This window comes from Aequorivita todarodis (assembly GCF_028561335.1).
Taxonomy (GTDB): Bacteria; Bacteroidota; Bacteroidia; order Flavobacteriales; family Flavobacteriaceae; genus Aequorivita; species Aequorivita todarodis.
Genome location: NZ_JAQQTG010000010.1, coordinates 1 through 57671, shown reverse-complemented (window position 1 = coordinate 57671; position 57671 = coordinate 1). Strand labels below are relative to the sequence as shown.

Annotated in this window: 56 protein-coding genes (1 of these 56 running past the window's edge); 20 read left to right on the top strand and 36 right to left on the bottom strand. The window is 41.5% G+C overall.

Annotation, left to right across the window (positions count from 1 at the left end):
• Together POV26_RS04545 and POV26_RS04540 are read left to right on the top strand one after the other, a co-directional pair.
• Nucleotides 1-82, top strand: the end of a protein-coding gene (locus POV26_RS04545; RefSeq protein WP_272855287.1) for an MBOAT family O-acyltransferase. Its footprint begins 1349 nt before the window's first position; 82 of the gene's 1431 nt are visible here — the last part of the coding sequence; the start codon falls outside the window, past its left edge; its stop codon occupies nucleotides 80-82.
• Nucleotides 42-1022 (top strand): hypothetical protein, encoded by a 981-nt coding sequence (locus tag POV26_RS04540; RefSeq protein ID WP_272855286.1) that lies wholly within the window; start codon nucleotides 42-44, stop codon nucleotides 1020-1022. The genes POV26_RS04545 and POV26_RS04540 overlap by 41 nt, the downstream gene beginning before the upstream one ends.
• Here POV26_RS04540 and POV26_RS04535 read toward each other — a convergent pair.
• Complete coding sequence (locus tag POV26_RS04535) at nucleotides 1019-2392, bottom strand: alanine/glycine:cation symporter family protein (RefSeq protein ID WP_272855285.1); 1374 nt, start codon at nucleotides 2390-2392, stop codon at nucleotides 1019-1021. The two genes, POV26_RS04540 and POV26_RS04535, sit on opposite strands and share 4 nt — an antisense overlap.
• A gap of 80 nt (nucleotides 2393-2472) precedes the next feature.
• Between POV26_RS04535 and POV26_RS04530 the strand changes: the two genes are divergently transcribed.
• Nucleotides 2473-3744 carry an acyloxyacyl hydrolase gene (locus tag POV26_RS04530; protein ID WP_272855284.1) on the top strand — a complete coding sequence of 424 codons (1272 nt, stop codon included), beginning with the start codon at nucleotides 2473-2475 and terminating at the stop codon, nucleotides 3742-3744.
• 2 nt (nucleotides 3745-3746) lie between these two features.
• Nucleotides 3747-5105, top strand: coding sequence for an acyloxyacyl hydrolase (locus POV26_RS04525; protein ID WP_272855283.1), 1359 nt, complete (start codon nucleotides 3747-3749; stop codon nucleotides 5103-5105).
• Here POV26_RS04525 and POV26_RS04520 read toward each other — a convergent pair.
• Both POV26_RS04520 and POV26_RS04515 read right to left on the bottom strand, forming a co-directional pair.
• Nucleotides 5102-6055: a phosphoribosylaminoimidazolesuccinocarboxamide synthase gene (locus tag POV26_RS04520; RefSeq protein ID WP_272855282.1), complete on the bottom strand. Its 954-nt coding sequence runs from the start codon at nucleotides 6053-6055 to the stop codon at nucleotides 5102-5104. The genes POV26_RS04525 and POV26_RS04520 overlap by 4 nt on opposite strands.
• 155 nt (nucleotides 6056-6210) lie before the next feature.
• Nucleotides 6211-7164 (bottom strand): PhoH family protein, encoded by a 954-nt coding sequence (locus tag POV26_RS04515; protein WP_272855281.1) that lies wholly within the window; start codon nucleotides 7162-7164, stop codon nucleotides 6211-6213.
• Between the two features lie 107 nt (nucleotides 7165-7271).
• On the opposite strand from POV26_RS04515, the gene POV26_RS04510 reads away from it, so the two are divergent.
• From POV26_RS04510 to POV26_RS04470, 9 genes are all read left to right on the top strand, one after another.
• Nucleotides 7272-8105 (top strand): SAM hydrolase/SAM-dependent halogenase family protein, encoded by an 834-nt coding sequence (locus POV26_RS04510; protein WP_272855280.1) that lies wholly within the window; start codon nucleotides 7272-7274, stop codon nucleotides 8103-8105.
• Nucleotides 8106-8116: 11 nt separating this feature from the next.
• Nucleotides 8117-8410 carry a putative quinol monooxygenase gene (locus POV26_RS04505; RefSeq protein WP_272855279.1) on the top strand — a complete coding sequence of 98 codons (294 nt, stop codon included), beginning with the start codon at nucleotides 8117-8119 and terminating at the stop codon, nucleotides 8408-8410.
• Nucleotides 8411-8568: 158 nt separating this feature from the next.
• Nucleotides 8569-9276 carry a gliding motility-associated ABC transporter permease subunit GldF gene (gldF, locus tag POV26_RS04500; RefSeq protein ID WP_272855278.1) on the top strand — a complete coding sequence of 236 codons (708 nt, stop codon included), beginning with the start codon at nucleotides 8569-8571 and terminating at the stop codon, nucleotides 9274-9276.
• Entirely contained in the window at nucleotides 9276-10970 is a 1695-nt protein-coding gene (gldG, locus tag POV26_RS04495) for a gliding motility-associated ABC transporter substrate-binding protein GldG (protein ID WP_272855277.1), read from the top strand. Before gldF ends, gldG begins: the two co-directional genes overlap by 1 nt.
• Before the next feature lie 108 nt (nucleotides 10971-11078).
• Complete coding sequence (gene dnaN / locus POV26_RS04490; RefSeq protein WP_272855276.1) at nucleotides 11079-12197, top strand: DNA polymerase III subunit beta; 1119 nt, start codon at nucleotides 11079-11081, stop codon at nucleotides 12195-12197.
• A gap of 163 nt (nucleotides 12198-12360) precedes the next feature.
• Complete coding sequence (locus POV26_RS04485; RefSeq protein WP_272855275.1) at nucleotides 12361-12870, top strand: hypothetical protein; 510 nt, start codon at nucleotides 12361-12363, stop codon at nucleotides 12868-12870.
• Between the two features lie 104 nt (nucleotides 12871-12974).
• Nucleotides 12975-14363 carry a tRNA uridine-5-carboxymethylaminomethyl(34) synthesis GTPase MnmE gene (gene mnmE, locus POV26_RS04480; protein WP_272855274.1) on the top strand — a complete coding sequence of 463 codons (1389 nt, stop codon included), beginning with the start codon at nucleotides 12975-12977 and terminating at the stop codon, nucleotides 14361-14363.
• A gap of 334 nt (nucleotides 14364-14697) precedes the next feature.
• On the top strand, nucleotides 14698-15210 hold the full coding sequence (locus POV26_RS04475; RefSeq protein ID WP_272855273.1) for a hypothetical protein: 513 nt from the start codon (nucleotides 14698-14700) through the stop codon (nucleotides 15208-15210).
• A gap of 1 nt (nucleotide 15211) precedes the next feature.
• Nucleotides 15212-15904: a hypothetical protein gene (locus tag POV26_RS04470; protein ID WP_272855272.1), complete on the top strand. Its 693-nt coding sequence runs from the start codon at nucleotides 15212-15214 to the stop codon at nucleotides 15902-15904.
• A gap of 213 nt (nucleotides 15905-16117) precedes the next feature.
• On the opposite strand, the gene POV26_RS04465 is transcribed toward POV26_RS04470, so the two are convergent.
• From POV26_RS04465 to POV26_RS04435, 7 genes are all read right to left on the bottom strand, one after another.
• Entirely contained in the window at nucleotides 16118-16942 is an 825-nt protein-coding gene (locus POV26_RS04465; protein WP_272855271.1) for a mechanosensitive ion channel family protein, read from the bottom strand.
• A 35-nt stretch (nucleotides 16943-16977) separates the two neighbouring features.
• A complete protein-coding gene (locus POV26_RS04460) occupies nucleotides 16978-18333 on the bottom strand; it encodes an NAD-dependent succinate-semialdehyde dehydrogenase (protein ID WP_272855291.1) in 1356 nt (451 codons plus the stop codon).
• Nucleotides 18334-18440: 107 nt separating this feature from the next.
• On the bottom strand, nucleotides 18441-20006 hold the full coding sequence (locus POV26_RS04455; protein ID WP_272855270.1) for a biotin carboxylase: 1566 nt from the start codon (nucleotides 20004-20006) through the stop codon (nucleotides 18441-18443).
• Nucleotides 20007-20221: 215 nt separating this feature from the next.
• Complete coding sequence (locus tag POV26_RS04450) at nucleotides 20222-22984, bottom strand: aminotransferase class I/II-fold pyridoxal phosphate-dependent enzyme (protein WP_272855269.1); 2763 nt, start codon at nucleotides 22982-22984, stop codon at nucleotides 20222-20224.
• A 3-nt stretch (nucleotides 22985-22987) separates the two neighbouring features.
• Nucleotides 22988-23395 (bottom strand): VOC family protein, encoded by a 408-nt coding sequence (locus POV26_RS04445; protein ID WP_272855268.1) that lies wholly within the window; start codon nucleotides 23393-23395, stop codon nucleotides 22988-22990.
• Between the two features lie 57 nt (nucleotides 23396-23452).
• Nucleotides 23453-24391: a carbon-nitrogen hydrolase family protein gene (locus POV26_RS04440; protein ID WP_272855267.1), complete on the bottom strand. Its 939-nt coding sequence runs from the start codon at nucleotides 24389-24391 to the stop codon at nucleotides 23453-23455.
• A 3-nt stretch (nucleotides 24392-24394) separates the two neighbouring features.
• The gene (locus POV26_RS04435) at nucleotides 24395-25708 is read right to left on the bottom strand and encodes an aspartate aminotransferase family protein (protein WP_272855266.1); all 1314 of its coding nucleotides are present in this window, start codon (nucleotides 25706-25708) and stop codon (nucleotides 24395-24397) included.
• 115 nt (nucleotides 25709-25823) lie between these two features.
• Between POV26_RS04435 and POV26_RS04430 the strand changes: the two genes are divergently transcribed.
• Nucleotides 25824-26057 carry a hypothetical protein gene (locus tag POV26_RS04430; RefSeq protein WP_272855265.1) on the top strand — a complete coding sequence of 78 codons (234 nt, stop codon included), beginning with the start codon at nucleotides 25824-25826 and terminating at the stop codon, nucleotides 26055-26057.
• Between the two features lie 26 nt (nucleotides 26058-26083).
• Nucleotides 26084-26512, top strand: coding sequence for an FKBP-type peptidyl-prolyl cis-trans isomerase (locus tag POV26_RS04425; protein WP_272855264.1), 429 nt, complete (start codon nucleotides 26084-26086; stop codon nucleotides 26510-26512).
• 159 nt (nucleotides 26513-26671) lie between these two features.
• Here POV26_RS04425 and POV26_RS04420 read toward each other — a convergent pair whose 3' ends face one another.
• Nucleotides 26672-28228: an NAD(P)/FAD-dependent oxidoreductase gene (locus POV26_RS04420; protein ID WP_272855263.1), complete on the bottom strand. Its 1557-nt coding sequence runs from the start codon at nucleotides 28226-28228 to the stop codon at nucleotides 26672-26674.
• A gap of 193 nt (nucleotides 28229-28421) precedes the next feature.
• Between POV26_RS04420 and POV26_RS04415 the strand changes: the two genes are divergently transcribed.
• The gene (locus POV26_RS04415; RefSeq protein ID WP_272855262.1) at nucleotides 28422-29426 is read left to right on the top strand and encodes a lipoate--protein ligase; all 1005 of its coding nucleotides are present in this window, start codon (nucleotides 28422-28424) and stop codon (nucleotides 29424-29426) included.
• A gap of 76 nt (nucleotides 29427-29502) precedes the next feature.
• Nucleotides 29503-29652, top strand: a complete 150-nt coding sequence (locus POV26_RS04410; RefSeq protein ID WP_272855261.1) for a hypothetical protein — start codon at nucleotides 29503-29505, stop codon at nucleotides 29650-29652.
• Between the two features lie 56 nt (nucleotides 29653-29708).
• Here the strand turns inward: POV26_RS04410 and azu are convergent, their stop codons facing one another.
• The 9 genes from azu to POV26_RS04365 form a co-directional block, all read right to left on the bottom strand.
• A complete protein-coding gene (gene azu / locus POV26_RS04405; protein WP_336375897.1) occupies nucleotides 29709-30209 on the bottom strand; it encodes an azurin in 501 nt (166 codons plus the stop codon).
• 145 nt (nucleotides 30210-30354) lie between these two features.
• Entirely contained in the window at nucleotides 30355-31692 is a 1338-nt protein-coding gene (locus tag POV26_RS04400; RefSeq protein WP_272855259.1) for a capsule assembly Wzi family protein, read from the bottom strand.
• A 10-nt stretch (nucleotides 31693-31702) separates the two neighbouring features.
• Nucleotides 31703-34087: a GumC family protein gene (locus POV26_RS04395; protein ID WP_272855258.1), complete on the bottom strand. Its 2385-nt coding sequence runs from the start codon at nucleotides 34085-34087 to the stop codon at nucleotides 31703-31705.
• 16 nt (nucleotides 34088-34103) lie between these two features.
• Nucleotides 34104-34859: a polysaccharide biosynthesis/export family protein gene (locus POV26_RS04390; RefSeq protein ID WP_272855257.1), complete on the bottom strand. Its 756-nt coding sequence runs from the start codon at nucleotides 34857-34859 to the stop codon at nucleotides 34104-34106.
• A gap of 87 nt (nucleotides 34860-34946) precedes the next feature.
• Nucleotides 34947-36872, bottom strand: a complete 1926-nt coding sequence (locus tag POV26_RS04385) for a polysaccharide biosynthesis protein (protein ID WP_272855256.1) — start codon at nucleotides 36870-36872, stop codon at nucleotides 34947-34949.
• A 68-nt stretch (nucleotides 36873-36940) separates the two neighbouring features.
• Nucleotides 36941-38077: a DegT/DnrJ/EryC1/StrS family aminotransferase gene (locus tag POV26_RS04380; protein WP_272855255.1), complete on the bottom strand. Its 1137-nt coding sequence runs from the start codon at nucleotides 38075-38077 to the stop codon at nucleotides 36941-36943.
• Between the two features lie 405 nt (nucleotides 38078-38482).
• Nucleotides 38483-39031 (bottom strand): sugar transferase, encoded by a 549-nt coding sequence (locus tag POV26_RS04375; protein ID WP_272855254.1) that lies wholly within the window; start codon nucleotides 39029-39031, stop codon nucleotides 38483-38485.
• Complete coding sequence (locus POV26_RS04370; protein ID WP_272855253.1) at nucleotides 39032-39631, bottom strand: acetyltransferase; 600 nt, start codon at nucleotides 39629-39631, stop codon at nucleotides 39032-39034.
• A gap of 60 nt (nucleotides 39632-39691) precedes the next feature.
• Complete coding sequence (locus tag POV26_RS04365; RefSeq protein ID WP_272855290.1) at nucleotides 39692-40246, bottom strand: sugar transferase; 555 nt, start codon at nucleotides 40244-40246, stop codon at nucleotides 39692-39694.
• Here POV26_RS04365 and POV26_RS04360 point away from each other — a divergent pair.
• Complete coding sequence (locus POV26_RS04360; RefSeq protein WP_272855292.1) at nucleotides 40182-40385, top strand: hypothetical protein; 204 nt, start codon at nucleotides 40182-40184, stop codon at nucleotides 40383-40385. The two genes, POV26_RS04365 and POV26_RS04360, sit on opposite strands and share 65 nt — an antisense overlap.
• A 363-nt stretch (nucleotides 40386-40748) precedes the next feature.
• Here POV26_RS04360 and POV26_RS04355 read toward each other — a convergent pair whose 3' ends face one another.
• From POV26_RS04355 to cysQ, 15 genes are all read right to left on the bottom strand, one after another.
• Nucleotides 40749-41162 carry an endonuclease domain-containing protein gene (locus POV26_RS04355; RefSeq protein ID WP_272855252.1) on the bottom strand — a complete coding sequence of 138 codons (414 nt, stop codon included), beginning with the start codon at nucleotides 41160-41162 and terminating at the stop codon, nucleotides 40749-40751.
• Nucleotides 41163-41709: 547 nt separating this feature from the next.
• A complete protein-coding gene (locus tag POV26_RS04350) occupies nucleotides 41710-42870 on the bottom strand; it encodes a glycosyltransferase family 4 protein (RefSeq protein WP_272855251.1) in 1161 nt (386 codons plus the stop codon).
• A 188-nt stretch (nucleotides 42871-43058) separates the two neighbouring features.
• On the bottom strand, nucleotides 43059-43661 hold the full coding sequence (locus tag POV26_RS04345; protein WP_272855250.1) for a hypothetical protein: 603 nt from the start codon (nucleotides 43659-43661) through the stop codon (nucleotides 43059-43061).
• Nucleotides 43662-43817: 156 nt separating this feature from the next.
• Nucleotides 43818-44582 carry a formyl transferase gene (locus POV26_RS04340; protein ID WP_272855249.1) on the bottom strand — a complete coding sequence of 255 codons (765 nt, stop codon included), beginning with the start codon at nucleotides 44580-44582 and terminating at the stop codon, nucleotides 43818-43820.
• Entirely contained in the window at nucleotides 44582-45562 is a 981-nt protein-coding gene (locus POV26_RS04335) for a polysaccharide deacetylase family protein (RefSeq protein WP_272855248.1), read from the bottom strand. The genes POV26_RS04340 and POV26_RS04335 overlap by 1 nt, the downstream gene beginning before the upstream one ends.
• Nucleotides 45563-45573: 11 nt before the next feature.
• Complete coding sequence (locus tag POV26_RS04330) at nucleotides 45574-46656, bottom strand: glycosyltransferase family 4 protein (protein WP_272855247.1); 1083 nt, start codon at nucleotides 46654-46656, stop codon at nucleotides 45574-45576.
• On the bottom strand, nucleotides 46631-47827 hold the full coding sequence (locus POV26_RS04325; RefSeq protein ID WP_272855246.1) for a hypothetical protein: 1197 nt from the start codon (nucleotides 47825-47827) through the stop codon (nucleotides 46631-46633). The genes POV26_RS04330 and POV26_RS04325 overlap by 26 nt, the downstream gene beginning before the upstream one ends.
• Nucleotides 47827-48717, bottom strand: coding sequence for a sulfotransferase family protein (locus POV26_RS04320; RefSeq protein ID WP_272855245.1), 891 nt, complete (start codon nucleotides 48715-48717; stop codon nucleotides 47827-47829). Before POV26_RS04320 ends, POV26_RS04325 begins: the two co-directional genes overlap by 1 nt.
• Nucleotide 48718: 1 nt before the next feature.
• Nucleotides 48719-50017 (bottom strand): oligosaccharide flippase family protein, encoded by a 1299-nt coding sequence (locus tag POV26_RS04315; RefSeq protein WP_272855244.1) that lies wholly within the window; start codon nucleotides 50015-50017, stop codon nucleotides 48719-48721.
• A gap of 153 nt (nucleotides 50018-50170) precedes the next feature.
• Complete coding sequence (locus POV26_RS04310) at nucleotides 50171-51427, bottom strand: sulfate adenylyltransferase subunit 1 (protein ID WP_272855243.1); 1257 nt, start codon at nucleotides 51425-51427, stop codon at nucleotides 50171-50173.
• A 54-nt stretch (nucleotides 51428-51481) separates the two neighbouring features.
• Complete coding sequence (locus POV26_RS04305; protein WP_272855242.1) at nucleotides 51482-51883, bottom strand: GxxExxY protein; 402 nt, start codon at nucleotides 51881-51883, stop codon at nucleotides 51482-51484.
• A gap of 58 nt (nucleotides 51884-51941) precedes the next feature.
• Complete coding sequence (gene cysD / locus POV26_RS04300) at nucleotides 51942-52847, bottom strand: sulfate adenylyltransferase subunit CysD (RefSeq protein ID WP_272855241.1); 906 nt, start codon at nucleotides 52845-52847, stop codon at nucleotides 51942-51944.
• 74 nt (nucleotides 52848-52921) lie between these two features.
• Nucleotides 52922-53521 (bottom strand): adenylyl-sulfate kinase, encoded by a 600-nt coding sequence (gene cysC, locus POV26_RS04295; RefSeq protein WP_272855240.1) that lies wholly within the window; start codon nucleotides 53519-53521, stop codon nucleotides 52922-52924.
• Nucleotides 53522-53528: 7 nt separating this feature from the next.
• Complete coding sequence (locus POV26_RS04290) at nucleotides 53529-53951, bottom strand: DUF2061 domain-containing protein (RefSeq protein WP_272855239.1); 423 nt, start codon at nucleotides 53949-53951, stop codon at nucleotides 53529-53531.
• Nucleotides 53948-54739, bottom strand: coding sequence for a 3'(2'),5'-bisphosphate nucleotidase CysQ (gene cysQ, locus POV26_RS04285; protein ID WP_272855238.1), 792 nt, complete (start codon nucleotides 54737-54739; stop codon nucleotides 53948-53950). Before cysQ ends, POV26_RS04290 begins: the two co-directional genes overlap by 4 nt.
• Nucleotides 54740-54922: 183 nt before the next feature.
• Here cysQ and POV26_RS04280 point away from each other — a divergent pair, with 183 nt between their 5' ends.
• Nucleotides 54923-55414 (top strand): Dps family protein, encoded by a 492-nt coding sequence (locus POV26_RS04280; protein WP_272855237.1) that lies wholly within the window; start codon nucleotides 54923-54925, stop codon nucleotides 55412-55414.
• Nucleotides 55415-55665: 251 nt separating this feature from the next.
• Nucleotides 55666-56781 carry a TlpA disulfide reductase family protein gene (locus POV26_RS04275; RefSeq protein ID WP_272855236.1) on the top strand — a complete coding sequence of 372 codons (1116 nt, stop codon included), beginning with the start codon at nucleotides 55666-55668 and terminating at the stop codon, nucleotides 56779-56781.
• 81 nt (nucleotides 56782-56862) lie between these two features.
• On the opposite strand, the gene POV26_RS15420 is transcribed toward POV26_RS04275, so the two are convergent.
• Complete coding sequence (locus POV26_RS15420; protein ID WP_473087623.1) at nucleotides 56863-57291, bottom strand: T9SS type A sorting domain-containing protein; 429 nt, start codon at nucleotides 57289-57291, stop codon at nucleotides 56863-56865.
• Between the last annotated feature and the right edge of the window lie 380 nt (nucleotides 57292-57671).

The following is a 57671-nucleotide window of genomic DNA, read 5'->3' as shown; positions in this document are numbered from 1 at the left end:
CTGGATTATTTATTACATTTTCATTTTTTTAATTTTCCGATATGCCGGGCCGAAAGAAGACTTTATCTATTTTCAGTTTTAGCGAGACACAACTTCGCTTTTTAAAATATTGCCTGGGCTTCTTTATTCCGGTGGTCATCGCTTATTTTATTTTGGAATTGCTGGTTTTAAACATTCCTATCAATTACAAAGTTTTTGGCAACTACCTAAACACGCATGCTAAGGAAATTGAAGTAATGGGTTTGGGGTCTTCACAGATGAAATGTGGCTTTAATCCCGCATTTTCAGAGAAAATTGCCATAAACCTGAGTTCCACTTCACAACATCACAACGAAGATTTTCATATTCTGAAAGGAACCAAAGATAGGCTTCCGAAGTTAAAATATGTTTTACTGGAAGTTTCCTACAATCATTTGGAACTACCGCACCATTCCGCCGATTACTGGAAAAACACGATCTATCTGAAGTATTACGGCGTAAACGCCTTTGAAAGGCCCACGTGGTTTAAGGATCGATTGGTTTATCTCTCAAATACACGTTTCTACTCCTATAAGCTTATGGAATATTATGTGTACAAATCCAGCTCCCAAAAGCTCAACGAATATGGTTTTGACACCAATAATTATAACGGCGATTTCAAAAAGTTGAATTATAATGAATCGAAAATCGCAACTAATAAATTCAAAATAATAACCCGGGAGGATCCAACAATTTTCAAAGAGAACACAGCTTTTTTATTTGAAATGTTGGAGTATGCAAAAGCGGAAAATTTAAAGGTTGTTGTCTGCACACTCCCGCTTTATAAAACTTATTTAAAAGAAAGAAATCCAAACATCGTTCGCCGTCGAGACAGTGTATTAACGGTTATCAAAAATAAATACGACAACGTGATTCTCCTAAACAAGGAAACCGACACCATCAATTTTACGGTATATGATTTTCTGAATGAAAACCACCTGAACCCAGATGGAGCAAAGAAATTCACCGCTTTAGTGAACCGCAGACTCGACAGTCTAAACTAACTCTTTTTTAATTTTTCAAAATAGATCTTCGCTTCTTTTATCACTTTCGGGGCGAGAATTATAGTCGCTGTCATCGTAGGAATTGCCATCAATGCAAAGAAGGTATCTATCAGATTAATCATCATGCTCAAAGAAGTGGTAGCTCCCACAAGGATGCTCAGTATGTAGAAATAATTATATATCCCCATATTTTTTGCGCCAAAAAGAAAGGACATACACTTGCTGCCGTAATAGGAATAGGAAAACAACGAAGAAATACTGAAAATTGCAATACAGGCCAATAGGGCATATTTTCCAAAATACGGAATACTTTCCTCAAAAGCCGAAGCCGTTAAGCTAACGCCGTTTGCATCGCTGCTCTGCCAAACGCCCGTAACCAAAATTGCCAGCGCAGTTAGGGTACAGATGATCAACGTATCAATTGCCGGGCCCAACATCGCCACCAAACCTTCACGAATAGGTTCGTTGGTTTTTGCCGCCCCGTGGGCCATGGGCGCCGTTCCTATTCCCGCTTCGTTTGAAAAGGCCCCGCGACGGATTCCCAAAAGGATGATCCCGCCAATAACGCCGCCTAAAAATGCATCCCCCTTGTAAAAATTTGCCGAGAAGGCATCCGTGAAAATCAATCCCAGATATTTCGGGACTACGTCTATGTGGACCCCAAGAATAATAAGTACCAAAGCAAAATAAAGCAAGACCATGGCGGGCACCATTTTGGAAGCCGTTTTGCTGATTCGGGAAAGGCCTCCCAAAATGATAATGGCGGTTAGTGAAGCCAAAACCAAACCGATTATCAAATCGGTTTTAAACCCGCTGTATAGTCCAGCGGGCTTCAAGAGTATGTCGTTGATGGCCTGTGTAAGTTGGTTTACGTTAAAAACCGGCAAAGCACCGACCAATCCCGCAACGCTGAAAAAAATGGCCAATGGCATCCACTTTCTGCCCAAGCCCTCCGTAATAAAATACATTGGGCCACCTTGGATCTTTCCTTCGCTATCCTTTCCACGATAGAGAATGGCGAGTGTTGCCGTAAAAAACTTGGTGGACATCCCAATAACGGCACTCACCCACATCCAAAAAACGGCACCGGGCCCGCCAATGGCAATGGCTACGGCTACCCCAGCAATATTACCCATTCCCACAGTGGCGGAAAGCGCGGTAGTCAAAGCTTGAAAATGGGTTATTTCGCCAGCGTCACTTTCGTTGTCATATTTTCCGCGGAGTACGGCCAGGGCGTGTCCCAAATATCGAAAGGGTAAAAACTGGATTCGGATCAAAAGATACAATCCGCCGCCTATCAATAGTATCAAAAGTGGTAAACCCCATGCCAAGGAGGCTATTTCAGCAATTAAATTATCTATTTTTTCCAAGGTTGGTTTTTAAATATTTACAACGAATGTAGGGTTAAAATTTTTAAAATTAACAGGGAAATTGTTACTTGCAGCGCCAAATGAAGAATCGACTAACCATTTTCCTTCTTTTTGTGCCTTTTTTTTCCTTCGCCCAAACAGCGCAGGATTGGAAAAAAAGTGCGCTTACCTTTACCCCTGAAATCCTTTTCGGAAAAACGATGGAGGCCAATGATGGTTTTCCCGATACAAAATTGCAAAAGCAAGTTATTTTAAGTTTTGGGCGAAATCATACAAACAATCCACAACAATGGGCGCAGCGATTGAAAATGCCAAAGACTGGTCTTTCCATTGGGGTTACTGATTTTGGAAACCTGGACAGTTTGGGGCTGGGGTTTACGGCAATGCCGTTTATTGAGTTTAAAGCTTTTGGAAGTGATCGTTGGAAAATTCTGACTGGAATGGGCGCTTCCTATTTCACAAAAAAATTCGATGCGGAAACAAACCCGAAAAATCAAGCTGTTACAACCGATATTACTTGGGCTTTTCGGCTGTATCTCAACTATCAATTCCTTTCAACAAAAAACATAGACTGGCGCACGGGCATAGGTTATTCACACCATTCCAATGGCCATACGCGCTTGCTGAACCAAGGATATAATTCGTTTTTGGTAAGCCTTTCGGCTGATATTAAAAATCCTTTAAACCGCCCCGAAAAGGCCCAAAGCGCAACCAGTCCTGAGTATAAGAAAACGGTATATAATTATTTTGCCGTACGCGCCGGGCTGGGCCGAAATGTTTTTGCCTTGGCGTTTAACGACAAAAAAAGTGTGTACACCATTGCTGGGGAATATGGCAAGGTTTACAACAACACCTTTAAAGTTGGGATAGGCTTTTACTATCGTTTTTACCAACATTATTACGATTATATTGAAGGAAATGAGTCTTTGGTGCAGCCGGGAAGAGAGTTTGATTATTTTAGAAGCAATCCTTGGTACTACTCCACCAACCTCGGTTTAAGCCTTCACGGGGAAATATTCTTGAACCACGTGGGCATCGACCTGCAGCTGGGTATTAATTTCCATAAACCCGCTTACAAAATGGAATGGCGGATTAATGAAGGTTGGGACAATACGCCCCGGGAAATTTCAGATACTTGGGTTTTGGGAACGCTGGATGGAACCTACAAAAAGAAAAACCGAATTTCCTCCAGATTGGGTCTTAAGTATTATTTAATCGGAATGGAAAAGGCACCGAAAAATAATTTTTATTTAGGGGCTAATCTCAACGCTAATTTAGGACAAGCCGATTTTACTGAATTGAGTTTCGGGTATGTCCACAATTTTAATTTGAAAACACGGGCAGGGCAATAAATATGGACAAATTTATTGCTTACTTCAATTATACCACATCAGCCACATATCCCACTTTTATCAAGCGTAGCAGGTACTTACGGCATAAAATTGTTATGCTGTTTTTCATTCTCCATTTTTTTTATATATTTTCGGCAATAGGCCAAGGCCAACAAAAATGGTTAGACAATTCGTTGCTATTCAATACGGAAATTCTCTTTGGAAAAACACTGGAAGCCAATGTTGATTTTCCAAAAACAAAGCAACAGAAGCAATTAATTTTTAATATTGGCAGGTATCAATCCACAAATACCCAAGAATGGTCCCAATGGTTAAAAGGCCCCAAAACCGGGTATTCTTTTGGAATTACCGATTTTGGGAATAAGGATAGTTTAGGACTGGCATTTTCGTTGATGCCCTTTATAAAATTTAAAGCTTTCAAAAGTGATGGTTTTAGCATACTTGCCGGGATGGGCGCTTCCTATTTCACAAAAAAATATGAAGCTGACAAAAACCCGAGAAACCAAGCGGTAACTACAGATATTACCTGGGCTTGCCGCATGTATTTATACTATCAGTTTTTCACTTCAAAAGATATTGATTTGCAGTTGGGGATGGGTTATTCGCATCATTCCAATGGGCATACGCGCCTGCATAACAAAGGGTTTAATTCGTACCTACTGAGTCTTTCAGCAGATATAAAAAATCCAATAAATAAAACCGGATCAACAGATTTTGTAGCGGACTCCACGTTGACAAAAACGGCCTATAATTATTTTGCGGCCCGTGGAGGTTATGGACAGAACTCTTTCGCATTAGCTTTTAACGAAAAAAAATATGTTTACACTTTTGCCGGCGAATACGGGCGTGTTTATAACAATACCCTAAAAGTTGGAATTGGTTTTTATTTCAGGTTTTACGAACATTATTACGATTACATAAAAGAGAACGAATGGCTGGTTCGCAATGGAAAGGAATATGACTATTTTAAAAGCGCTCCTGTATATTATTCCACAAATTTGGGACTTAGCCTAAATGGTGAGATTTTAATGAATCACATAGGTGTTGATCTCCAAATAGGATTTAATCTGCACAAACCGGCTTATAAATTAGAATGGCGAATAAACAAAGGATGGGACAACACGCCAAGAGAAATTCCGGATGGCTGGGTCCTTGGAAACTTTGATGGCTTTTATAAGTTTAAGGAACTCATTTCCGGTAGATTGGGCTTAAAGTATTATATGTTTGGGATGGAAAAAAAGCCTAAAAACAATTTGTATATCGCGGCCCATATAAATTCAAATTTGGGGCAAGCAGATTTTTCTGAACTAAGTTTAGGTTATGTCCACAGCTTTAATTTCCGCGACAGCGCAATTCCTTAGTTTTTAGAGAGGTAGGCCAGTACGTTGCTCTTAATACGTTCTTGAATGTTTGAAACATCTGCCTTTACAAATTTTTCACCGGTAATATTTTCGTAGAGCTCAATATATCTTTCCGAAACGGTCTCAATATATTCATCACTCATATACGGTACCTTCTGCCCTTCCAACCCTTGAAAACCATTTTGGATCAACCATTGGCGGACAAACTCTTTCGAAAGTTGTTTCTGTGGCTCGTTGTTTTTTTGGCGTGCTTCATACCCTTCGGCGTAAAAATAGCGCGAGGAATCCGGCGTGTGTATTTCATCAATCAACACAATTTTGCCATCCTTCGTTTTTCCGAATTCATATTTTGTATCCACCAAAATCAATCCTCTCTTGGCAGCAATCTCGCTTCCCCGCTGAAACAGTTTGTGGGTATAGTCTTCCAGCTGAAGATAATCCGCTTCGGAAACAATTCCGCGTTTTAAAATATCCTCCCGGGAAATATCTTCGTCATGGGCGCCCATTTCGGCTTTGGTTGCCGGTGTGATTATGGGTTGCGGAAACTTGTCGTTTTCCTTCATTCCCTCGGGCATGGCAACCCCGCAGAGCATGCGTTTTCCTGCTTTGTATTCCCGCGCCGCGTGACCGCTTAGATACCCGCGGATTACCATTTCAACCTTAAAAGGTTCGCAGGCCTCGCCAATGGCGACGTTTGGATCTGGAGTTGCTATCAACCAATTGGGCACCAAATCTTCGGTATCGCGCATCATTTTGGTCGCAATCTGGTTCAGGATTTGGCCCTTGTACGGAATTCCCTTTGGCATCACTACATCAAAAGCGCTCAGCCTGTCCGTGGCAACCATTAAAAGTAGGTCGTTTTCCAAAGTATAAACCTCACGGACTTTTCCGTGGTAAACACTTTTCTGTCCGGGAAAATTGAAATTTGTTGCGATTATTGTATTTGGCATTTGGGATTCGTTAATTCGTTAATTTGTTAATTCGGGACCTGCCTGCCAGAGGCACGACAGGCAGGTTCGTTAATTTGTGATTTGTGTTCCGATAGCGATCGGGATGTGATTTGTGATTTGAAAAAACAAAAACAATCAAACTGAAAATTTGTAATTTAATCTACGTTTTCAATTTTCTTATAGGCGGCAATCACTTCTTTCACCAAACGGTGGCGGATTACATCTTTGTCGTCCAGATAAATCATTCCCACGCCTTTCACGTCCTTTAAAACCAGCAAGGCTTCCTTCAACCCAGAAATAACACGGCGCGGAAGGTCAATCTGTCCGGGATCGCCCGTTATCATAAACTTGGCGTTTTTTCCCATACGGGTCAAAAACATTTTCATTTGGGCGTGGGTGGTGTTTTGGGCTTCGTCCAAAATTACAAAAGCATTGTCCAAAGTCCGCCCGCGCATAAATGCCAAGGGCGCAATCTGTATTACCCCGGTTTCAATATGCGACGCCAATTTCTCCGCAGGAATCATATCGCGGAGCGCATCGTACAACGGTTGCATATACGGATCCAGTTTTTCCTTTAAATCTCCTGGAAGAAACCCTAAGTTCTCTCCGGCTTCAACCGCAGGTCTTGTTAAGATAATTCGTTTTACCTCCTTGTCTTTCAGCGCCTTAACAGCAAGCGCTACACCTGTGTATGTTTTTCCGGTTCCGGCCGGACCCACGGCAAAAACCATATCGTTTTTACTCATTAAAGCTACCAATTTTCGTTGATTGGCTGTCTGTGCCTTTACGGGTTTGCCGCTTACGCCGTGTACGATTGTTTCGCCGCTGCCCACTGGCGTTTCATATTCCTCTTTGTTTCTGCTCAACAATACCCGTTCTATTACATTTTCGTCAATCTTGTTGTATTTGGAATATTGCTCCAAAAGCATGCTGATGCGGCGGTCAAACTCCTCCAGTTCGTCTTCATCGCCATAGGTTTTGATTTTGTTTCCCCGTGCCACAATTTTCAGTTTGGGAAAATATTTTTTAAGAAGGTCAATATTAGCGTTTTCAAGACCGAAGAAATCCCTTGGGCTAATCTCTGTAAGTTCGATGATAAGTTCGTTCAAAAGGCGTGCTTTTTTATTATTTAGAATATGCAAAAAATAGTTTTGCCACTAACAAAAGTAACCTATTTTTGTGGTAACTCTTTTAAGAAAATATCAACAATCCGCATATGCCAATAATCACACTTACTACTGACTTTGGAGAGAAAGATCACTTTGTGGGTGCGGTAAAAGGAACAATTTATACCGAAATGGAGGATGCCAAAATTGTTGATATCTCGCATTCCATTTCGCCGTTCCACCTTCACGAGGCCGCATACATAATTCAAAATGCCTACAAAAGTTTTCCGCAGGGAAGCATCCATATTATTGGGGTAGATTCTGAGTTAAATCCTGAAAATAAGCATATTGCGGTTTTGATGGATGGACATTATTTTGTGTGTGCGGACAACGGGATCATCTCCATGCTCACTTCGGAAATACGGCCTGAAAAAATTGTTGAAATAAATATCCACGACCGTATAATCAGCAATTTTCCCGTTTTGGATGTTTTTGTGAAGGTTGCCAGCCACATTGCGCGCGGCGGCACATTGGACGTGATCGGCAAAAATATTACGGAAATAAAGGAATTGACGGGAATACGCCCAGCAGTCAGCAATACGATGGACCAAATAAACGGCACTATAATTTATATTGACAATTATGGCAATGTGATCAGCAACATAACAAAGAAATTATTTGACGAAGTAGGGCGTGGAAGAAATTTTGTGATAAATGCCAGAACGGTGAGTCTCAACAAAATACACACCCATTACAGCGATGCCATCAACTTTGACAATCCGCCCGGAAAGCGTGAGGAAGACGGCAAAAAACTGGCCCTTTGGAATTCATCAAACTATCTGGAGCTGGCTATTTATAAAAGCAGTTCCAAAACGGTGGGAAGCGCTTCCTCGCTCTTTGGCCTGGATTATAGGGATGCGATAATGGTCAATTTTAGTTCCTAAAATAGATAAACATGTTCACAAGAATTGTAAAAATGGAATTTCAAAAGGAAAAGATTCCTGCTTTTCTGGCTAATTTTGAAACCGTAAAAGAAAAGATCCGAAATTTCCCGGGTTGCACTTTTCTGGAACTTTACAAGGATAAAAATGACGAAACAATCTTTTTCACCTATAGCCGTTGGAATGATGAAACCGATTTGGAAAACTACCGAAACAGCCAACTTTTCAAAGAAGTCTGGAGCGTAACAAAGCCGATGTTCAGAGCTAAAGCGGAAGCTTGGAGCGTGGATACTGTTGTTAGTTTGTAGTTTAAGGGATGAGGGATGAGGGATGAGGGATGAGGGATGAGGGATGAGGGATGAGGGATGAGGGATGAGGGATGAGGGATGAGGGATGAGTTTAGAAGTTTAGAAGTTTAGAAGTTTAGAAAAATTTAAAAAATCTTTGCGCCTTTGCGAGAAAAAAAATGGTATCAATAATAAAACGCGAAATAAACTCCTTTTTTTCCAGCACCATTGGGTATTTGGTGATTGCCGTGTTTTTGGTGATCAATGGGCTGTTTCTTTGGGTTTTTAGCGGAAATTACAACATCCTCGATTCGGGTTTTGCGGACCTTTCCCCCTATTTTGAACTTGCGCCTTGGGTATTGTTATTCCTGATTCCCGCAGTATGTATGCGCGCCTTTAGCGACGAAATGAAAATGGGCACGCTGGAGCTTTTGTTGACGAAACCCATTTCGCTGAAACAAATCGTTTTGGGAAAATATTTTGGCGCGGTCATTTTAATAGTCATTGCGTTAATTCCAACAATTTTATACGTTTTTACAATTTCAGAATTGGGCAATCCGCCCGGCAATTGGGATGTGGGCAGCACCATTGGCTCCTATATTGGGTTGCTGTTTTTGGTGTTTGCCTATACTTCCATCGGGATATTTTCATCCACGCTTTCGCAGAACCAAATTGTCGCTTTCATCATTGCGGTATTTCTGTGTTTTGCGCTCTATTATGGGTTTGAGGGCTTTACTTCCTCCACTTTCGATATTTCAAATTTGGGAATGAAGGCGCATTTTGACAGCGTGGCGCGCGGCGTTTTGGACACGCGCGATTTGATTTACTTTTTGAGCGTAACGGTGTTTTTCATTGCGCTGACCATTTTTAAATTGAAGAAACAATAATGAAGGCTTCAATTAAAAAAAATATCGTTTCAATAGCCGTTTTGGTCGGAGGTTTGCTTCTTTTGAACTTCCTCGGAAACTATTTCTACAAACGCTTCGACCTTACGCAGGACAAGCGTTTTACCCTTTCCGAAGAAGCAAAGGGAATTGTTGACCAAGTAAATTCCCCGCTAATTGTCGATGTTTTTCTGAAAGGAAATTTTCCACCGGAATTCCGAAGGCTACAAAGTGAGACCGAGCAGCTGTTGGACGAATTTTCAGCCTACAATAACAATATTAAATTTGAGTTTATCAATCCCACCGAAAAAGGCAACGAAGCCTTTCAATCGCAATTTGAAAAATTTGGGTTGACGCCCGCACAGATTTCCGTAACCGAAAGCGGCAAGCAAAGCACCGAACTTGTTTATCCATGGGCGTTGGCGCATCACGATGGCAAAACGGTTAAAATTCCGCTGCTGAAAAACCAATTGGGTGCCACTTCTGAAGAACGCGTGAATAGTTCGCTTCAAAATTTGCAGTATGCCTTTGCGGATGGGTTTAAAAAATTGGCAACGGAAAAATCCAAAAAAGTAGCTGTTCTGAAAGGAAACGGAGAATATGACGATCGCTATATTGCCGATTTCTTCGGAACGCTTCGGGAGTATTATTTTATCGCGCCCTTTACCTTGGATTCGGTCGCAACCAACCCTGAAAAGACACTGAAAGTCTTGGAGGGTTTTGATTTAATCGTTGCGGCCCAACCTACGGAACCATTCAGCGATGCCGAGAAATATGTGCTGGACCAATTCATTATGAACGGGGGTAAATCGCTGTGGTTGCTGGATGCAACACAGATGCAAACCGATACCGTTACCGGGAAAACCTTTGTCTTCGGAAAGGATTTGAATTTGAATGATTTCTTCTTTAAATACGGAATCCGCATCAATCCAAATTTGGTAAAAGATGTGTATTCGGCCCCTATCGTTCTGGCAAGTGGCGACGAACGCGAAGCGCAGTACAACCGCTATCCGTGGTTCTTTAGTCCGTTGAGCAGCAGTGCAAACAATCACCCCATAGTTTCAAACATCGAGGCCGTTAAATTTGATTACGCCAGTGCCATCGATACGCTGCCGAACAACATTAAAAAGACCGTGCTGCTTTCCACCTCGCCTATTTCGAAAATCGTGGGACTGCCCTTCCCTATTGACTTTGATGTGGAAATCCCGAAGAATTTACAGGTAGTGAACGAAGGCCCAAACCCAAACGAGTACAATGCCGGGGAAATTCCGCTTGCGGTTTTGCTGGAAGGAAAATTCACTTCTGTATTTAAAAATCGTGTGAAACCTTTAAAGTTGAAAGGGGACCTAAAAAATATTGACGACGGAAAGGAATCAAAAATGGTGGTAATCAGCGACGGCGATATAATTAAAAACCAAATGCAGGGCAATCGTCCGCTCGAACTTGGCTTCGATAAAATGACCAATCAATTTTACGGCAACAAGGAATTTTTGCTAAATACGGTCAATTACCTTTTGGACGACAGCGGACTTATAAACATTCGCACGCGGCAAATTGCGGTGCCATTTCTCGATCCGCAAAAAACCGTGGAACAACGTGCAAAGTGGCAAATGCTTAACCTGCTGTTACCGTTGGGCTTACTGGCGCTTTTCGGAATTGCTTTTACCTTCTACCGCAAACGCAGATATACCCGCTAAATGTTGATAAGTTTGTTTTAACAAACACTTCAATTGAAATATATTTGTAAAACGACATAAAATAATAGGATAACCTTAAAAAGATTTCCGCCTTCGCGGGAAAAAATTATGAAATTCATCGTATCGAGTTCGTATTTATTAAAGCAACTGCAAGTTTTGGGCGGTATTATCAACAACAACAATACCCTGCCTATTTTAGATAATTTTCTTTTCAGCTTAGACAAAAAATCGCTTACCGTTTCCGCTTCCGATTTGGAAACCACCATTTCCAGCAAATTGGAGGTAGAAAGCACTGAAAAAGGGATGATTTGTGTTCCCGCAAGACTTTTGCTGGAAACGCTGAAGACATTTCCCGAGCAGCCTTTAACGTTTACCGTTGAAGATAACAATACCATAGAGATCAGTTCCAATCACGGTAAATACGCCTTGGCATACGCTAGTGGCGAGGAATTTCCAAATGCGGTGGAATTGAAGGATCCTTCCTCAACCGTGGTGCAGGGAGATATATTGGCGACCGCTATCAGCAAAACGATTTTTGCTTCCGGAAATGATGATTTACGCCCAGTGATGAGCGGGGTCTTCTTTCAGTTTTCAACAGACAACCTGGTTTTTGTGGCAACCGATGCACACAAATTGGTAAAATATACCCGCGACGACATCAGCGCTTCGCAAACTGCGGAATTTATTATGCCAAAAAAACCGTTGAACCTTTTAAAAAGCATACTTGCAGGCAGCGAAGAAGATGTTATTATTGAATACAACGAGAGCAATGCCAAGTTCATTTTTGAAAATACCGAAATGGTTTGCCGCTTGATCGATGGAAAATACCCGAACTACGAAGCGGTTATTCCGAAGGAAAACCCCAATAAATTGGTTATCGATAGAAACCAGTTTTTGAATTCCGTGCGCCGTGTTTCCATCTTTTCCAGCAAAACCACACATCAGATCCGTTTGAAAATTGCGGGTGCCGAACTGAACATTTCCGCAGAGGATATCGACTACAGCAACAAAGCCGAAGAGCGCTTGACCTGCGATTACCAAGGCGACGATATGCAGATTGGCTTCAACAGCCGTTTCTTAACGGAAATGTTGAACAACCTTACAAGCGACGAAGTTTCCTTGGAAATGAGTCTGCCCAACCGCGCAGGAATTTTAACTCCCGTAGATGGATTGGATGAGGGCGAAACGGTTACGATGCTTGTGATGCCGGTGATGCTGAATAATTAGAAACCCCTCCGCCAAAATAGGGATTGTTATTTTATAAAGAAATATAAAGTCTGCCATAGTGGTGGACTTTTTTTATTTCTGGAATTTTTGATGACAGAATGCCCCTCATTTCGATGTGTAGTTAGTTTAATTCTTAAAATCAATAATAACTAAAACTACACACATGAAAAACTTAAAAACAATTTGCATTCTTTTTCTTTCGGTATTGATCGTTTCCTGTTCCAAAAAAGATGACGGAGACGGTGGCGGAAGCGCTCCCGAGGCAGAATTTAGTGCCACAATCAATGGCGGAGGCTTTGGCAGCAATTATGCTTCCAATTTGGGTTTCTATTCAAGCGATTACAGCGACAACGGATTGACCCTTGCGGTAACTGATGCCAACACAAACATTGTACGCATTTTTTTAAACCAAACGGGAGGTTTTGGAAGTGGAATTACCAAAATTGTTGGGGATGTGGCTACCAATGGGTTCGTAACTGGCGTTATAATTCGCGATCAAACCAATCAGGTAACCTATGATGCTTCCGACGGAGAGATAAATATCACGGAAAACCGTGAAAATCCCGAAAACGAGGATGGACGTTTAATCTCAGGAAACTTTACCATTACTGCAACTTCAGGTGCAGGACCTACGGTTACTATGACAGGAAATTTTAAAAATTTTGCTTATTGAGGGATACAGCTTTTAGAAATTAAAAATAGCAGCCTTCGCGCTGCTTTTTTAATGGCAACTTTGCCAGTATTTATTTTCCAAAGTTAACCGTACCTTTGCAGCCAATGACACACACAGACACCATAGTGGCAATGGCAACCCCAGCGGGTGCGGGGGCAATAGCGGTAATTCGTCTTTCGGGACCGGATGCAATTGCTATTGCTTCTTCCCTATTCACTTCCGTTTCAGGGAAAGAGCTTGCAAAACAGAAAACCCACACCGTGCATTTGGGCCATATAAAGGACGGCGAACGCGTGATTGATGAAGTGCTCGCCACTATATTTAAAGACCCAAACAGTTATACGGGCGAGGATGTGGTTGAAATTTCGTGCCACGGGAGCAATTACATTCAGCAGGAAATTTTACAGTTATGCCTTCGGAAGGGTTGCAGAATGGCGCAAGCGGGCGAGTTTACACTTCGTGCTTTCCTCAACGGAAAAATGGATTTAAGCCAAGCCGAAGCGGTTGCAGATTTAATTGCCAGCGACAGCGCTGCCAGCCATCAATTGGCAATGCAACAAATGCGCGGCGGATTTTCCTCTGAAATTAAAAAACTACGCGAAGAGCTTTTGAATTTTGCTTCTCTAATAGAATTGGAGCTCGATTTCGCAGAGGAAGATGTAGAATTCGCCAATCGGGAAGAATTTCAGAAACTTATTTCAAAAATAACCCATGTTCTGAAGCGACTTATAGATTCCTTCGCCACGGGCAACGTGCTGAAAAATGGTATTCCCGTAGCGATTGTGGGCGAACCGAATGTGGGGAAATCTACCCTGCTAAATGCCTTGCTTAACGAGGAAAGAGCGATTGTAAGCGATATTGCCGGAACCACCCGCGATACCATTGAAGATGAAATTACCATTGGCGGCATCGGCTTCCGGTTTATTGATACGGCAGGAATTCGTGATACGCAAGATGTTATTGAAGGTCTTGGAATTCGGAAAACTTTTGAGAAAATAGACCAGGCGCAGGTAGTTATTTATCTTTTTGATGCGGAAAAATTCAAGATTCAAGGTTCAAAATTTAAGATTGAAATTGAAACTATTAAAAATAAATATCCTCTTAAAAACCTTGTGATTGTTGCTAATAAAGTTGACAAACTTTCAGAAGAAGAAATTGTTAATCTTCAATCGTCCATCGTCAATTTTCAATTATTATCTGCTAAAACAAGTCAAGGAGTTGAAGAACTTCAGAATAAATTATTGGAATTTGTAAACACCGGCGCCCTTCGCAACAATGAGACCATCGTCACCAACAGCCGCCATTACGATGCGCTTTTGAAGGCTTTGGAAGAAATCAACAGAGTACAGCAAGGCATTGATAGTGGTTTAAGTGGAGATTTGTTGGCCATAGACATTCGGCAGGCCCTGCATTATTTTGGTGAAATCACCGGTGAAATCTCCAACGATGAACTGTTGGGGAATATATTTGCTAATTTTTGCATCGGGAAGTAAACCGCCTTCCATCCCAATATAGATCTACTTAAATCCTACATAACCCAAATAAAGGATTTGAGGTTTAATCATATTTCGTCAGGTTATAATCTTAATTATCTCTCATATTTGTCAGGTCATCACCGGACCAACAATAACTGGTCTACCGAAAATCTAATCTCTCCGTACCCACCATAGCCTTAGCGACGGAGAAACCTTTCACCCCCATTTCCGTTTTCGACTTCGACTTCAATTTCGATTTCCCTTTACGTCTGCCCTTTCCCAACTATCACGAATACTTAATAAAATTCATTAGATTTGTATATCGCGAATCGCGAATCACAAATCGAAAACAATGAAGAGACATAGCGGAATGCGCCCCCACGACATACTCATTCTTTTAAAAATTCTGGCAAAAGGTAAAGAGCAATGGTATATGAAGGATCTTGCCAATGAGCTTTACATCAGTCAGAGTGAAGTTAGTGAGTCATTGAACAGAAGCGTAATGGCTGGCTTAATAGCAAGTAACAAAAAGAGACTGCTTACTTCAGCCATACAGGAATTTATCTTTTACGGAATAAAATATGTGTATCCGCAAAAACCTGGGGCAATGGTTCGAGGTGTACCTACAGCACATAGTGCTATGCCATTAGCAAAAAATATACAAAGCAACCAAAAATATGTATGGCCCTATAGTCAAGGTGATCAACGAGGTTTTGCAGTAGAACCGCTGCATCCCAATGTTCCAAAAGCTTGTTTAGAAGATGAAAAGTTATATGAATTATTGGCTCTGTTGGATGCTATAAGGTTGGGAAATGTTAGGGAGCAAAAAATGGCAATGGATGAATTAAAACTAAGGCTTAATTAGTATGAAAAATACGATCATCCATAAAATGGTCATTCAGAAAGTTGCAAATGCCCTGCGCGACCTAAACAACCAAGTAATTTACGTAGGTGGGGCAACAGTAAGCTTATATTGTAACGACCCCGCTGCAGACGACGTACGTCCTACAAAGGATATTGATATAGGTATAAAAGTAGCTTCCCTAGCGCAGTTAGAGGAAATTAGGGAAGAACTCGTAAAAAGAGGATTTAAACAAACAGCCGATTTAAATGTAATATGTCGTTTTAAACTCGACGATATTATGGTTGACGTTATGGCAACAAAGCCAATAGGCTGGGCACCGGCAAACCCGTGGTTTGAAGAAGGTTTCAACAACCTGCAAAAAATTGATATTGATGGCACTATAATTCAGATAATGCCCCTAACCTACTTTCTGGCAAGTAAATTTACCGCACATTTAGACCGGGGTGGCACAGACCCACGATTCAGCCACGATTTTGAAGATATAATATACGTCCTCGACAACCGCACCGATTGGCACAAAATAGTAAATGAAGAAACAGGAAAGGTAAAAACCTTCCTCTTACAACAACTTCAAGAAATAAAGGAAAACCCAAAACTCCAAGAAGCAATATTGGCCAATCTATATTTTGAAACCCAAGAAGATCGATTTCAAAAAATAATGGATAAGATCAATTTTTGCTTGAGAGAGGAATAAATAGCCATAGGATTCTCAGAATTTCAACAGGACTATCTCATAAAGTGTGTAGGTTAAAAAAAGGGGAGACCGGCTCCCGCTTTTTTGGACAGATTTAAAGTGGCACTTAAAATTTATCCGTTTTGATTGAATAATTCTTGAAATAGAGATTTATTCTCTAAAGAAAAACCCGTTGGAAATTATAACCATTTAGGCCTTAAACAAAGCCCTATCCTATTTAATATGCAAGTCCAATTGCGGAAAGGCAATCACAATGTCATTTTCGGTGAATTTTTTATTGACAATGATCCGAATATCGCTTTTCATTTTTTCAATCCTGAAGCTGTCCCTACTGTAAAAGAGCAGTTGAAAATCTAATGAGGAAGCGCCAAAACCCGCTAACCTTGCCTCCACATGTTCCCCTTTATAAATATCCGGATGGTCCGTAGCACATTCTTCCAAAAGTCTTATCACCTTATCCACATCGCTTCCGTAAGCCACGCCCACGTTAATTGAAAACCGTGTTTTTTTGGATTGATGGCTCCAGTTGATCACCTTGTTTGTGGTAATCAATGAATTGGGAATAATAATAGAAATATCATTGCGGTCAAGCCCCTTTGACGTACGCAGACCGATGGTTTGTATCCTTACGATTTCGGTATCGATCTCTAACACATCCCCAACCTTTATAGACCTTTCCGACAGTAAAATGATACCTGAAATAACATCATTAAATGTTTGCTGCAATCCCAACCCTACCCCCACCAAAAGAGCCGCAGATCCAGCCAATAAAAGTGTGATCTTTACCCCAAAGGCATCTAAAATAAGGCTGATGGCAATGACCCATAGTATATATTTTATTATTTGAAATATGGCATAGGTTGTACCAGTATCTATTTTTTTGGTTTTCGATTCCCGGAAAAGAATTTTCTTGATGATCCACAGTAATATTGCCGTAACGACTAAAATTAGTAAAACAACCACGAGGTTATGTACACGTATAAAGTGGTCGCCCCAGCGGAAGATTTCAAAATCCAGTATTTCTTTTAAAGTGTCCATCGATTGTGCCCTAATTCAAAAATCCCAATTATGGATTATTTCACATATACGGTCTTCCTGTTTACAAATTCCATAATGCCATCCTTGGCAAGTTCCCGGCCGTAACCAGAACGTTTTTCGCCTCCAAAGGGCAGTCTCGGGTCGCTTTTTACCAATTCATTTATAAAATAGGCGCCATCGCTCACTTCGCCGGCACAAGCAAGGGCTTTTTTAATATCGGTGGTACAGACCGTAACACCCAGTCCGAATTTCGATTGCTCAGAAAGGGCAAAGGCCTCCTCAATAGTCTTTACTTTAATCATTGCTGCCAAAGGGCCAAAGGTTTCCTCGTCAAAAGCGGGCATTCCGGGTTTTACGTTGCCCAAAACAGTGGGCTCGTGGTAGGCTCCATTTTGTTTTCCGCCCAAAATTAGTTTTGCCCCTTTTTTTATGGAGGCTTGTACCTGTTTTTGCAATTCGTCTGCCAAATCCTCGCGGGCAAGCGTTCCCACTTTGGTATCTTCCTCCAACGGGTCTCCGGATTTGAGTTCTATGACGCCCTTTGTGAATTTTTCAACAAATTCGTCATAAATACCTTCCATTAATATGAAGCGTTTTGCGGCTATGCAACTTTGGCCGCAGTTCAGCATTCGGGCAGTGAGTGCCGTAGCTACGGCTTTGTCGATATCGGCATCGTCCCAAACTATAAAGGCGTTGTTGCCGCCCAATTCCAGCAAACTCTTTTTGATATATTTTCCCGAAATCTGCGCCACCGCAGCTCCTGCCCTTTCGCTTCCGGTAAGGGTAACTGCCTTTACCGCATCGTGGGCAATAATAACTTCTGTTTTGTCGTGGTGGATTATCAAATTCTGAAAAACGTCTTCGGGAAAACCTGCCTTTTTAAAAACGCCCTCTATCTGTTCGGCGCAGCCAAAAACATTGGATGCGTGTTTGAGCAGCCCAACATTTCCAGCGGTCAAGGTTGGGGCGGCATACCGAAACACTTGCCAAAAGGGAAAATTCCACGGCATAATGGCAAACACGGTACCTATTGGGTCGTGGCGCACAAAGCTTTTTTGGGCATCGGTTTCAATGATTTCGTCTGCCAAAAATGTTGACGCATTTTCGGCGTAATAATCACAGACCCAAGCGCATTTGTTCACTTCGGCACGCGATTCGGTTATGGGTTTGCCCATTTCCAACGTTATCATTTTGGCGTATTCTTCCACGTTGTCCTTGAGCACTTGTCCTGCTTTCTTCATCAAAGCAGCCCTTTCTTTCAAAGGTACCTTTCGCCATTTCTCAAAAGCTTTTTCAGAATTTTCCAACTTTTTGTGCAATTGGGCATCGGTCAATCCTTTATACGTATGTATTTCCTTCCCGTTGTAGGGATTTATGCTTTTAAATTCCATAACTATTTCCCGTAACTGCGGGAATCTCATTTTTAAGTTAAACTTTTTTTATACCAAACCTGACAGGTTTAATCTTGAATCTTGAATCTTGAATCTTGAATCTTGAATTACTTCGTAAGACTTCCAATAATTTCCGGTTGCTCGGTTTTGTCCTCCAAAACGGTGGACGCATAATTGCCCTTAATAGCGTTTATCCAGGTTTTGGCACGTTGGGTAAGCTGAAAATTATCGGTCATCATCCTGCCGCGGGTCACTAAAATTCCCATATCGGCGCCTTCATAAAGATAATCGCCAGCATTTGTTATACGAAGGAAAAATGCTTCGCTCTCGCTTTCCACGGCACGCCTGTGCGTATCCATTCTGTTAAATTGGATATGGCCATTGTCAAAAATTCGCCAGATGCCGGAACGCGGGGCTTCCGTTACCTTTTCAATGGTTTTTTTGGTGTGTTTTATTATCAACTGGCTCCAGCTATCGGTATTTTCCTGTTTTGCCCAACGCGCGTTGAGGGCGTCCAAATTCAACTCATAATCCACGTCCATCCATTCCAAAATATGGAACAGATAGAGCGGGGCATCGGCCAAAGCGAATACGGCGTGGTTGGTAATGGAACTGGCGCCAGTAATCCGTGGGTTCAATTCACCCAAATATATTTCGCCGTTGTCCTGGTCTATCAAAAAGTCGAGCTCAAAATAGCCTTTGTAGCCTTCCTTTCTCAACTGGTCGCCAAACAGTTGGGTATATTCCCGGGCCTTTTTTCGAAGGGTGGGCGTAAAGGAATCTGGGTAGATTTCGTTTCCGCACCAGCCGCCTTTGTACGGGGTAAGTTCCTTAAAGCCAACCAATTCGGTCATTAGCGGTGCAACGATGGTGCCGTGGCGCGTAACGCAGGCCTCAATGGCCGAACCGCGACAGTTGATGCGCTTCATAATTTTCACTTCTTTTTCGGCTTCAATTTCCTCTGCATGCTTTTTGTATTCCGCTTCGTTTGAAATAAAGAAAGTAGTGTGCCCAGAATCGCCGAAAGGGGTTTGGATTACCAAATCGTCGCCCAATTTTTTGGAGACTTTTTGAAGGTGCGCGTAATCATTCACTTTGGAAAGTACGTACGGAACGCAAGCTACGCCCGCCTTTTCGGCAATTCGGTTGGTGTTTACCTTGTTGTCCATTGCCGTGCGCATTTTTGCGGAAGGAAATATCACTTCCAGCCCCAATTTCTTGGCGAGTTTTTCGGTCTTTTCGGTAAACATCAAAAACATTACCTTTCCCGCCTTTCTTCCCTTTTTTCTCGACCTTATATATTCCTGCACTTCGGGATGCTGCAAAAGATAATTGTTGATGTCCTCGATGCTTTCAAACTCATCGTGTGGAATTTCTTCCTTAGGTGAAAAAACATTAGGATGAAGCCCGTCAAAGCATTCAATATAATTGATGAATTTGAAACCCTTTATCCACTCATCCGCGCCCAAAAGATTGAAATTCGTAGCGCTTATAAAATAAATCGGAGTTTCGTTTTTATAAAAGAAACGACGGATATCGGGAATTCCATTGAGTACAGGTTTTGGCTTTTCTGCCTTTTTTGAAACCATTGCCTTGTCCTTGCTTTTGGACGAAGCTTTCGACTTTGATTTCGTTTTGGATTTCGTACTGGTTTTTGGTTTATCGGTACTCATATTATTTGGTATTAAATTAAAAATTGTTTTAAGTTGATTTGAAAAATTCAAATCTTGGGTTGTATTAACCACAAAGAACACAGAGCTTTACACAGAGGTCACAAAGTTTCTTTGCTTCATTTTCGGTTTCGCCCCGATAGCTATCGGGATTGGTTTTCGATTTCGATTTCGATTTCGTTTTCGAATTCGTTTTCGAATCCCCTTCGGGCTTAATTCTATGTCTTACCGTCCTTTGTCCTTTTCCTTGAATTGCCCATTCCCATTGCGCCCAAGGCGGTTGCGGTTTTTTGGCGGTTCAATACGCTGTCGCGGAAAATACGCAGGCCGAGGTCTGCACGATAGCCGTGAATTTCGGATACATCAAGCGCCAGCATAAAGTTGATGATTTCCTCACTTACCACCTGCCCCGGAACCAACACCGGAAAGCCCGGCGGATACGGGATTACAAAGGAAGAAGCTACCAATTCCCTCCCCTCGGCCATTGCTTTTTTGCAATCGCGAAGTGGAAAATACTCGTAATTATCTTCGTTGTAGGCCATAAAATAAGCTTCGCGAATATTTCCGCCCGGCACATTTGGCACGGCGCGAAACGAACTGTGGAAGTAACTGAAATCAGGCAAGGGCGGCACTTCCTTTATAAGCGAATGTATCCGCTTTTGTGAAATCTCGCTTTCGCGGCTGTTCAACGAACGGAATTCCTCGTCCAATTGCTCGGAGATTTTCAGGAGGGCATTCGTCAAGTAGGCAACGCTTCCCCGTGTGGTTCCAATATTGGTCATAAACAAAACGGTGTTCCGCGAGGTTTTGTTTATCTGAATATTGAACTGGTCCATTAAAAATTTATTCTTGAAGGTATCCCCATCAACTCCAGTTCTTCCTATAAACAAGGTTATTTTGGTTGGGTCCAGCATAAATTCATCCTTTTCCCAAGCGGATTCCATGCGGTTCCAACCCGTAGCCGAGGCATAATATTCACCGAGACCTGTTTCCCTGTATTCATCTGGTATAAAGTCTTTTACCGTCAAAACATCAAAGTATTTATTCAACTGCGGATTGTTGGTCACTTTGGCGCGTAAAACCATTGCCATTTCGATGCTTTTCTCCACCATTTCAAAACCTTCAAATTCCACTTGCCGCCTGCCCACATCCAGCGAGGCCAGCATTTGGTAATTTGGCGAAGTAGAAGTGTGCGTCATATAGGCTTCCAAAAAGGTGTTTTCAGATTTTTTTCTGAAATCCTCATCCCAAATATGAATCATAGAGCCCTGCCTAAAACTGCTCAAGGTTTTATGCGTGCTTTGCGTGGCATAGGCACGGATGCAAACCTTATCGGGGTCTGGCAAGGTGGGCTCCTGCCCTTTCGGAAGATTTTTTAAATGGTTTTTGTATTCTTTTTTATAGGCCTCGCTTTTGTATTTTTCAAATAGTTTCTTGGCCGTAAACATTGCCGTTCGTTGCTTGTATATATAGGTGAAACCGGCAAAGGCAAACCAGGCCTCGTCCCAAAGAAAAATCATATCGGGTTTTATGGCCAAGACTTCCTGCATCACTTTTTCAACATTGTAAACAAGGCCGTCAAACGTGCAATTGGTGAGCAATAACATTTTCACTTTGTCCAACCGTCCCGCCTCGCGAAGTTGCAGCAATTTCTCTTTAATGCTTTTTAAAGGCACGGCCCCGTACATCGAGTATTCCTCAATGGGATACGAATCCAAATACACGGGATAGGCACCTGCGAGCACCATTCCGTAGTGGTGGCTTTTGTGGCAGTCGCGGTCAATCAGTACCAAATCGCCCGGTTCTATGATGGCCTGCAAAACAATTTTATTTGCGGTGGAAGTTCCGTTGGTAACAAAAAACGTGCGCTGCGCCCCATAAGTTTGGGCTGCCATTTCCTGTGCTTTTTTAAGCGGACCGGTTGGTTGAAGCAAAGAATCCAATCCGCCTGTGGTGGAAGAGGTTTCCGCCAAAAACATATTTCGTCCGTAAAATTCGCCGAAGTCTTTTATCCATCGCGATTTAAAAACCGAATTGCCACGCGAAATGGGCATTGCGTGAAAAATACCCGTTGGCTTTTGGCTGTATTCCTTCAACGCACTGAAAAACGGCGTATCAAAACGTTCCCGGACGCCACGGACAATCCCCAGATGCAATTCCTGCAAATCCTCCTTTCGGTAATAAATACGGCTGAATTGGCGCAGGGTGCTGTCCTTCAAATCGGTTAGGGAAGTATCGGTAACATAATAGGTATCCAACTCTGGACGGAATTGCCTAACCAGTTCGCCCAAAAGGGGTCCGAGTTCGTATTCGGGCCTGTTTTCCAAATCGATTTTCAGAACATTTTGGATATACGGTTTCAATAAATCTGAAATATTTGCCGAGGCATAGGGCGGCGCATACCGGATAACGGCCGCTTGCAGATTTGGATTGAAATGCAGGGCAATCAGCGCATCCTGAAAGGAAGGCTGTACCAAAAAATCGTAGGTGAACTGTTCGTTGGGCTCGCGGATTTCATCCAGTTTTTCGTGAAGGGCCGCTTCTTCCTTGGCGGAAAGGTCTTCCACGAAAAGGACTTCAAAATAATTCTTTTTTTGGGCCGAGGAAAGTTCGCGAATATCCTCGGGCTTGTTCATCTCATTTTCTTCACTATGATTGGAAGTGGGATGGTTCAAGTAATCATCGCTTACCAGTTGGCGGTTTATTTCGGTAATGTTATGGGAAAAGGACACGTATTCTTCCTTGTTGAGCGCCTGTGAAAGTTTTTCGAGCCTCGTTTTTCCGGGATAGACGAAATATTGCTCGATGGTCTTGATGTCCTTCAAAAAATCCTTAACCGTTTCAATGCACTCCTCCTCCCCTTTTGAGCCTTTTTTGGAACTGGCGAGGGCTGCGCTTTCACGTTTTAAATCGCGCCAAGTGGCAAGTCGCAATTGGCCGATACTGTAATAAGGTGCACTGATTGTCTTTTTTTTGGACATTTTTTATTTTTTGGAATTAATCGCAAGCTTGTTGCCTTCGCTATCTATAAACAATGCGAAATAACCTGCATCGTCATTAATCTTTGTCTTGGGCAAAATGATGCGGCCGCCGGCCTCTTCTACCTTATCGAGAATGGGCTGAAGGTCTTTTCCGCCATTGAGATAAATTAGGGAACCGGTTTCGCTGGGCACGCAGCCCTGCCCCATCACCAAAGCACCGCCAATACCCGTGGTTACGGGAAATATGGCCATTGCATAGTCGTTCATTTCATTGGTCTTCATCTTTATGCCGTAAATATGGTTGTAAAAGGCGGTTGCCCTTTCCATATTAAGCACGGGGATTTCAAACCATGTGATAAAATCCTTCATTTTGCTGTTTGCCTGTTTCGGTTTTGTGGACATTGTTCCCATAATTATTCTATTTTGATGTTACTGAAATATTCTTCGCATCGGATTTATTTCTACCGGTTATTTTTCATATCCATCGCCCTTATAACTCATCACACTTACCGGAAGCTCTATCTCGCTTTCCATTTTTTTGAGTTGCGCCAGTTTGTCCACTTTTGTGGGCTTTATAAGCGGCCCCAACGAATCTAAATACGGATGTTTGGCTCCCGGGGCGTAAATGCTGAAATCAGCAATATTGTCGCGAAAACTTTTGAGGGGTTGCCCCAAACGCATTACACCGAGTTCGCGGCTTCGTTTTACGCGCTCCATATCTATTTCAATAGGGAAAATTTCCTCCGTTGCCCCTGCTTTGTACAAAATCCGTCCGTCCGGGCCACAGACGGTTGAACGCCCGATGCCTCCCGTTTCCAGGCCGTTTATATCGAAAAAGAAGCATTGGTTCACGGCTGCCATGGTCTGGGCTATGGAATGTTCTATTTCGCGGTCCATTGTACCCGTCATCGTGGGGTGAAGGATAACTTCGGCACCCATGACCGCAAGGGTCCTGATGGTTTCGGGAAACCACATGTCATAACAGATTGAAACGCCAAACCTTCCAACTTCCGGAATATCGAAGACACAAAATTCATCGCCAGGGGTTATGCCCACCTCAAACGGATAGAAGGGAAACATTTTTCGGTAACGGGTTACAATTTCGCCATCGGGGTTTATTACCGTGGCAGTGTTGTAAATTTTATTGCCTTCCTTCTCAAAAATGGAGCCCGGCAAAAGCCAAATGCCGTATTTTTTTGCCATCGCCTGCATTTCCTTTTCAAACTCGCCGGGGATTTCCTGGGCGTAATAGGTCAAAGGACCATAGGCGCATAGCTCGCTGAACAGCACCAATTGAACGGAAGGATAGAGGTGCATGGTAATGTCCAACTTTAATTTCATCATTTCCAGATTGCTCTGGGTGGCGGAAATCCGCATCTGGATTCCTGCAATTGTGAATGGCTTCATATTTTATTTTAGGGTTAATTTTTTAATTACGTTTTCAAGAATGTCAAGACCTTTGTTCAGTTGTTCATCGGTAATTACCAAGGGACAAAGCACTCTAATAATGTTTTTATTGGTTCCGGCATTAATAATAATGAGTCCCTCTTCGGCACAGTTTTTTACTATCTGTCCGCAAAGTTCGCCGTCTGGCTGGTTTGGGTCGTTGTTCTTAACGAATTCCATCGCCATCATGGCCCCCATTCCGCGTACATCGCCTATCTGCGGAAATTTTTGTTGCATTTTTTTGAAGCGTGCCTCAATGATATTTCCCACCTCAATTCCACGTTGGTTTAGGTTTTCATCCTTCATCATTTGAATGGTTGCCAGTGCGGCCGCGCAACAAACGGGGTTGCCGATATACGTTCCGCCAATACTGCTGGGCGCGGCGGCATCCATTACTTCTGCCCTTCCCAAAACGGCGGCTATCGGCATTCCGGAGCCGAGGGATTTTGCATAGGTGCTAATATCTGGCGTTACGTTGTAATTCTGCCAGCTTGCCCAATTTCCGGTTCGGCCAAAACCGCTCTGTATTTCGTCTGCAATGAGCATAATTCCGTATGTATCGCAGAAATCGCGAAGGCCTTCAAAATATTTTTGGGGAATTGGGTTGAAACCGCCTTCGCCCTGGATGGGTTCCAAGATTATTGCCGCCAAGTTGTTTGGGTCCACGAGGTTTTTTCCGCTTTCGTAAAGGCGTTTTAGTTCCATATCAACAAAACTGTCCATATCCATATTACCGTGATAGCGGTAAAAGTTTGGGAAGGGCAGTCTATATACTTCGGGCGCAAAGGGGCCAGAATTAACCTTATAGTCAATCTTACTGGTAAGCGTCATCGCCATTAGGGTACGGCCGTGGAAGGCATCGGTAAAACAAAGGACCGCGGGCCGTTTTGTGGCTTGGCGTGCTATTTTTATTGCGTTTTCCACCGCTTCGGCACCTGTGCTCACGAGCATTGCCTTGGTGCGCTCGCCGTGCGGAAGAATTTCGACCAATTTCTCACACAGCTCAAGGTACGGTTCGTAAGTTACCACGTTGAAACTGGTGTGGATATATTTTGCGGCCTGTTCCTGTATGGCTTTCACCACAGGTTCGGGGCAATGGCCTGCGTTTACAACGCCTATTCCGCCGGCAAAGTCAATCAGTTCACGGCCATCTTCGTCAATTATGAGGGCCCCTTTGGCCTCACGCGCCGTTGCCGTGTTGAATACACCTACGCCTGCGGCTACTACATTTTTTCTTCTTTGCAGAAGTTCTTCAGATTTTGTCAATTGTTTTAACATTTAGATTGGGAATTATTTTTATAATATACTTAAAATTTAAGAATCTAATATAACGTTTCAGAATATTTTATGAGGATGAATTTTGAAAAATCTATCAAGGTTTTAAAAATAATTTATGAAAGGATTAAAACCAGCGTTGGCTGTTTTCATTCCAATAAGGCAAGTAATTGGTTTCTATGTTTTTGCACGGCATAAATTTTCAGTGGAAATTTTACCCAATAGCAATTATCGTGCTTTTAAAAATTTCATAGCAGGTAAAAAACACGTTAATTTTTCCTTAATACGGCACATTCATCCCGATATTCCGTGGAATTGGCTACCCAAACCCATAGTTTTGCCAACTTATTGATTAAATAATCGAAAAAAACACACATTATGAATCAAGTACAAGGAAATGAAACCGTAAAACTTCACTACACAGGAAAACTGAACAACGGACAGGTGTTCGACAGTTCGGTGCAGCGCGAGCCTTTGGAGGTAAAACTTGGAGAGGGCCGTTTAATCCCCGGTTTTGAAAAAGGATTGGTAGCTATGAAGGTAAACGAAAAGAAAACCATTACCATTCCAAAGGAAGAAGCTTACGGTGAAGTCCAAAAAGAGCTTTTCCAAAAAATACCGAATGACAATTTGCCGCCGGAGATAAAACCCGAGGTAGGTATGGGCCTCGTATCCAAAAACCCCGACGGTTCTGAGCGCCAATTGCGGGTAGCCGATGTAAAGGACGGGTTTATTATCGTGGACGCCAACCATCCCCTGGCCGGACAGGATTTGACCTTTGAACTGGAATTGCTTGAGATAAAGTAATTTTTCTGGAAATATATTTTAAGAAAGGCTGCCGGATGGTGGCCTTTTTTTTTGAAGTCGATGGGTCGATGAGTTTAGTCGATGAGTTTATGAGTTTATGAAAACTAAAATCACAAACCTGCCTGTCGTGCCTCTGGCAGGTAGGCCCCGAATCCCGAATTAACGAATCAACTTTTCAGCAATCGCATCCACACAATTAATCCCATCGATGGCTGCGGAAATAATGCCTCCCGCATAACCCGCACCTTCGCCGCAGGGATATAAGCCTTTTATTCCAATATGCTCCAGCGTTTCAGGATTTCGTGGAATGGAAATTGGGGATGAAGTTCTACTCTCCGGTGCGTGCAGTACGGCTTGGTTGGTGTAATAGCCTTTCATTTTTTTCCCGAAGGCCACGAATGCCTTTTTCAATCTTTTTGAAATTAATGGTGGCAATACTTCATTTAAATTTGCGGAAACAATTCCGGGTTGATAGGAAGTCTTCGGAAAATCCTCTGAGATTTTTCCCTCCACAAAATCAATCATCCGCTGGGCAGGCACTTTTTGGGTCTTCCCTCCTGCTTCCCAACAACGCTTTTCCACTTCCTTCTGAAAATTTAAACATACAAAAGGGTCGTCTTTTTTATAGTTCGGCAAATCTTTCGGTTCCACGCTAACCACAATTCCGCTGTTTGCATACGGATTGTTGCGTTTGCTGGGGCTCCAACCGTTGGTAACCACTTCGTCCTGCTGCGTGGCGCAGGGCGCAATAATGCCGCCCGGACACATACAGAACGAATAAACCCCAAGGCCATCCACCTGCTCCACCAGCGCATAACTGGCCGGAGGCAGATACGGATTGTCCTCTTCGCCGTGGTATTGGATATAGTCGATAAGTTCCTGTTGGTGCTCAACACGAACGCCAATGGCGAAAGGCTTGGCTTCAATCTTTATGTTTTTTTCGTGAAGCAAATAAAAAATATCCCTCGCAGAATGGCCTGTTGCGAGGATTATGTTTTCAAAATGTAGCCATTCGCCATTATTAATCTGAATGGCTTCCACCGAATTATGCTTCAGTTTTAAATCGGTAAGCTTTGAATTGAAATGCACTTCCCCGCCATTTTCAAGAATTGCCTCGCGCATTGCGGTAATTATCTTCGGCAGTTTATTGGTGCCTATATGTGGATGCGCATCTACCAAAATATCCTCATCGGCGCCAAAATGGACGAACCATTCCAGAGCTTTCAGCACATTGCCGCGTTTTTTGCTTCGCGTGTAAAGTTTTCCGTCAGAATACGTTCCCGCGCCGCCTTCGCCAAAACAGTAATTGCTTTCTGGATTTACGATTCCTTCTTTATTAATTGCCGCCAAATCCCTTCGGCGCTCACGGACGTCTTTTCCGCGTTCAAAAACAATGGGTTTTAAACCTGCCTCAATAGCTCGTAATGCTGCATAAAGTCCTGCCGGGCCCGCGCCAATTATCGCGATTTCCTTTTCTTTGGAAACGTTCTTTGGAACAAACGGCGGAATGGTCTCGCGTTTTTCGCCCTTCAACCACAATTCAATCTGCAGATTTATTTTAATGGGTTTACGGCGCGCATCTATGGAACGCTTCCGGATGCGCCAATCGCTGACATTCTCCTTCCGAAGCTTTTCCTTTTCCAGAGCGAGCTCCAAAATAAAATCGAAATCTTCCTGCTGGCGCGGCAACACCGCTATTTGAACCAATCTGCCCATAAGCCGCAAAGATAGTTGATAATTTGGGATGCGGGATTTAAAAACAAATCCCGAATTAACAAATTAACAAACCTGCCTGTCGTGCCTCTGGCAGGCAGGTCCCGAACCTGCCTGCCGGCAGGCAGGTTAACAAATTCACGAATTAACGAATCCCGAAAAACTATTATTTATCTTTGCGGAAAATAGATGAAAAATGATTTTTATAGAAAACGAAGACAACACCAACCCACGGCTAAACTTGGCTTTGGAAGAATATGTCTTACGGAATTTTAGTGCCGAAAACGATTATCTGCTTTTTTACATAAACGAACCGTCCATCATCATTGGCCGCAACCAAAATACTTTGGAAGAAATAAACCATCAATATGTAGAAGAAAATAATATCCACGTGGTGCGAAGAGTGTCCGGTGGCGGCGCGGTATATCACGATTATGGGAACCTCAACTTCAGTTTTATAACCAACCATGATGTGAAAAGTTTGAACAATTTCAAAAAGTTTACCGCACCTGTAATTAAGGTACTTAACAATTTGGGGTTGGACGCCGAGTTGAAAGGCCGAAACGACATACAGGTAGAGGAGCGCAAGATTTCGGGTACGGCCCAATTTTCTACGGGCAAGCGGATGGTGAGCCACGGCACCCTCCTTTTTGATACCGATTTGGGGGAAGTGGCCAACGCGCTTAACGTAAAGATGAGCAAAATAGCCTCAAAGGGCCACAAATCGGTCAGGAGCCGGGTGGCCAATATTACCGAATTCCTGCACGATTGGATGACCATAGAACAGTTTAGAAAACTATTGCTCAAGGGGCTTTATGAAGAAAGCGAACCTTTTGAAAGCTACTATTTAACCCCCGAGGAATGGAAGGCCGTCCATCAATTGAAAGAGGAAAAATACGACACTTGGGACTGGAACTATGGGCGTTCGCCTAAGTTCAACATACAGCGCAGCAAGCGGTTTCCCGTGGGCGAAATAGACCTGCGCATCTTTGTTGAGAAGGGCCATATAAAGGAATTTAAAATATTTGGCGATTTCTTCGGAAAGGAGCCGGTTGAAAACCTTGAAAAACTCTTGGAAGGAGCCCGTTACGAAAAAGAAGATATTTCGGAATTATTGAAAGATATTGAGGTAAAGGAATATTTTGGCGACATTCCCAAAATTGATTTTATTGAATTGGTTTATGGGGATGATGAGGATTAGGATTCGTTGATTTGGGACCCGATAGCTATCGGGATGGGATTCGTTGATTCGGAAAATGTTTGGTCGATTTTTAAATTTGAAAAAACACAAGGTGGGCAAAAACACTGCTATTTATTTAATGATTGCGGCTGCAATAATTACAATTATCGGTTTGGTTACCGGATGGTATCTTTTTATATTTCTTGTATTGCCCCTTGGTTTTCTCTTCCGTAAGAAAAAGGAATAAAAAAAAGCCACATTAACCATGCAGCTTTTTTGAATTCAATTATTTTATTCGGGAAATTATTCCACAATAAATTTACCGTGCATCAAGGCATAGTGGCCGGGGAAAGTACACATGAAAGTATAGGTTCCGGGGGCTGGGGCGTCAAATTCAATGGTATCGCTTTCGCCACCGCCAAGCATTTTGGTGTGTACTATAATCTTGTCGGCCATATCGGCTGGAATATAATCATTGTCCGCTGCACTTGCCGCTGCTTGCCCCACGGCCGCCATATCGGCATCTTGGGTAAGCAAGGCCCAGTTGTGGCCCATCACGGTTTTGTCCATTGTGCCAACGTGTTTTAAGGTAAGCTTCACTTTTTGACCAGCTTTTACGCGAATCTCACTCTTGTCGTATTTCATTTGGTCGTTGCCCGTTATTGTAACTTCGGCAACCTTGTCATCGGTGGTTTGGGCGGGAGCAGCCTCCTCTACCGGGGCACCAATTTTCAATTCATTTTTTTCTTCTTTTTTGTTGTCGCCACAACTAATTGCTAAAGCGGCAGCGAATACTAAGATCATTTTATTCATCTTGCTCTAATTTAGATTAATTATAATTAAGGCAAAATTAACTGCTATTTTTAGCATGACCAAACCTTATGAAGACCTTTTTTAAAAATTAAGAAAATTCTAATATTTCAGAAAAAAAGTGGCAAAACTTGATAACTTAAAAAGCATATGAATATTCAATCCCGCCACCAAAAAGCGTATCTGTTATGTTTGAAAAATCTGCGCCGCCCATTACGGTAAAGGTGCCGAGTTTTTCACTTTTATAGGAAAGCGAGCCGTAGTTGTACCAATATTTCCATTCCGGATAGAAAGGCTTGCGGTAGGTTCCCATATATTTGGCTACGGTGCTTTTCAGTTTCCATTGAAAATTGTTGAATTCGCCGATAACCCCAAAATGATGCACCTTCGCACGATTGCTTATATAGGGAGTATTGTCGGCGTTGATTTCCAGATTTTTGTCAAAAAGAATAAATGGTGCGCCCATAATATTCTCTTCGTAGGTCCAACCGCTACGGTATATATTGTTTCCAAAATAACCATCAAATCCGCTACCCACCGATATTCCGCTTTGATCGGAAGTATCTATGTACTCATAAAGAATGGAGGAGATTATTTTTTGGTTTTTGGGTTTAAAGTAAGCGCCCCAGACCCCGTCCGGAAAATTTGCCAATCGGGTGCCGGAGCCGTCCTCAAAAGGATGGTCGTGGTAAATGGAAAAATTTCCCCAAGCGTTCTTAAATTCATAATTGAGAAAGTAAGAGCCCAAATGATTTCCCAACTTATTGATCGTTTCTCCCTCAATCCCAATTTCTTCGGTATTATGTGCGAAAAAAACGTTGATAAAATCCTTAAAACCATCTTTCAATTCTCCATAAACAGGCGAGCTTCCACCCCATTGCACGTAATGCTGCAGCTTGGCCGTGAGTTTATGGTTTTCATTGAAAGTGGTAATCAGCGCCAAACGTTTGTAGTGAACGTGCGTACCATCCACAAACCGATTGTCATTCAGTTCGTAATGCGCAATTCCCCAGTCGATAGCGAAGGTTTTTGAAATTTTTAATGGATTGTTTGCTTCCAAAAGTACCCCCGGAAGCGGCCTTGCATTTCCAGACCACAAAAAGTTTTGATTGGTCGCGGAAAGTCCGTCGAGAACTTCAGTTTGCTTTTTTGCGCCAAGGGTTGCAAAAAGCCAAGAATTTTCAAACTGAAGGTATAAATCGCGTCGTTGTACGGCATCTTGAACCCCATCCCTTCCAAAGACCGCTGCCCCCGCATTAATTTTGAATGAAGAATAGCTTAAACTTGCTTTTAATTCGCCTGTTGCCGAAAGGTTGCTTAACTCACCGACCGCATAGTTAGTATTGGTGTGGAACCAAAAAGGGTTTTCGTCTTCGTTGGAGAGCATTGCTTTTGCCTCAACGCTTCCGGCAATATCAAATTCCTGTGAAAAAACAAACAAAGGACAAAAGAGGATGATGAATTTCAACAGTTTCATAGACCTTGCGCTATTTATTCAGAATTCTTTTCAGCAAGGAACGCTCTTCGCGTGCATATGCATAACCGTATTTATTTCCGTATCCAAAATTGTTGAGATTTACATTGTTCAGGATAATGGCCACATTTGCCAAACGCCCGTCGTCTATGGCATCCTGTGGAAAATCCAACAAACGTTTGTCGGTATATCCCGCGCGGACCACATAGAGGGTAATGTCTGCCAGCTTGTTTATTAAAATAGTATCGGTAACGAGCATGGACGGCGCAGTGTCCAGAATTATATAATCAAATTGCTTTTTAAGCTCTTCAACAAAGGTGGTGGTTCGCTTTTGCATTAACAATTCCGCCGGGTTTGGTGGTATTGCCCCAGAAAGTACGATGCTCAGGTTTTCGTTGTATTCGCTTTGGGCTATAACGTCCTCCACGTGCAAATCGTCGTAAACTATGAATTCCGTAAGTCCTTTTTTCGCTTTTAAATGGTCGGGCAAATAGCGTTGCAACTGTGGGTTGCGAATATCCGCGCCCACCAAGACCACCTTCTTGCCGGTAAGTGCCAATGTTAACGCCAAGTTGAAGGCAACAAAGGTTTTTCCCTCCCCTTTAATTGTTGAAGTAACTATCAAGGTTTTTCCTTTGTCATTTTCTTCCAGTTTGTTTATATACAGATACTGCAGGTTGGTTCGCAGGATTCTATACGCTTCCGCCATTATGCTGCGGTCGTTGTGCTGGATTAGATCGGCTTCGTTGCGTTTTATTTTTGGTATTTCCCCAACAATTGGCGTTTTTGGCAGATGGCGTTCCACATCCCTGCGGGACGATACTTTGGTGTTCAATAGATTTGCACCATAAATTCCAATAAAAGGAACCAACAGCCCGGCCAATAATGACCCCAGATATATGAGCGGCTTTTGTGGAGAAACGGGGCTTTTTGTGCTGTAGGCATTGTCCACGACTTTTGCCTTTGGAGAGGTTGCGGCCAAGGTAATGGAAGCCTCTTCCCGCTGTTGCAATAGGAAAAGATAAAGTTGTTCCTTTATGGTCTGTTGTCTTTCTATGCCTCTATATATTTTTTCCTTTGCAGGAACCTGTGCTATTTTTGAATTAATTGTAGATTCCTGAATGTTAAGGTCCTTCATTGCAATTTTCAAAGCGTTGCTCGAATTTTTCAAGCTACCCAAAATGCTGGCGCGCATCTGCTCTATTTGATTGTTCACATTCAGCACCACGGGGTTTTTGGTGGTAGAGTTCTGCATCAGTTTGTTCCGGTACAGTATCAACTGGTTGTAGTTGTTTACGGCCGTGGCAATTTCTTCACTTTGAATCCCAATATTGGAAGGCAAAAGCTCGGCGTTGGAGCTTTTCTCCATATAATCTATCATGGTTTTTGAAAGTTCCAACTGGGTTCCAACGTCAAACTGCTTTTTGTTAAATTCGCTTGCGTTTTCAAGGATTATTTGGGCTTCGGCCTGAATATCGGTCAAACGGTTATCGCTCTTGAAAGTTTCCTTATTCCGTTCCACCGAATCCAGTTCGCGGGTGATGATCTGCAAACGCGAATCTATAAATTTTGAAGTGTTCTTGGCAATTTCATTTCTGTCGGCAATGGCATCCTGATTGTATTGGGAAATAAGTTCGTCCAAGAAATCTTCAGCCTTTCCGGTTACCGGAGTAAGCATACTGAGCTCCAGCACATTGCTCGATTTAATTTCGTTCTCTATAACAACTTTATCCTGATAGTCCAACGCAACGTTTTCTATGGGACGATAGGTAACCACAACGGTCCTATCCAAAAATGATTTAAAACTCTCAGGGTTTTCAAGATTTGGAAGAACGGTTATTTCTCCAAAAGGCAACGATACCTGTTCCCCAAATTTATAGGTGCCCTCAACGGCCTGGGTTTCATCTTCCAGTTTGTATTCGGTATTTGAAAGCACCTCAATAAATAAACGGGGGACGCTTAGCTTGTTCCCCACCTCATTAAAGGATTGGTATTGGACCTTAAAGGGAATGTAGGAATATATTTCTGAAGTCTTGATGGCCCCAACGGATTCGTACTTTATGTTCAGCCCAAGTGCTTCAACGGTTTTTGAGATGATGCGTTTGGAATTAAAGATGGCCAATTCATTGTCTATCTTGCTGGTATTGAAGCGAGACAGGAAACTTCCAAATTGTGAAAAGGCTGCCATTTCCATAGGGCTGCTGGCGCTTTTTTCGTCTTTGATGATTATGGTCGCCCGGGTTTGATACAGGGCCGTCGTATATCGCAAATAGATGAATGCCAGCACGAGCGCGATCATAACGCCCAAAACAAACAGGTACCAATAGCGGGTGTATTGTTCAACTATTTCGCGAAGTGGCAATTCCTTGGTTTCCTCTCTGTATCGGTTTTCCTCCATAATATTAGGCGGCAAATTAACGGGTTAAAAGAATGATTGTGCTCAGGATCACGGTAGTGAGCGATAACAAAGCGGGCACATCGGGAATGAAACCGGATTTCTTGACCCCTTTGAGCGAAGGCGCTACATACACAATATCATTCTGTTTTAAAAAATAAAAGGGTGAAGTAAAAAAATCTGAACTTGTATAATCAATTTTGGAAACCTTGCGCACGCCGTTTTCTTCCCTGATTACGGTCACTTCCATTCTGCTTCCATCCTCAGAAAAATCTCCTGCCAGCGCAATAGCCTCGGTTAAAGTAACACGTTCATCCTCTATTCTGAAAACGCCCGGGGCTTTCACTTCGCCAATAACCGTTATTTTAAAATTGATGATTCGCACATCCACAACCACATCGGTAATATATTCTGAAAGTTTTGCCTTCAATTCCTGTTCTACCGTGCCCCGGGTTTTGCCCATTACGGCCAAAGTGCCCAAGACGGGAAAGCGGATATTCCCATCGGCATCTACAAGATAGCCTTGCAACTGGATATTGTTTGTTACGGGAGAGCCCTCCGTGCCAATGGTGCGTTTAAAAGGTTTTACAACTTCCTCGTCTATGGAAGAAACGGTAATATATAGAATATCGTTAGGTTCAATGATGGGTTCAAAAGAGGTTTTGATTTCCTGCAAATTTAGATCCTCGGCATCCTGAAAATAGAGTATCTCCTTTTTGGTAGCACAGGAAAACAGCCCTGAGCAGATTAAAAGGAGTATTGCAATTTTATTCATTAGGTTTTTTTTAAGGCTACAAATATAAGGCCTTCGGAAAATATAGTGCGTGTTTTTTATGAGTATCTCGTAGAAACAAGATATGGCCTACACATGCCTTTGCACGTCCAGGATTTCATATTCTGAATTATTGCTCAAAAATTCGGGGATGAGTTCCTTTAGCTTTTTTACGATTTCCTTATCCTTGCCAAATTCAGAAATGGTAACTATTTCCTGTATTTTGATGGATATTTCGGTATAATCGACAGTCGGAACTTTTGACACCATGATTTTTGGATGGTAGGTAGGCAAAGATGTTGAGGAATCGTTCAGCAGTTCCTCATATAGTTTTTCGCCGGGCCTGAGGCCTGTTATTTCAATATCTATGTCTTCATAAGGCTTAAGGCCGGAAAGACGGATCATTCGTTCGGCCATATCGAGGATTTTTATGGGTTTGCCCATATCGAAAACATATATTTCCCCGCCGTTGCCCATTGTTCCGGCCTGAAGCACCAATTGGCAAGCTTCGCTAATGGTCATAAAATACCTAATGATATCCTTATGTGTAACCGTTACGGGGCCACCTGCGGCAATCTGTTTTCTGAAATAAGGAATTACGGAACCGTTGGAACCCAATACATTTCCAAAGCGAGTGGTTATGAAACGCGTATTTATGGATATATGGTCCTGCAAGGATTGCACATACATTTCGGCCGCCCGTTTTGACGCCCCCATCACATTGGTTGGGTTCACGGCCTTATCGGTGGAAATCATTACAAACTTTTCAATATTGTATTTTACGGAAAGATTTGCCAGGTTTATGGTGCCGCCAATGTTTACATAGACCGCTTCGTGTGGGTTTTTTTCAATTAATGGAACGTGTTTGTATGCCGCAGCGTGATAGATCATATTGAACCTGTACTTTGCAAAAAGCATTTCCATACGCTCAAGGTTTCGGATGTCTGCCAGCATTATTGTAAAGTTCAGCCCACTGTGGTTTTGGTTCATGTACAATTCCATCTCGTGAAGGGCAGATTCGGCATTGTCAAGTATTACGATCTTTTTTGGGCTGAAGGCCGCCAACTGTTTTACGATTTCACTGCCTATAGAGCCGGCACCGCCCGTTACCAATATGGTTTTTCCGTGCAAATCGCTTTTGATGAGCTCAATATCCATTGCAATTGGGGTGCGCTCCAGCAAATCCTCAATCTGGATTGGCTTTATTTGGGTTTGGATGTCTTCCTTCCGGTTCCAATGTTCCACGAGCGGCACGTTGAAAATTTCAACCTTATTGGCCAAACAGGCTTCCACAATTTGGTTTTTCTCCTTAATGCTAAGGGATTCGCTCACAATCAAAACCCCGTCTAGGTTGTGCTGCGCCAGAAGTTCCGTAAATTCGTTGGAAGTATTGGTGATGGGTACGGAAAAAACGGGTTTGTTCAGGATTTTCAGATTGTTGTTTATTTGGTTTTCGGTAATGAACCCAACCAGTTTATAGGGAAGATTGGACTCTGTGGTCAGTGCTTTTCCCAGGGAAATGGTCTGGTCGTCCATGCCGAGAATTACTACTCTTTTCTTTAGTTTTCCGGTGCTTATTTCCTTTAAATAATGGTAAGCTTCTTTTACTGCAATTCTGAAAAAAAGCATTAGCGTGAAAGAAAAGAACATATAGAGCAAAATACCCGTAGTCAAGAATATTTTTTGGCCCGAGAATATGAAATAAGCATAATTGAATATGATGGCGGTCAGCGCGGTAAAAAAGGAAGCGGAGGCAACTTTGAAAATATCGGTAAAGGTGGAATGGCGGACAATTCCCGCATAGGTTTTAAACGAATAGAAGAAGAAAACGTTGACTGATATAAGAAACAGCGCCCGCAAAGGTGTTGGCCACACATTGTGGGGCTTTAGGGGCGTACCGTCCAGAATCAAAAACATGGTTGCGAAGGAGGCGATACAAATAAAAATATCCAGTAAAAACACAGCCCAACGGGGTAAATACCGTTGGTCTAAAAGCTTTATTTTTTTGGTCTGCATTATAATATTAGCAAAAAGGGGATAATTTTTATACACGGTTTCGTAAGATTTGGGACTACAAATATACCTCAATTATCGACGAAACGTATTAAAACATCGTTAATCTTAACTTTTTCTTCACTTTTTAAATTTGAACCCGAAGGCAAGCACAATCCAATCCCAAATAGTTTTTCTGAAACCGTTGAACCATAATAGGGTGCATTTTTAAAAACCGGCTGCAGGTGCATCGGTTTCCATAACGGCCGACATTCTATATTATTTTCGGCCATTGCCAATCTGATAGCTTCCGATGAAAAACCACAACTGGTTTTATCAACCAAGATGCAAGATAGCCAATGATTTGAAAAGAAATCAGAAGTGGGCTCCGAAAAAACCTTTACGCCCTCTGTCCTTGCAAAAATCTCGTGATAAAATTGGTTCATTTTTCTTCGCGAGCCTATGTGTTTGTCCAAAACTTCCATTTGTCCTCTGCCTATCCCTGCGGAAATATTGCTGAGCCTGTAATTATAGCCTATTTCAGAATGTTGGTAATGCGGTGCGGCATCGCGCGCCTGGGTGGCCAAGAAGATCGCCTTTTCCTTGTGCTTCAAGTTTCGGGATACCAAAGCGCCGCCTCCCGAAGTGGTAATGATTTTATTACCGTTAAAGGAAAGGATGGAAATATCACCAAAAGTACCACATTTTCGGCCCTTATAACTACTTCCCAATGCTTCGGCGCTATCCTCCACGATTGGAATTTCATACTTTTCGGAAATCTTCTTTATCGCATCAACTTTATAGGGCATTCCGTAAAGGTGGACGGCGATAATGGCTTTTGGTTTTTTCCCTTTGGCAATTCGGTCCTTTATGGCCACTTCCAAATGATCTGGGCAGATGTTCCAGGTTTCGGGCTCGCTATCGACAAAAACTGGGGTTGCGCCTTGATACACAATGGGATTTGCCGAAGCCGAAAAGGTCATACTCTGGCAGAGAACCTCATCGCCTCTTTCCACACCCAATAATATAAGCGCCAAATGTATTGCTGCTGTACCCGAGCTTAATGCTGCAACGTGGGTTCCATTGCCAAGATAACTTTCCAATGATTTCTCAAAACCTTCCACATTTGGGCCCAAGGGCGCTACCCAGTTGGTCTGAAATGCCTCGTTGACAAAAGCCTGCTCAGCGCCGCCCATATGTGGGGAGGAAAGATATATTTTTGAGTCCATTAGCTTGACATTGGGGGAATATAATTAAAAATTTCGTTTACAGTAAAGTCGCATAAAGGGTACCCTTTTTTAATAGGGCAACAACATAATATTTAACATTATTGCGAATCGTTAAGGAGGGCGCAAAGTTAAGAAATATTATGGCGACATTTAATAAATAAGAATATACAAATCTATTCTACCCATCAAATTTAATAAACCGTGCGATACTTCAGCTTTTAGTCTTTGGGTAGCCTTTGGGTAGCCTTTGGGTAGCCTTTGGGTAGCCTTTGAGTAGCTTAAACCTACCTCAACTCCAAGGGAAGCAGCCTGAACGGAGACAAAGACCTTCCGAAAGTAGCAATATTAATTTTGAACCATACATAGAAAAAGCTGGGCTACATTAAAAAGTTATTGAAGAAAAAGTTATTTCGTCAAAAAAAGCCACAAAATCCTCAGGTCCTCCGCAAAAGATCTGTTGTAATAGTACTCCAGATTCATTCGTACTTTGTCGGGAAAGATAATTTCGTCGTTGTATTTTAAGGGATCTGCCTGTTTTTTCAAAAGGGCTTCCTCATTATAATATTTTAAAGCCGCCTTACTGATTAAACCCGGTTTCAGCTCCAATATTTTTCTATCCTCCCCCTCCAATTTATCGTAATACCCGGGAATATCGGGACGTGGGCCCACAAAACTCATTTGCCCAAAAAGGATATTCACCAATTGTGGCAATTCGTCAATTTTCGATTTTCTTAAAAACATTCCAAATTTTGAAATATAGCCTGTTTTATCGTTTATCGTTCTGATTTTAAAGATGTTAAAGGGTTTTCCGTATTGGCCTATTCTTTTTTGAAGAAACGTACCATTTCCAGTATCAAAATAGGCAATAAGGATAAAAAGGAGGATTAACCAACCGAAAAATAAAAGTCCGATGCTGGATAATACAATATCGAACCATCTTTTTAAAGCTTTCACCTATCCATTCGTTTTTATAATTCTTCCCGGATTCCCAACAATTACCGCTCCATCAGGCACGTCTTTGATGACTACTGCGCCAGCACCTATAGTGGCCCATTTACCAATATTAATTTCGGGCAGCACCGAGGCTCCAATCCCAATATGTGTCCCCTCGCCCACTATGACACCTCCTGCCAAACTGGCGTTGGGGGAAATGTGGACAAAATCACCCAATTTACAGTCGTGCTCAATTACAGCACCCGAATTGATTATACAGTGCTCTCCAATAGTGGTGCAAGCATTTATTACAGTTTTTGCCATAACCACAGTGCCATCGCCGATGGAAGACCAAGAAGAAATAGTAGCAGTTCTATGGATTAGAAGCCCAAAATTCTTGGCCAACTTTTCCGTTACTTTCTTTCGATTTTTATTATTTCCAATGGAAACAACCCAAGTTTCATTGGTGCCCCTAAAGTCAGTCAGAAATTTTTGAACAGGAATATGGCAAACTGCTTCCACGCTGGGATTATCGTCATAAATAACTGTGATTTTCTCTCCCATAGATTCAGCTATGTCGATTACGGATTTACAATGCCCGCTGGCTCCAAATAATATCATCACGTTTTATTTTATGTTGCAATCTCCTTTGCGAATATACAGGAAAAAAGCCCTGATTCTCTACTTCTTAAAGGGTTCTGCAGTTGCTTGTCCCGCTTGTGCAATGCCGTCCTTTTTAAAAACCTTTTCAATTGTCTTAAACAGTATTTTCACATCAACCCAAAAAGACTGGTGGGCTACATACCAAATGTCATATTCAAACTTCTGTTCCCAACTTAGAGCGTTCCGTCCGTTTACCTGTGCCCAGCCCGTAATTCCGGGTTTGACGTTATGCCTTTTCCTTTGGACTTCATTATAAAGGGGAAGATATTCCGGCAGTAAGGGTCTCGGTCCCACAAAACTCATATCGCCCTTTAAGACATTTAAAAGTTGTGGCAATTCATCTAAGGAAGTGGAGCGAATAAATTTGCCCATCTTGGTAATCCTTTCGGAATCCGGGAGCGGTTTTCCTTCGCTATTCGTTCTATCATTCATTGTTTTAAATTTGACAATGGTAAAAATACGTTCCTTTTTACCCGGGCGTTTTTGCAAAAAAAAAGGGGAGCCACCATTGGAAAATGCCAAAATTATAGCAACCACAACCATTACTGGAGCCGTTATCAGTATTAAAACCAATGCGCCAAAAAAGTCAAAAAAAGGTTTTAATATGCTTTGGTACATTTTGGAAAATGTTTTTCAAGGCGCAAAATTACGGAAAAGGAATGAGTGGCAGGGCACGATTTTTATTTTAAGGGATTTAGCCCCCGGCCCCTAAAGGGAAGAAACAAAATTTTGCAATGCAGGCACTCTTTAGGGACGGGGCTCAAATATCGGCTGAACCCCCGGCCCCTAAAGGGGAGGAACAAAGTTATTGATGGCTCCCTTTAGGGTTGGGTATGGCACCCTTTAGGGCTGGGGTCAGATGGAAGGGTTTACCCCCGGCCCCTAAAGGGGAGAGACAAAACAGGGCAATATTGATGGCACCCTTTAGGGATGGGGTATGGCTGCTCCCTTAGGAACGGGGTATGGCATCCTTTAGGGATGGGGTCAGATGGAGGGTTTACCCCCGGCCCCCTAAAGGGGAGAGACAAAATACAGCAATAATGATGGCACTCTTTAGGGCCGGGGTATGCACCCTTTAGGGCCGGGGTTGATGCTGGGTGTTATTTATAAAAGATTTTATTTCGGCTAATACCTTTTCGATTTCGTTTTCTACCTCCTCATTCTTGAACCTTATAACTGAAACATTTTGAAAATTCAACAACTCCGTTCGCTCTTTGTCCTTCAGCATTTGTTCTTCTTCATTGTGATATTCTCCATCCAATTCAATTATCAATCCTAATTTATGACAATAAAAATCTGCAATAAATAAATGTATTGGGTGCTGTCTTCTAAACTTAAAACCTTCCATTTGGTTGTTTTTGAGATGTTCCCATAACTTCGTTTCGGCAGGCGTCATTTTATTTCGAAGGATTCTTGCTATGGCAAATATCTTCGGAGGTGCGCCTTTGTGCATACCAATATCCTTATAGTTATTTTTAAAAGAAGACATCTCGTAATATTTAAATAAAAAAATCCTTAATCGATAACCCCTATAAAGATAATAAATTTTGGATTTTTCCTCAACCCCTAAAGGAGGAACAGAATACCCCCGACCCCTAAAGGGGGGAACCACCCTATAGAGATGGAGCTCAAATATCGGCTGAACCCCCGGCCCCTAAAGGGGAGAGACAAAACACAGCAATATTGATGGGCTCCCTTTAGGGCCGGGGTAGGCACCCTTTAGGGATGGGGTCAAATATCGGCTTGACCCCCAGCCCCTAAAGGGGAGTAACAATGTTATTGATGGCTTCTTTTAAGGATGGGGTATGGCACCCTTTAGGGTCGGAGTCAGATGGATGGCTTACCCCCGGCCCCTAAAGGGGAGAGATAAAATACAGCGATATTGATAGCACCCTTTAGGGATGGGGTATGGCTCCCTTTAGGGCCGGGGTATGCTCCCTTTAGGGTCGGGGTATGCTCCCTTTAGGGCCGGGGTATGCTCCCTTTAGGGCCGGGGTCAGATGGAAGGGTTTACCCCTGCCCTCCGAAAAAGCGAGCTATAATCCAGTTTTGACACATTTTCTGTATTCCGCCAACAAAGCCTCCCAAACCTCTTGTCTGTTGTATTTTTCAACAATTATTTGCCGTGATGTAGATTTTAAGGAGGAATATAATGTAGTGTCCATAACCAACAGTTCCATAGCGGCTTTTAATTCTTCCTCATTTTTTGGCGCCACAATTAGGCCATTTACGTGGTGATCTATTATCTCATTGCAACCATTTATATCTGTTACTATAGCCGGCAATCCCATAGCCCCGGCCTGCATAACCACATTGGGGAACCCTTCGCGATAACTTGGAAATACAAGGGCATCCGCAATGGCAAAAAAGGGACGAACGTCGTTTTGATAGCCTGCAGAATAAATACGGGAATGGCTTTCAATGGTTTTTAAGGTAGAGGGCAACAGTGGATCCAAATCATTTTCAAAAGGGCCTACCAATAACAACGAAACCTTATTGTTTAATATGGAAAGCTTTGAAAAAGCAGCAATCAATTCGTTTATTCCTTTGTCCTTAACCAAACGGCCTACAAAGACAAAAAGGAAGTTGTCTTGGGGAATGCCCCATTTAGTCTTTAATAAGGTCTTATCATTATCTGAGTATAAACTTGGGTCAAAATAAGCCGTGTCAATCCCATTAATATTTCCATTGGCCAAAACCTTTAATGGTTTCTTTGTAATGTTATATTTTAATAAATCTTGTTTCACCCCTTGCCCTTCTGGATATATATTAGTTGCAAATACGCATAATATTTTATCCATTGTTATCAATACTTTTTTTAAAATCCCCTTTTTCGTTGGAAATATTAACCCCGTAAAAGTATGAATTCTAATGGGAACCCCTGTAAAATATGCAGCCGTCATAGATAATAGTCCAGCTTTTGGCGTAATGGAGTGCACTATATCTGGCTTTTCTTTCTGAAAGAATCTAATCAATTGAAACAATGAAAGAATATCTTTAACTGGATTAATCTTTCTTTCCATTTCCAGGGCAACAACACGAACTTTTTCTCTTTCTTTAACTTCTTCTAGTGATGGTCCATTTCCAGAAACGGCAGTAACATTAAAAAATTTGTTTAAATAAGCTAATTGTCCGTCGAGCAGTTTTTCGAGGGAAATGGGGACTGTGGTTATGCGGATAAGTTTGGGTTTGGGCATTTTTTAAATCTTTTCTATGATATTAATACAAGGGGCAACAAAAAATATAAAATATAAGAATACTGTATTCCGTAAATGGATTCGGCCCAAAATTTATCGATCGTAATCACAAGCTTGGATGTATATTCTATGATTCGTTTTAAAAGTACCAAGTCGAAAATAAATACGACTACGCGTGTAGAGTATATTTAAAATCCTTCGAACTTTGTAATTTTAGTAAGAATTTCTTCAACTCCATCGTTCATTTTCTTTATATCAAAAATTTGATTTCTGAAATAGAATTTTAAACCTAATCGATCAAAGTGATACAGTATGTGATCATCAATTTTTAAATCTTGAGTTGAAGGGCCTAGATAAACAATATTTGGAGGTTTATCACCTATAGAATAATTTATTTTGAACGCTGACTTTTGTTCAAGCCAATCATCTAGTTTTTCATCATTATGCTCTATAGCATCCCGCAGTGACCTATTCTTTAAAATATGGTTATCCTTTACCGAAAACATTTTTCTTAATCTTTCTCCACGAGATTTGTACTTCTTTCTAATCGGCCAAAAAATTTTAGATACCCTGGCTGTACTGATTAAGAATTCATCTAGTTGTTTTTTCAAAAAAATATGTGGGTTTTCCTCATAAATATCATAACCTTCTAAATGTTTATAGTCGCGTTCCTTTTCAAAATACGCTCTGCGCTTCTGTCTATATTCATTGAAATTAACAATTTCACTATAGGCTTTCATTGCAATTTCGCAATTTTCTTTTAAACTCGAAATGTGAAAAAAATCATTCATAAATTTCTCAAAATATTGTACACAAAAGATTTCTATTACTTTTTTTATAAAGTTATAATCTTAAATACTTATATTTTTTTTGTGTTGCTAAAATCGAGCAGTTTTTCGAGGGAAATGGGGACTGTGGTTATGCGGATAAGTTTGGGTTTCAAAATACTATTTTACACCTTTAAAAATTCTATGATATAAATAACCGGTAAAAGTTGGATGATAATATAGTTTTCCGCTCTCAAAAGATTTTTTTTGATAAACCAATGTGTTGTTTTTAATTTCATTTAAAACCGTTTTCATAGGAGCAATAGAGACACCATACTGATGATAGGGATATGTGGTAAAGTTATCATTCTTTGAAATAGTAATTCTCGCTTGTTTAAGAATTAAACCCGTATCTATCCCTTGGTCCACCTCGTGTATGGTCACTCCGCAATTTTCTATATCTTGTGCTACCAAAGCCCAATAAGCACCATGGACTCCTCTGTAAAATGGAGTAATTCCAACATGGGTATTTATGAATTTTGCTTTTGTGCATTTTAAAACTTTAGTACTTATTATTCTCGTCCCATTTACAATAACTACAGTTGGATCTATATCTTTCAAAAAATTGATAGATTCTTTAGAATTAACAGAAGGTACGTTCATTATTTTATGTTCTGGAATTGGCACGGAAGAAAGGTTGTACTTCATTTTTAATTCCGCTACTCTTTTTTTTGAAAAATATGAAAGTATTTTTGGAATAGTGCTTTGAAAAAGCAATTGATTAAAAACCGAAAAATAACCCAAACGCTTAATCCTCCCTTTGATAAATTTTTTTATATCAACCTTTTCTTCTATAACCACTTTTTCAATATCAAAATCATCCTTTAGTGCATTATATAAAAATGTTGTGCTTTGGCCTTTGCCTGCAAGAATAATAGTCTTCATTACTTAGCTCTTAGTTTTGTGGAAAGCTCTCCCATGGTAATTGATTGGAAACGATAAGTTTTTTTTAAATATTCATAATGATTAAGAACTTTTTCAAGAAACAGTATGTTTTCATTTGTATTTCGTCCAAAGTTATGTGGATGCCACCATAAATGATATACCAAGTTATTTTTTGCAGCATAAGTCATGGCGTTAGTAATACGTTTTAACTTTAACTTTTCTAATGCTTTCAGTTTTTTATTGTAAGGTCTTAAAAATCTACTGGAGGGTATATTATGGGGAAAAGTGCTCTTGATAATAGAATAACTATAGCAATTATATCCCGTTATATTGAAATATCCATCTATCAAGCGAAGCGCTCTTTTAAAGAGGGTCTGTTCCCCTCCTTTCGCTGGTTTATATATGTAATGCTCTTCATTACCACGGTAGCAGGTAAGCCCATTTTTTTCACAGATTTCGATATATTCATGGTTATATTGGTTTCTGGGAAATATTATACTCTTAAATTGTATTCCTTCTCTATCCGCCACCTCTATTGCTTTTTTAAGGTCACTCTCGTACATATCGATCGTCTGCCCAGGTTCCAGACAATAATAATGGCAATAAGTATGGGTTGCCATTTCGTGGGTTTGGTATTCATTTATTAATTGGATAATACTATATCCAAAATGATAAGGGTCGTCCTTTTCGTTCTCACCTACATAATTATTGATATTAACATATGGTGATAGATTTTTATCCTCATAATTGACCTTGGTCTTAGGAAGATTATCCAAGAGCACTTTTTTGTCCTTATTAAACAAAAATCCTACGGTCGCAAATGTTGCATGAATATCATAATAATCAAAAGTTTGCAACATTCGTTTCATCGCGGATTTTACTCCAAGAATGGCATCCCCGTAATCATCTATGGTGCTGTTATCGCGAACGCCCCACATTAATTCAAAATCTAATGAAATAATTAAACTTCCGTGAGTCATAGTAATTCTATCTATTCTAATTCTTTATATAAATTTATATAACTATCCACCATTTTTTCAATGTCAAATTCCTTTGATCTTTCAATGCATTTTTTTGACACATCGGAATAATAGGAGGGATTGTTCACTAATTTCAAAATCTGATCAGCGAGTTCTTTTGAATTGCCTTGAGGGAATAAAAGCCCAGCTCCTTTTACTGCTTCTGTTAATCCCGGTACATCTGATGCTATGAAAGGTTTTCCCGAAGCCATTCCCTCAATACTTGATAATGAAAGACCTTCATAAACTGAAGATAAAACGATTATATCTGATGATTTTAATAATTGGGGAACATCCATTCTAACCCCTAAAAAATTCACTCTATCTTCTAATTTGAGTTGTTCAACTAAGTTTTCACAATCTTTTCTTAATATTCCGTCTCCAACAAGAATTAATTTTATACTTGAAGGTAAATATTTTAGTGCGTTAATCACTGTTTTCTGATCCTTGGGATAGATAAATCTTGAAACTTGTATAATGATTTTTTGATTAGGATCGCTATTTTGAAAAAAATCATTCTCAGAAGCTAAAGCAGTTGAAATTTTTTCTAGGTCTACACCATTTTCAATAATGGAGAATCGTTTATCGTCAAAATTTAAATGTTTTTTTAAATTTTCCCTCACCAATTCTGAAATGGCTATAATTTTTGAGTACTTGCTATAAATAAATTTATCAAAATATTTGCCGAATAAATTTCGTCTTCGGTTAAGAGTACTGTGTTCCGTAAATATAATTTTTGTATTTGCAAATGACAAAGATTTAGCTAATGCTACCCAATACAAAGCTGGAAAAAGATGAACGTGCACCACGTCATACTTTTTAAGAAAAGGAATGATTTTAAACACCAAAAAAGGATTATATACACTTCCTTTTCCGAAAGAATATATCCTTATTTTTTCATTTTTCTTTATAACTGATAAAAGGGGATGCTCGGTACCATCTAATACCAATAAATCAATATTTATCCCCTTTTTTTGATAAAATGGGATTGCATCAAAAAGCAATTTTTCCGCACCACCTGTAATCAGACTATTTGTAAGTTGAAGTACTTTCATTTATTTTATTCTTCCGCTGATGGTTTATATATAAAATACTATATCCAACTATTATTAAAGAAGGAATTATCATATTCTTTTGACGTAGCATGATGCCTAAATTACCCAATATTAAAGCAAAAGCAGCTGCACTTATTAAAAAGTAGATTAAATTGGATTTAATCAAATAATTGGATTTTCGTAATCCCTTAAATGGCTTGTTGAACAGAACTTTTAAAGTAAATACTAAAAGAATACAATTCTCAATAGAGGATAGAATACCTAATGAGTTAGGCGAGTCAAAAAATAAGGGACGATACAAAAATGTAAAAATCTTATAGGGAAAGGGATATCCGCTCGTATCAATCCCAGATCCTGAGTCTGCCTGATTTAAGCCACTGGCCTTTTTTGAAACATAATCTTCTACACTATTGATATCCAACGTTTCCAATTGTATAAAGCCTAAAACATACCGAAAAATTGAAGCGAAACCAATGAGGAGCAAAATAAATAAAATTGCCTTCTGATACCCCTTTAAATTTCCATCTAAAATATAACCAATAGCAAAAGATACAAGTAAGAAAAGAAGAATATGGGGGCGTATTGCAAAAGATAGAAGAATACTTATCAAGAGTATAACCAATCGCTTGCGAATATTTTGAAAAGCATAAAGAAATAAAACAATAGCAGTAAATAAAAGTGTATCCTTACCTATTCCTGATGACCAAAAATGAAAATTTGGAAGAAACCAGATCCAAGGTAATATTGGAATTCCAAATATTCGAATCTCATTAAGAGTGTTTAAGTTGTTGAATAAGTCTTTAATAATCTTAAATAAGTATATAAATCCGATGAAACCGAATAAAGAATAACACATATTCCCAACAAAAAATGATAAGTTTAATGTGTTTGATGGAAAATAATTAATAAGATATATAATTCCTGATGCAGATCCGTTCTTGATTATTTCAAATACTTCGGGTAGTGAAATTTCTTTTGGCACATCCCAGTATGCTATAGCATCAGCCCCATATTCAACAGCGTAGAAATGAAAGGCAACCCCGATAATCATATGATAAAAAAACAGTTTGTTCAGAACACTTTTCTCAAAAGAAGAAAATCCTCCAAACCAATTCTTTAGGTTGAAACCAACCAAAAAAACAATGACCGTTATGCAAATATCCAATACCATCAGCCTCTTGATTCGTTATTAAAGATAGTAGTTAAATCGTTTTGGGTTTGTTCAGAAATATTGAGCTCAGATTTTGTATTGCTGCTTACCAAACGGAAGAGCCGTTGCCTAAAATTTTGACTGAAAATCTTTGAAAAATAATCTTTCAGTCCCAACTGCTTCAATATATAAAACACCTTTTGAAAACGTAGCTGCTTGGTCTCATTGGTCCGTTCTACATTAGCAGCAGTAAATTCATTAATGTTTAAAAATTTTGAAATTACATTTAACGTCCCGGTTTTATTCTTGGTCAAATCCTCAAAATTAACCACCAACACATCCTCAAAGAAAGATTGGTATCTATTAATTGCATTGTTATAAAAACTCATCCCCAAATAACTGTTCCAAGGAAGTGCGCCATTGTTATATTTTACAATTTCGTCCTTAACGAGGGTTTCAAATTCCATTTTTACCCTTCCCAAGCCCTTATCCATATTGTAATGTGAAAACGCTCTTTTGAGCGGCTCGCGCAATAGAATTATTATCTTGGCATTGGGATTGTATTCGTGAATCAATCCAGCAGATTCAGGTGCGTGTAAATATGCGGTACTGGCTTCGGCCCGATACAGATGTGCCTCGGAAGCCAAGGAAAAAAGTTTTTGGTATTGGTCCAATTTTTCCACTTTTGCAATATGCAATGGGGCTGGAAAATCATTTGCAAGGTAATTTTCCAAAGAAAAAAAACGGGATGGCTCGTATAAATTTTTTGGTAAGGAATTTATAAAATAATGCGGTTCCTTAATCGGGCTAAGATATATTTGTGGATGCTGGGAAAGTATTTCTGTGAAAAAGGTAGTGCCCGCCTTCATTGCGCCAACTACAAAAAGATTTGCTTTTTTACTTTCCATCATCTTAAAGAATTGTTGTATTGATTCTTAAATTTTTTCTTATGTAAAGCACCCATAAAACATTCTGCAAAATAAAGATAGCACTAAAGGCAATTGAAGCTCCAACGACATCGTACCCAATGACCAATGGAACACTTGAAAGAAGCATCAGCACCATCATTACAGCAAGACTCTTCGAAAGATACCCTTGATGCCCGGTCATATTCAAAACAATTCCCGCAGAACCCGTAAACGCATTTACCAAATGGCCGAGACACAGTATTACCAAGGGCCAATAGGCAATGCTATATTCCTTTCCATATAAAAAGTCGAGTAAGGGTCTTCCGCCAATCATAAAAACCAACGCCACAGGAAGCGCAAAAACAAATACGATTCGGGTGGTTTTGGTAACGATGCGCTGTAGGTTTTCCATATTTTTTTTCTCAAAGGCCGAAGATATATATGGCGCAATGGCACTGTTCAAACCATCAAGGGTAAACGAAATCAAGGCACTGCTGCGCGTAGCAATTTCAAAAATGGCCACTGCCTCCACACTGCCAAAAATAGCGAGAATATAGGTAAGCGATTTTGATTTGATGACTTCAATACCACTGGTGAGCGTAAACGGGATGGATTCCTTTAACCACTCCCTGCTTTTAAAAACGGGTTGTATGTGTTTTAGGCCGTTCAACAGTTTAATTTTCAGAAAATAATACCCTACAAAAAAGCTGATGACCGTGGCAATCGTTAACAACACCATTGCAGATTGCGGGGAAAGTTTATATCCCAGGAGCGCAAAAAGAACAACGCCCAAAAAGAAGAGAAAATTACGCAGGAACGTATCTGGCAATTGTCCCAAAACCACGTATTTTAATCCCCGCAACGCAGCGGAGCGCAAGGAACCCAAAGCTATAAAAGGCAATCCTATTAAGGCGTAGATAAAGGTTTCCGCAAAAATAAAATCATACTTTTTCCACCAAACAAAATAGCTTGCAAAGGCAATTACATACACCAGCAAACAACTGATTGCCACAAAAATATTTGTTTTAATGAGCAGGCCTTTTATGGAGGCCTTATCATCGTAAACCTGATATTTGGAAATATAGCGCGTGATGAGATTGGGCAGCCCCAAAGAAACGGGCACAGTTAAAACGGTCAAGGTGGTAAAGGCCAAAACGTAAATCCCGAAGTCCTTTACCGATAGTATTCGCGCCAGTAAAATTCCGTTGAGAAAAGCGAACAACGCAGAAAAAAACTTGATTCCCAAACTGCCAATAGCGGAAACCCTGATGTGGGTACTATTAAAGATTTTGCTGATTTTCAAGGCCTAAATTATTTCTCTCGTAAACGTTTTCTTTTTCAAGCCCGCAAAGATACCACGCCCAATTTGGTATTCCTCCATTTATGAATACAAAAATTCCCCAAAAAGGCTTTTTATAGGGAATTTGTTGTCTTTTGTCGAAAAAAATAAGAAAAATTAAACAATCATCCCCGCCGCAACGGTTTCATGCGTAGCATCGTCAATCAACACAAAGCTGCCCGTTATCCGGTTGTCGCGGTATTCGTCCACCATCAACGGCCGTGTGGTGCGGATGCTGATTCGGGCGATGTCGTTCATCTTTAATTCCTTGTCCTCTTCCTCGCGGGCGTAGGTGTTTATGTCAATTTTATAGACTACTTCCTTTATCATCGCCTTTTGCTCGTTGGAAGTATGCACAATGGTATATTTTGCCCGTGGTCGCGCGGGCGCATTGTTGAACCAGCAGAGCATGGCGTCAAATTCCTGGACCGCTGTGGGCTGGTTGTTTTCCTTTACAATCATATCGCCACGGCTTATGTCTATATCATCTTCCAAGGTTATGGCGACGGACATTGGGGCAAAAACTTCTTCCAAAGAGCCGTCCATAGTGTCTATGCTTTTAATTTTTGAAGAAAATCCAGAGGGCAATAATACCACGTCATCGCCCGGCCTAAAGATACCACTGGCAACACGCCCTGCATAGCCCCTGTAATCTATAAAGCCATCGCGCTGGGGGCGCAAAACGGTCTGTACGGGAAAGCGGGCGTCAATCTTATTGATGTCGCTACTGATGTGCATGGTTTCCAAGGTATAAAGCAATGGCGCGCCTTGGTACCAATCCATGTTCGTGGAACGGTTTACCACATTATCGCCATCCAAAGCGCTTATGGGAAGAAACTGAATGTCCTTTACGTATAATTTTGAGGAAAATTCCTCAAATTGGTGGATGATTTTTTCATACACTTCTTCTGAATAATCCACCAGATCCATTTTGTTTATGCAGACAATAACATGCGGAATCTGCAAAAGTGAAGCTATAAAGGCGTGGCGTTTTGTTTGCTCAATCACGCCGTGGCGGGCATCAATCAATATCAACGCCGCGTTGGCCGTGGACGCCCCGGTAACCATATTCCGGGTATATTGAATGTGTCCGGGCGTATCGGCAATGATGAATTTCCGTTTCGGCGTGGTAAAATACCGGTATGCCACATCAATGGTTATGCCCTGTTCCCGTTCGTCGCGCAGTCCGTCAGTGAACAAAGCAAGGTCAACGCCTTCGTGCCCTTTTTTACGGCTTGTATTTTCTACTGCTTCCAGTTGGTCTTCAAAAATGGCCTTGCTGTCGTAAAGCAATCTTCCTATCAACGTGCTTTTGCCGTCGTCCACACTGCCTGCGGTGGTGAACCTTAATAACTGATTCTTGTCAATTTCCATATTATTACTAATTTATCCGAATCTGCACGAATTTATTCGAATTATTACGAATTATTACGAATGGTTCGGATTGGGTTTATTTAAAATTCTTTTATAGGTTAGGGATGACTCTCCAAAATTGATTAGTATTCCCAGTTCAAGGTTTGTCGCCTTCAAATAATTTCTCAATTGTTTAAAAAAAGCCATTGGAACTATACTTACTGCCTTAATCTCTACAATAATTTTTTCATAACATATAAAATCTGCTCTATAGGTTTTACTCAACTTTTCGTCATTATAGAAAATATTTAGCTTAGCTTGCTTACTATAGGGGATGCTCAAATTACGGAACTCCTTTTCCAGCGCTTCTTCATAAACAGCTTCCAAAAAACCGGGACCTAAATTATTGTGTACCTGCATACAAGCACCAATAATTTTATAGCTTTCGTCCTTAAATAATATCTTAGTAGTTTCCATCCCCCAAATTCGGATAAATTCGGATAAATTCGCAATAATTCGGATAAATTCGGATTCCTCAAAAATATCCCTGCCGCTTCCTATCTTCCATAGCCGTCTCGCTGCGTTTGTCGTCACTTCGGTTGCCACGTTCGGTCTGTTTCATTGCGGCTACCTCCGCTACAATTTTTTCCAAAGTGTCCGCATCAGATTCTATTCCACCGGTAATGGTAATATCGCCCAAGGTCCTAAAACGGATTTTCTTGGTTTGTGTTTTTTCGCCTTCCTCCAATTTTAAATGTTCTGAGACTGGTATCCAGGAATCATTTCTCCAGACTACTTCGCGTTGGTGTGCCAAATACAGGGAAGGAATTTTTATATCTTCCCGTTTGATGTAATTCCAAACGTCCATTTCGGTCCAATTGCTTATCGGGAAAGCACGGAAATGTTCGCCCTCAAAATGTTTTCCGTTCAGTAAATTCCATAGCTCCGGACGTTGGTTTTTGGGATCCCACTGCCCAAAATCGTCACGGTGCGAAAAGAAGCGTTCCTTGGCGCGTGCCTTTTCCTCGTCGCGTCTTCCGCCGCCAATGGCGCAATCTATTTTGTTGCTTTCTATGGCATCGAGCAGGGTTGTAATCTGAAGCGCATTTCGGGTAGCGTTTTTTCCCTTTTCCTCTGCAACCCTACCAGTATCAATAGATTCCTGGACTGAACCTACAATTAATTGCACGCCCAATTCTTTTATTAAATCGTCCCTAAACTGAATGGTTTCGGGAAAATTATGGCCCGTATCCACGTGAAGCAGCGGAAACGGGATTTTGGAAGGATAAAATGCCTTTTTCGCCAAATGCGTAACGAGAATGGAATCCTTTCCTCCTGAAAATAGTATCACGGGGTTCTGAAATTGCGCCCACACTTCACGCAGAATATAGATGGCCTCGCTTTCCAGTTCGTCCAAATAATTCAAATAATACTTGCTCATGGTTTTTTTGTTAATTTGTTAATTTGGGATTTGTAAACATCCCCCCAGCCCCCTTCAAAGGGGAGTCATCATCTTTATTTTTTTCTCTTTACTCTTTTTTCAATTTGGGCAACAATCAACGCCACCGCTTCTTCCACAGAAACCATCGTTGTATCAATTTCAACATCCGGCGCCATGGGGGCTTCGTAGGGCGCATTTACCCCGGTGAAGTTTTTTATTTCGCCCGCGCGTGCTTTTGCATAGAGCCCTTTCACATCGCGGCGCTCGCATTCCTCAATGGGCGTGTTGACAAAAACTTCCACAAAATTTCCATAACCCACGATGCGCTTCACATTTTCACGGTCTATGCGGTAAGGGGATACAAAGGAAGCTATCACGACCAAACCGGCGTCCATCATCAAATTGGCAACTTCAGCAATACGGCGGATGTTTTCGGTCCTGTCCTCCGGGGAAAAGGAAAGATTGTTGTTCAGTCCTTTTCGCACATTGTCGCCATCCAATAAATAGGTGTGGATATTTCTTTCAAACAACGTTTTTTCAAGAGCGTTTGCGATCGTGGATTTTCCCGAACCGGAAAGGCCCGTAAACCAAACCAACAATGGTTTGTGCTTCTTTAAAATGCTCCGTTGCTGTTGCGCAATGCTGAAATTATGCGGAATTACGTTTTCTTCCATAAAAAACCTATTTTCTGTTCGGCAGCCCAAAATTAGTGCGATACCAAACGCGTTCGTGAAGATAGTATAAAATCATTTTTGTTAAAAGTTCAGACAGGCCTATCTTAAGCCCCGTGAGTGGGTTTCCGGTAATCAGCCACGAGAGAAACATGGTGTCCAAGGTTCCAACCCCGCGCCAAGTGATGGTTTTGGCTATGTGCCGTTTTCGGCTTTCACGGATGATGCCATTTTCCGAAAGATTGATCTTGAACCATACCCTTTCGTGAAAATAGTACAAAATCATTTTGGTAACCACTTCGGCCAAGCCTATTTTAAGTCCCGTCCAGGGATTGCCCGTGATAAGCCAGGACAATAAAATGGTGTCCAGCGTACCAACGATCCGCCACGTGATTGTCTTCGCTATATGTCTTTTTCGGGATTGGTCGTTCATTGTACTTTTGCCACAAAATAATTGTTCAGCAAATTGGGTTTGTTGTATTGCATCGGTTTTCCCGTAGTCTGATCGATTACGGCTACCCCGGCCGCATTGCAAATGGCATGGCCGGCCGCGGTATCCCATTCCATCGTAGGGGCGTAGCGCGGATAGATATGCGCCAACCCTTCCGCTACCAAACAAAATTTAAGGGAGCTGCCTTTTGAAACGATTTCCACCTTATTTCCTTTTTCAATTTCTGAGATGAAATTTTTGGTATCCTCGTTCAAATGCGAACGGCTGCCAACAATTTTCACTGCGGAAGTAATTGCGGAGGGCCCGATGGTCACGGCTTTTTCTATTATTTCTTCCACGGAAATCGCTTCCGGGGAAACAACTATTTTTTTTGAAACGTTTCCGTCTTTGGCAGTAAAGTAAAGTTCTTTTGAAACAGGTACGTAAATCACGCCAAGAACCGGCTTGCCGTTGTCAACGAGCGCGATGTTCACTGTAAATTCGCCATTGCGTTTTATAAATTCCTTGGTGCCGTCCAGCGGATCCACGATCCAGCAGCGGGTCCAATCTTTCCGCTCGGAAAATTCCAGTTGGCGGTTTTCTTCGCTGATAATTGGAATTCCTGTGGTTTTAAGATACCGGTTTATAACGGCATTGGCATTTTTGTCTGCCTGGGTCAACGGGGAGTTATCATCCTTGGTCTCCACGTTAAAATTGGTCTCGTAAACTTTAAGTATTTCCGCGCCGGCTTCCAAAGCAGCTTTTATTGCAGTTGCTAAAAGGGTTTGCATAAGTAGGTTTTGTTTCGGGCGGCAAGGTACAATAAATAGAAGAAAAGCCCTATCGGATTGTTTTTGAGTTTTAAAGTTTGGCCATAAATTAACAATCGTTAAATAAAGGCTAAATCCTCTTTTATAATTGCCCTTCCACGGGCTAATGGCTATCTTTGGGGAAACCTTTAAAAAACAACTATTATGGGCTATTTAAACCTCGATAAAAAGAAAACCGCCACCACGGCAAAAGAGCTAAACGTATTGCTCGCAGATTATCATTTGTACTATCAAAAACTGCGCAATTTCCATTGGAACGTAGTGGGGAAAAATTTCTTCGAACTTCACGATAAGTTTGAGGAAATGTACGATGATGCAAAGCTGAAGGTAGATGAAATTGCCGAACGTATCTTAACCCTCCGCTTCCAGCCTACCAGCAATTTTACCGACTATCTGAAAATGGGCAACATCAAGGAATCTTCAGAGGACACCAAGGATGTTGAAATGATAAAAATACTGCTCGACGACCATGGGAAGCTGCTAAAGCAAATGCGCATAGTTGTTGAAACGGCCGATAAAGCGGATGACGAAGGAACTATCGATATGATTGGCGGTTTCATTGGCCACATTGAAAAAGTAAGCTGGATGCTGGATGCGTGGTCTATGAAGGCTACCGATAACCATCCGGAGGCTTAGTTAGGCGTTAGGCGTTAGGCGTTAGGCGTTAGGCGTTAGGCGTTAGGCGTTAGGCGTTAGGCGTTAGGCGTTAGGCGAAGAAAAAAAGGAAAACTGGAAGACATTGGAATATATTCAATCTTTTCCGGTTTTTTTTGTGCGCGATTCATTTTTCCATATGCTGAAAAGATATGTTAATAAAAAATGCGGTCAGAACGTACATTCAGGGAATAAACTGCTACTTTTGCTCAAATTTTAAAAAAAACAAATTTATGAGACTGATTTTTGCTTCACTACTCGCAATTTCACTAATATCCTGCAATAAAGAAACCGACACATACACTCTTGAAGGAGAAGCTATTGGATTTGCCGATGGCACTGAAGTTTATGTTTTCACTTTTGAAAACAACCAACCAAAACCAATTGACACTATAAAAATCACTCAAGGGAAGTTTTCTGCAACCTATCCAAAAAGCGATACTACTCCCCTAAATTTTTTAAGGATCAATGAGGCAAATGCTTCTATTTTGTTTTTTCCCGAAAATGAAAATATGCAGGCCAAGATTTATAAAGACAGTATAAAGGCATCGCGCATCACTGGAGGAAAGCAAAATGCGGCATATAACAGTTTTGTTGATAAGATGGATTCCTTCAATGCAAGGAAACAAGAGCGTATGGAGCAATTCCGCGCTGCAAATGAGGCAAATGATACTGCTGCAATTGCTAAAATTCAAAGTGATAACTTAAACTTGATAGGCGAAGAAACCGAATATAAGAAACAGTTTTTAAACGAGCACAATAACACGCTATTCTCGGTAATGCTTATCTCTGATATGGCAGGCAGAAAAGAAATCACTCCGGCCGAAGCTTCAGCGTTTGTTGAAAAATTGGATCCAAAGGTAGCCTCTTCACAATTGGCGCAGGATTTAAAAACCAATCTAGACTCCTTGAAAAAGGCCGATGTGGGCAGTGCGGCTCCAGATTTTAGTGCGCCAACCCCAACTGGCGAAACGATGTCTTTAAAAGATGCAATGGGCAAATACACCATTATTGATTTTTGGGCCTCTTGGTGCAAACCGTGTAGAATTGAAAATCCAAATGTGGTGAATGTTTACAACAAGTATCACGATAAAGGGCTGAACATTATTAGCGTTTCCTTGGACAAAGCAGAACAAAAAGACAAATGGATCCAGGCGATAAAAGATGACAAAATGGATTGGTACCACGTTTCAAATCTTGAATTTTGGCAGGATCCGATTGCAAAACAATATAATGTGCGGTCCATCCCCGCAACCTTCCTTCTTGATGAGAATGGAATGATCATTGACAAAGACCTTCGCGGTGCAGCCTTGGAAGCAAAAATTGCTACACTTTTAGGCGGGGAATAGTTTTTAGATAAAATTTACAGCAAATATAAAAGCCGCCTATGTTTCTACAAAGGCGGCTTTTCAATATTGTATTTTTTAGGATCAATGCTTCAATACCCGTTTGGTCAGGCTTCCCGCTTCGGTGTTTATCTTCACGAAGTAAGTGGCCGACTGCAGGCCTGAAAGATCAAGTGAATAGTGCGTGCTGTTGTACTCCACGTCCATCAATCTTCTGCCGCGGAAGTCGTAAACCTCCACCGAGTTGACCACGGTCCTGGGCGAAACGATCACGATGTTGCCATTGGTCGGGTTCGGCACGACNATGGAAATCGTGAACTCCTGGTTCTCCTCTATCTGGCTCACGAAGCCCAAGGGAACTTCCTGCTCTGCGTTGAACGCGCTCCTTCCCTGGATCGCCAACTCCTCGCCGGTATTTAGTTTGGAATAGAGGCTCACCGGGGTTGCCAATCGCTTTGCATCGTATTTGGCATCGTAGCCATCCGTGGACTCTTCCGAAAAGCTGATCAACATCGTGCTGCTAAGCCCATAGGTCTCGTTGCTTACGTTCAGCCACATACGGTCCTTTGGGGCACTGGGCCTTCTGTAGGTGTCATTGTTATCGGTAACGCGCATATAGTTCTTGAATGTTGCGGTCCCGGCGGCCGTGGCCTTAAAGCCAAAGCCCTGTCCCGAAGAAATATAGCCATTGGGCGTGGTGGATGTGCCGGGGTCATTGGCGGCGGGCACCCCGCCAGAGCTGTTGTACATGGAGATATCCCCCATATCGAAATTGTTCACCTTATATCCCGGATAGCTGGAACTGGCGGCGGTCAAATGCTCCCAGAAATAGACGGCATCGATCATGCTGTTGTCCACATCGCCCATAAATAGATCCGCATCGATCGCGGAGG

Bases quoted from the DNA above. Each gene is read 5' to 3' on its own strand.
- POV26_RS04540 (WP_272855286.1), top strand. From the start codon at position 42: ATGCCGGGCCGAAAGAAGACTTTATCTATTTTCAGTTTTAGCGAGACA.
- POV26_RS04530 (WP_272855284.1), top strand. From the start codon at position 2,473: ATGAAGAATCGACTAACCATTTTCCTTCTTTTTGTGCCTTTTTTTTCC.
- POV26_RS04525 (WP_272855283.1), top strand. From the start codon at position 3,747: ATGGACAAATTTATTGCTTACTTCAATTATACCACATCAGCCACATAT.
- POV26_RS04520 (WP_272855282.1), bottom strand. From the start codon at position 6,055: ATGCCAAATACAATAATCGCAACAAATTTCAATTTTCCCGGACAGAAA.
- POV26_RS04510 (WP_272855280.1), top strand. From the start codon at position 7,272: ATGCCAATAATCACACTTACTACTGACTTTGGAGAGAAAGATCACTTT.
- POV26_RS04505 (WP_272855279.1), top strand. From the start codon at position 8,117: ATGTTCACAAGAATTGTAAAAATGGAATTTCAAAAGGAAAAGATTCCT.
- gldF (WP_272855278.1), top strand. From the start codon at position 8,569: ATGGTATCAATAATAAAACGCGAAATAAACTCCTTTTTTTCCAGCACC.
- gldG (WP_272855277.1), top strand. From the start codon at position 9,276: ATGAAGGCTTCAATTAAAAAAAATATCGTTTCAATAGCCGTTTTGGTC.
- dnaN (WP_272855276.1), top strand. From the start codon at position 11,079: ATGAAATTCATCGTATCGAGTTCGTATTTATTAAAGCAACTGCAAGTT.
- POV26_RS04485 (WP_272855275.1), top strand. From the start codon at position 12,361: ATGAAAAACTTAAAAACAATTTGCATTCTTTTTCTTTCGGTATTGATC.
- mnmE (WP_272855274.1), top strand. From the start codon at position 12,975: ATGACACACACAGACACCATAGTGGCAATGGCAACCCCAGCGGGTGCG.
- POV26_RS04475 (WP_272855273.1), top strand. From the start codon at position 14,698: ATGAAGAGACATAGCGGAATGCGCCCCCACGACATACTCATTCTTTTA.
- POV26_RS04470 (WP_272855272.1), top strand. From the start codon at position 15,212: ATGAAAAATACGATCATCCATAAAATGGTCATTCAGAAAGTTGCAAAT.
- POV26_RS04465 (WP_272855271.1), bottom strand. From the start codon at position 16,942: ATGGACACTTTAAAAGAAATACTGGATTTTGAAATCTTCCGCTGGGGC.
- POV26_RS04460 (WP_272855291.1), bottom strand. From the start codon at position 18,333: ATGGAATTTAAAAGCATAAATCCCTACAACGGGAAGGAAATACATACG.
- POV26_RS04455 (WP_272855270.1), bottom strand. From the start codon at position 20,006: ATGAGTACCGATAAACCAAAAACCAGTACGAAATCCAAAACGAAATCA.
- POV26_RS04450 (WP_272855269.1), bottom strand. From the start codon at position 22,984: ATGTCCAAAAAAAAGACAATCAGTGCACCTTATTACAGTATCGGCCAA.
- POV26_RS04445 (WP_272855268.1), bottom strand. From the start codon at position 23,395: ATGGGAACAATGTCCACAAAACCGAAACAGGCAAACAGCAAAATGAAG.
- POV26_RS04440 (WP_272855267.1), bottom strand. From the start codon at position 24,391: ATGAAGCCATTCACAATTGCAGGAATCCAGATGCGGATTTCCGCCACC.
- POV26_RS04435 (WP_272855266.1), bottom strand. From the start codon at position 25,708: ATGTTAAAACAATTGACAAAATCTGAAGAACTTCTGCAAAGAAGAAAA.
- POV26_RS04430 (WP_272855265.1), top strand. From the start codon at position 25,824: ATGAAAGGATTAAAACCAGCGTTGGCTGTTTTCATTCCAATAAGGCAA.
- POV26_RS04425 (WP_272855264.1), top strand. From the start codon at position 26,084: ATGAATCAAGTACAAGGAAATGAAACCGTAAAACTTCACTACACAGGA.
- POV26_RS04420 (WP_272855263.1), bottom strand. From the start codon at position 28,228: ATGGGCAGATTGGTTCAAATAGCGGTGTTGCCGCGCCAGCAGGAAGAT.
- POV26_RS04415 (WP_272855262.1), top strand. From the start codon at position 28,422: ATGATTTTTATAGAAAACGAAGACAACACCAACCCACGGCTAAACTTG.
- azu (WP_336375897.1), bottom strand. From the start codon at position 30,209: ATGATCTTAGTATTCGCTGCCGCTTTAGCAATTAGTTGTGGCGACAAC.
- POV26_RS04400 (WP_272855259.1), bottom strand. From the start codon at position 31,692: ATGAAACTGTTGAAATTCATCATCCTCTTTTGTCCTTTGTTTGTTTTT.
- POV26_RS04395 (WP_272855258.1), bottom strand. From the start codon at position 34,087: ATGGAGGAAAACCGATACAGAGAGGAAACCAAGGAATTGCCACTTCGC.
- POV26_RS04390 (WP_272855257.1), bottom strand. From the start codon at position 34,859: ATGAATAAAATTGCAATACTCCTTTTAATCTGCTCAGGGCTGTTTTCC.
- POV26_RS04385 (WP_272855256.1), bottom strand. From the start codon at position 36,872: ATGCAGACCAAAAAAATAAAGCTTTTAGACCAACGGTATTTACCCCGT.
- POV26_RS04380 (WP_272855255.1), bottom strand. From the start codon at position 38,077: ATGGACTCAAAAATATATCTTTCCTCCCCACATATGGGCGGCGCTGAG.
- POV26_RS04370 (WP_272855253.1), bottom strand. From the start codon at position 39,631: ATGATATTATTTGGAGCCAGCGGGCATTGTAAATCCGTAATCGACATA.
- POV26_RS04355 (WP_272855252.1), bottom strand. From the start codon at position 41,162: ATGTCTTCTTTTAAAAATAACTATAAGGATATTGGTATGCACAAAGGC.
- POV26_RS04350 (WP_272855251.1), bottom strand. From the start codon at position 42,870: ATGCCCAAACCCAAACTTATCCGCATAACCACAGTCCCCATTTCCCTC.
- POV26_RS04345 (WP_272855250.1), bottom strand. From the start codon at position 43,661: ATGAATGATTTTTTTCACATTTCGAGTTTAAAAGAAAATTGCGAAATT.
- POV26_RS04340 (WP_272855249.1), bottom strand. From the start codon at position 44,582: ATGAAGACTATTATTCTTGCAGGCAAAGGCCAAAGCACAACATTTTTA.
- POV26_RS04335 (WP_272855248.1), bottom strand. From the start codon at position 45,562: ATGACTCACGGAAGTTTAATTATTTCATTAGATTTTGAATTAATGTGG.
- POV26_RS04330 (WP_272855247.1), bottom strand. From the start codon at position 46,656: ATGAAAGTACTTCAACTTACAAATAGTCTGATTACAGGTGGTGCGGAA.
- POV26_RS04325 (WP_272855246.1), bottom strand. From the start codon at position 47,827: ATGGTATTGGATATTTGCATAACGGTCATTGTTTTTTTGGTTGGTTTC.
- POV26_RS04320 (WP_272855245.1), bottom strand. From the start codon at position 48,717: ATGATGGAAAGTAAAAAAGCAAATCTTTTTGTAGTTGGCGCAATGAAG.
- POV26_RS04310 (WP_272855243.1), bottom strand. From the start codon at position 51,427: ATGGAAATTGACAAGAATCAGTTATTAAGGTTCACCACCGCAGGCAGT.
- POV26_RS04305 (WP_272855242.1), bottom strand. From the start codon at position 51,883: ATGGAAACTACTAAGATATTATTTAAGGACGAAAGCTATAAAATTATT.
- cysD (WP_272855241.1), bottom strand. From the start codon at position 52,847: ATGAGCAAGTATTATTTGAATTATTTGGACGAACTGGAAAGCGAGGCC.
- cysC (WP_272855240.1), bottom strand. From the start codon at position 53,521: ATGGAAGAAAACGTAATTCCGCATAATTTCAGCATTGCGCAACAGCAA.
- POV26_RS04290 (WP_272855239.1), bottom strand. From the start codon at position 53,951: ATGAACGACCAATCCCGAAAAAGACATATAGCGAAGACAATCACGTGG.
- cysQ (WP_272855238.1), bottom strand. From the start codon at position 54,739: ATGCAAACCCTTTTAGCAACTGCAATAAAAGCTGCTTTGGAAGCCGGC.
- POV26_RS04280 (WP_272855237.1), top strand. From the start codon at position 54,923: ATGGGCTATTTAAACCTCGATAAAAAGAAAACCGCCACCACGGCAAAA.
- POV26_RS04275 (WP_272855236.1), top strand. From the start codon at position 55,666: ATGAGACTGATTTTTGCTTCACTACTCGCAATTTCACTAATATCCTGC.